Here is a 56004-nt window from a genome sequence, read left to right as displayed (position 1 = left end):
TCATTAACTTTGTTCAGTATCTCTTTTTCGATATGCATAATGTGTATTTTGTGTCAGCGTTTTTTAACTGATATTAAAAACCTTCTGAAATTTTATAACGTTCTTCGTTGTTTTTGGTGCGTAAAATAATTTCTCCTAAAAATCCTGCTAGGAAAAGTTGAGTACCAATAATCATAGTTGCTAAAGCAATGTAAAACCAAGGATTATTGGTTACTAAAATAGTAGGCTCATGGTGGTATAATTTCCAAAGTTTCATCAAGCCGATTATGCCAGCCGACATAAATCCAATTAAAAACATTAGTACACCTAGTGCACCAAATAGGTGCATGGGTTGTTTGCCAAACTTAGAAAGAAACCAAATGGTAATTAAATCTAAAAAGCCGTTGATGAAGCGTTCCATTCCGAATTTGGTAGAACCGTATTTTCGGGCTTGATGGATTACTACTTTTTCACCTATTTTGGAAAAGCCCGCATTTTTAGCTAAAACGGGTATGTAGCGGTGCATTTCACCTGATACTTCTATATTTTTAACAACTTCTTTTTTGTAGGCTTTTAAACCACAGTTAAAGTCGTTTAGTTTTACTCTAGAAGTTTTTCGAGCAGCCCAATTGAACAATTTTGAAGGAATATTTTTGAATATAACCGAATCGTATCGTTTTTTCTTCCATCCCGAAATTAAATCATAATTCTCTTTTGTAATCATGTTGTATAATTCTGGGATTTCATCTGGACTGTCTTGTAAGTCCGCGTCCATTGTTATGATAACGTCACCTTGAGCTTTTGCAAATCCAGCATGTAATGCTTGACTTTTACCATAATTGCGTAAAAAGCGAATACCTTTTACATTAGGGTTTTCTTTTGATAGTTGGGTTATCGTATTCCACGAACCATCGGTACTTCCATCATCAATAAATAGTAATTCATAAGAAAAGTTATGAGAAGTCATAACTTTTACAATCCATTGGTGCAATTCTGGTAACGATTCTTGTTCGTTTAATAATGGGATAACTATGGATATATTCATTGAATTAAAATACAGGTTTGTCTTTTTTGAAAATTGCGGCTAGGATAACACCGTAAATAGCACCGAATAAAAGGTTAATACCATATCCCATAATTTGGCTACCAACGGCAAATTGGTCTTGTTCCTCCATTTTTGTAGCCATTTCTTTTAATTGAGCATTAGGTGTTCCAAATTTTCTCATCATATTTACAAAGGCTTCAATTCCTAATTCTTTTATTGTTTCTTTGGCTTCAGGGTCAATTAAATTGAAAAGGATAATATTAAAGCTAATTGAGATTGCGAAACCTATTACAATAGATAAAAAATATGCTGTAAATCCTTCCTTTAGGGAAATAAATCCTCCTAAATCTTTTTTTGTTTGTATAAATACCAGTAATGAGATTATAAAGTAGAATAAAAAAAGTCCAGCACTTATCCAAGTAGAAATAAAAAGTTTTAAATCGATTAGGTATAACATCAGATTTATAAGTAGTACCACAATTCCTGTTATCAAACCGAATTTAACTCCGTTTTTCTTAATGATTTCATTCATAATTTTGTCGAATTTTATAGTTTACAAATATAGAAATAATATAGTTTACACTATTAGTGAAAAAAAACAAAAAAATGTTACGCAAGTAGTTGTAATTCCAAAATTAAATGTAAATTTGCACTCTGAAATTAAAAAGATTAAAAATTAAAAGGTTGTAAAAGTGTTTACACCTTTCTTTTCAAAAAGAAGGAAGCCGCAAAACAATTTTATAATCACTAATAAAAAAGATTTACAAGATGAAAAAAGGAATCCACCCAGAAAATTACAGATTAGTAGCTTTCAAAGACATGTCAAATGAAGACGTATTTATTACAAAATCAACAGTAGAAACAAAAGAAACTATCGAAGTTGATGGTGTTGAGTATCCAGTATTTAAAATGGAGATTTCTCGTACTTCTCACCCTTTTTACACAGGTAAATCGAAACTTATTGATACTGCAGGACGTATCGATAAATTCAAAACGAAATACGCGAAATTCAGTAAATAATAAATTGAATTCAAAATATAGAAATCCCGGCATTGTTCGGGATTTTTTTATGGAAAAAAGCGTACTTTTGAAGTGTATGCTCTTTATGAGCAGTTCAATTTAAAATCTTTTGTAATGAACTATATTCTTTTTGATGGAACGGTTCGCAATGCGTTGCTTCCATTTACATTTACTCGTCCAGTTGCTGATATTAGAGTAGGAATTTTAACCATTAGAGAAAAATGGGAAAAATATTTGGGCTATACTACTACTACTTTAACAGAAGAATACTTGATGGAAAAATTTCCAATGGTGGAAATGGAACACAATGTTATGATTAATGCTTCTTTTTTTCCAAATGAAGTATTGGTGGAAATGATAATGAATTTGGAGGAGAATCAAGCTATTATTTCAGGGGAAGAAATTATTGCTTTTTATTCAAATGATACACAAGAAGAAGTAGATTTTGACGTGTATGAATTGATTGATTACGAAGAAGAAGTACTTCGTATTGAAAACACTTGGGATATTTTTGCTATTAACGATGCTGCTATACGAGAGGATTTTCAGTTGATTACAGAAGATAGGCAATCGCAACCTATTCCGAAAAGTGTAAATGTTATTGGAGCTGAAAACATATTTATTGAAGAAGGTGCGAAGTTGGAGTTTGTAACTCTAAATGCTTCAACTGGACCTATTTATATTGGGAAAAATGCAGAAATTATGGAAGGTTCTGTAATTCGTGGTCCGTTTGCGTTGTGTGAAGAAGCTCAAGTGAAATTGGCGACCAAAATTTATGGAGCAACGACAATTGGTCCACATTGTAGAGTAGGGGGTGAAGTGAATAATTCTGTGATGTTTGGATATTCAAACAAAGGGCATGATGGTTTCTTAGGAAATGCTGTATTAGGCGAATGGTGTAACATTGGAGCTGATTCTAATAATTCAAATTTGAAGAATAATTATGAAGAAGTGCGTTTATGGAGTTATGAGACCGAAGGTTTTGCAAGAACTGGATTGCAGTTTTGTGGGTTAATGATGGGAGATCATAGTAAATGTGGTATTAATACGATGTTTAACACGGGGACTGTAGTTGGTGTTTCGGCAAATATATTTGGTAGTGGTTTTCCAAGAAATTTTGTACCAAGTTTTTCGTGGGGAGGTGCTTCTGGTTTTACAACATATATTACCAAAAAGGCTTTTGAAGTTGCAAAAGTGGTAATGAGTCGTCGTCATGTAGAATTTACAGAGCAAGATGCTCGTATTCTGGAACATGTGTTTGAAGAAACAAAAAAATGGCGTAAAGAGTAATTTGCAAAATTTAGTAGATAAAAAAGGGATGTAGAAGCGCATCCCTTTCTTTTTTAAATCTGTTTTAATGTTTGTATTTTGGAATAAAATTGTTTCTTTTAGGTTTGTTTTTTCTGCTTTTTTTATGTTATGTAGATTATTATTTTAATTTAATGATTTGTTGTAGTTTTTTAGTTTTTTAAAAGTACTTTTGCAAAAAATAATATACCCAAAATGAACACCCAAACATTATCGGTACAAGATCTTGCTAGACTTGATGAATTGCAGAAAAACATTGAAAATGCGAGGGATAATTTTTTAGGTTATCCAGTGTCAAAAGATTTCGATTATTCAGAGATTGCACATTTTTTGCAATACCCTATTAATAATCTTGGTGATCCTTTTGAAGATGGTACTTATAAAGTACAAACGCATGAGCTAGAAAAAGAAGTAGTTGCTTTTTTTGCAAAACTGTTTCGTGCTAATCCAAATGATTATTGGGGGTATGTAACAAATGGTGGTTCTGAAAGTAATTTGTATGGTTTGTATTTGGCACGCGAATTATTTTCCAATGCAATGGTGTATTATTCTGAAACGACACATTATAGTGTAAAAAAGAACATCCAGTTATTAAATATTCCAAGTATTGTAATCCGTTCACAGCCAAATGGTGAAATTGATTACGAAGATTTTGAAAATACCGTTCGATTGAATCGTCATAAACCAGCTATAGTGCTAGCGACATTCGGGACAACTATGAAAGAAGCGAAAGATGATGTGTCGCGTTTAAGAGCTATTTTGAGAAATTTAGCGATTCAAGATTGTTACATTCATTGTGATGCCGCTTTATCTGGGACTTACGGTGCTTTTATGGAACCAAGATTACCATTCGATTTCTTTGATGGTGCCGATAGTATTTCAATTAGTGGGCATAAATTTATAGGATCTCCAATTCCATGTGGTGTAATTATTACCAAAAGGTCAAATAGAGATAGAATCTCAAAAGGGGTGTCTTATATAGGTTCGTTAGATACTACTATTACAGGTTCACGTAACGGTCATAGTCCTTTGTTTTTGTGGTATGCTTTAAAGAAAATGAATGTTGAAGGGCTTCGTAATCGCTATTTAAAAAGTTTGGAAGTTGCTGAATATTGTGAAATGCGTTTAAGAGCAATAGGGGTGGCTGCATGGAGAAATCCTAATGCGCTTACAGTTGTTTTTCCTAAAACTTCAGCGGAAATAAAGCTAAAATGGCAATTGGCAACAGAAGGGGATATAGCCCATATTATATGTATGCCAAATGTTACCAAAGAACAAATAGATAACTTTATAGAGGATATGGAAAAATCAGTTTTAGTTGAAGAAGATGCTTTCGAATTCTCTTTTTAAAGGTGATTTAAAAAATTAAATAAAGCTAATAAGATTACTAAAGAAAGAAACACCAATATTATTTGTTGTTTCTTTCTTTTTTTATTTTCAGCTTGTAAACGTTCACGAATAGCTTTTAATTGTTCGGGTGTAGCTTTTTTAGTATTATGATGGGTTCTTGTGTTTTGGAATTTACTCGTAGTTGTTTGACTGAATTTTTCCAGTTTTGAGCCTTTTTTTCTTCTGTTGTTTTTTAAAATTGTAATGCTGCTAAGTATTGAACCAATTCCTGGCATACTTCACTTTTTTATTGTACGAAAAAAGTGAAAGAAATGTTACATATTGAAAGTGTTTGTGTTATAAACTTTTTATTTTCAAAGTTTTGTGCTTAACTTTGCACCCTCAATTTTTTGACAACGATTTCATGAATTGAGTTTTTACTTATGGAAAATAAAAAAAAGGTCGCTTTTTACACATTAGGTTGTAAATTAAATTTCTCGGAAACTTCTACAATTGCGAGAAATATTCAAGAAGAAGGTTTTGAAAGAGTTGGTTTTGAGGAGGTTGCGGATATGTATGTAATTAATACCTGTTCGGTGACTGAAAATGCCGATAAGCAATTCAAGCAAATTGTAAAAAAGGCAATGAAGCTTAATGATAAAGCATTTGTTGCAGCTGTAGGGTGTTATGCACAATTAAAACCAGAAGAGTTGGCGGCAGTTGATGGTGTTGATTTGGTTTTGGGTGCAACTGAAAAGTTTAACATTACCGATTATATCAACGATTTGACTAAAAATGATATGGGTGAAGTGCATTCTTGCGAAATTGAGGATGCTGATTTTTATGTGGGAAGTTATTCTATTGGAGATCGCACTCGTGCGTTTTTAAAAGTTCAAGATGGTTGTGATTATAAATGTACTTATTGTACTATTCCATTAGCTCGTGGAATTTCTCGAAGTGATACTATGGAAGGTGTTTTAAAAAATGCCAAAGAAATTTCTGAAAAAGGTATTAAAGAAATTGTATTGACAGGAGTAAATATAGGTGATTACGGTAAAGGGGAGTTTGGAAATAAAAAACACGAACATACTTTTCTAGATTTAGTAACAGAATTGGATAAGGTAGAAGGTATAGAGCGTTTGCGTATTTCTTCTATTGAGCCCAACTTGTTAAAAAATGAAACGATTGATTTGGTTTCAAAATCACGTGCTTTTGTGCCCCATTTCCATATACCGTTGCAGAGCGGAAGTAATGATATTTTAAAGAAAATGAAGCGTCGTTATTTACGCGAGTTGTACGTAGATAGAGTGGCTAAAATTCGCGAAGTAATGCCGCATGCTTGTATTGGTGTTGATGTTATCGTTGGGTTTCCTGGTGAAACAGACGAACATTTTTTAGAAACGTATCATTTTTTAAATGATTTGGATATTTCATATTTGCATGTGTTTACTTATTCGGAACGTGATAATACGGAAGCGGCTGAAATGGACGGTGTAGTGCCAATGAATGTACGTTCAAAAAGAAGTAAAATGTTGCGTGGACTTTCTGTTAAAAAACGCCGTTCGTTCTATGAAAAACAAATTGGGACCAATAGAACTGTTTTGTTTGAAAGTGAAAATAAAGAAGGGTATATTCATGGATTTACAGAAAATTACGTAAAAGTAAAAACACCTTGGAATCCTGAATTGGTGAATACATTGCATGATATTCATTTGACTAAAATTGATGAAGACGGAGCTGTTCGTTTCGATTTTATAAATACATAACGTTATAAAAAAATCCCATTCTTTTCAGAATGGGATTTTTTTATATTTTAATTCCTGGAGGAAGCATTTCTTGATAGCGTCTGTTTTTTCTAAAAAACTTGATAAGCTTGATATGTGTAGGTACTACCTTTAATTTGCGTTCTTGTGCAATTTCAAGTACATTTTTTATAAACTCATCTTGATACTCTTCATCTGTATTGTCATTTTCGATGAACTTAGTCAAGAAAATTTTACGTTCTTGTACTGAGTATTCTATTGAGAGTAGTCCTGTATTTGTGTCAGTTTCGAATTGGCGTAATAATTCGTTATCTTTTATTTCCATTATGCGAAGTCTTTAAAAAAGAAATTAACCTTAAAAAAAGGAATAGTATATTTTTTGTGTTAAAAATGAAATGCAAATTTACAAAATACCTTTTTAAGTTCAAATGTTTTTAACGTTTACTTCAATTTAATAACAACTTTGCTTAAAATTCAGATAATATTAATGTTTTCTGAAAGAAAATGATACTTAAAATAAGTACATTTATAATTATAAGTTTGTTTTATCATGACTAAAATTCCAGTGTATTTTATGCCCGGTTTAGCAGCCGGAACGAGTATTTTTGAAAATATTGATTTACCTGCTCAACAATTTGAGATTTTTTTCTTAGAGTGGTTTGTTCCTAATGAGAGAGAGTCATTGCAAGAATATGCAAAAAGAATGACAGAGAAGATAGAACATGAAAACCCGGTGTTAGTTGGAGTTTCGTTTGGAGGGATATTAGTTCAAGAAATGGCAAAGTTTATCAAGGTGCGAAAATTGATAATTGTTTCAAGTGTTAAGTCGAATAAAGAGTTTCCGAGAAGAATGAAGTTTGCTAAAAAAACATTGGCATATAAGTTGATGCCTACTTCATTGTTGGCTAATGTTGCAGCTTTGGAGAAATTATCTTTTGGAGAGACTTTTAAAAAGCGCATTCGACTTTATGAAAAATATTTGAACATGCGTGACAAGAAATATTTGGATTGGGCAATAGAAAATGTAATTTTATGGTCGAGAACAGAGCCTGATGAAAATGTGATTCATATTCATGGCGATAAAGATGAGGTTTTTCCAGTACAATATATTGATAATTATATTCCTGTAGCTGGAGCAACTCATATTCTGATTATTAATAAATACAAATGGTTAAATGAAAATTTACCAAAATTGATTTTAGAAAATTAAAAAACAAAACAAAATGAAAAAGATTGTAGTGATGCTCGGGGTGGTTTTGGTGAGTGGTATCTTTATTTATGCTACCTCAAGTCCGGTAAAGGAGTCAACACATGTTGATTACCCAAAAGAAATGAATTTTGCAGGGGAAGTCGTTCCTTATCATATAGTGGATGTGCAAGAACGTTTGGATCGAGAGATGGTTACCAATATGAACTATCATACCAATACCACTTTGGTAATCAAACGTGCCAACAAAGTCTTTCCTATTATTGAGCCTATTTTGGCTAAAAATGGAATACCAGACGATTTTAAATATTTAGCTGTTATTGAAAGTAGTTTGGTAAATGCGGTTTCGCCTGCAGGTGCTAGAGGAGTTTGGCAATTTATGCCATCAACAGCAAAAGAAAATGGTATGGAGGTTAATGATTATGTTGATGAACGTTATGATTTAGAAAAATCAACACAAGCGGCTTGTAATTATTTAAATGAAGCAAAAGCAAAATTTGGTAATTGGACTGCTGCTGCTGCGTCTTATAATGGCGGGATGAATGGAATTTCTCGTAAACTGGAAGAACAGCAAGTGGGGAGTTATTATGATTTGTTGTTAACGGAGGAAACATCACGTTATGTGTTTCGAATTTTGGCTCTGAAAGAAATTATGAAAAATCCTAAAAAGTATGGGTTTGATATCCCGGAAGCAATGCTGTATAAAAGAGTACCGGTGAAAACTATAGAAGTGGACTCAACAATCAACGATTTGGCTACTTTTGCTAAAACACAAGGTATTAATTATAAAATATTAAAATTGCATAATCCTTGGTTACGTGATAGAAAATTAATTAATAAAGAAGGTAAAAAATACGAAATCGAAATTCCTACTACTGGGTATTTTATTAACTAAAAGATGAAAGAAAAGATGACACTACAAATAGTGCTAATGTTGATTGCGATTGGAATATCAGCGGGTGTTTTAAGTGGTTTGATTGGCATAGGAGGAGGAATAATAATGGTGCCGATGTTGTTGCTTTTAGGATTTTCTCAGCAGCAAGCACAGGGGACAAGTTTGGCGGCTTTATTACCACCAGTTACACTTCTTGCGGTAATTAATTATCACAAAGAAGGGTTTATCGATTGGCGTTATGCGCTTACAATTTCACTTTTTTTTATCGTTGGTGGATTTTTAGGCAGTAAAATTGCAATAAGTATTGATCAAAAAATATTGAAAAAAATATTTGGTGTTGTGTTGTTAATTGTGGCGGGCAAGATGATATTTTCAAAATAAAAAAAGCACCAATTTGGTGCTTTTTTTATAGTATTTAAGACGAAGATTAAATTTTCTTCATTTGATCTTTCATCATTTTTATTTGGTCTTTCAACATATTGTGTTTGTCAAGTTTTTTGGCTTCGTTTAACAATGTTGTAGCTTCCATTTTTCTTCTTCTAGTCATGGCAATACCAGCAAGTTGAAGTTTTGCAAGCGCTAAATCTTGATCCATTGATAAGCCTAGTTCAATGGCCTTTTTGAAAAATTTTTCAGCTTGAGATAAGTTGGTTTGAGAAACCATTATTCCGTTTAGATAGTTGTAATATCCTTGTTGTTTTCTTACCAATGCTCCTTCAGGATTTTTAATTTTATCAAGCCAAACTTTTGCGCCTTCTAAATCTTGTTTTCTTAATTTAAGAAAAGCTAATAATATCATTTCGTTTTTAAAATAGAGGAAAACGAATATTGAAGCAAAAAGCAGTAAAAATATACCATTCCCTATATTTCCTTCTGTAAATTGGTAAATGGCAAAAGCGGTTATTAATGCAGTTAAAACTAATTTAATATTTTTGTTAAACATAATATTGTTTTTTTTGGTGTTGCAAAGGTAGTAAAATCAATTAAAAATATTTTTAAAAAAGTACTTGCTAATGAAAAAACTCTTTGTATATTTGCACTCGGTTTTCAGGTAGTGATAGCCAGAGTTAAAAAATTGATTTTATTTATAGAATTTAAAAATACAAGCAATGAGTAAGAGAACATTTCAACCATCAAAAAGAAAAAGAAGAAACAAGCACGGTTTCATGGATAGAATGGCTTCTGCAAACGGAAGAAAAGTGCTTGCTCGTAGAAGAGCTAAAGGAAGACACAAATTGACTGTTTCTAGCGAACCTAGACATAAAAAATAATGTTCTTTTACTAAGCAATATAAGGTGTTACTATTTCGTTAGTAACACCTTTTTTTATAAATTTGAGAATCTAACTGCAACGACAACAATTACATAATGCCAAAAGACAATTCAATTAAATCCGTATTGATCATAGGTTCAGGTCCCATCGTAATTGGGCAAGCCTGTGAATTTGACTACGCAGGATCACAATCTGCAAGATCATTAAGAGAAGAAGGAATTGAAGTTATATTAATTAACTCCAATCCAGCAACTATTATGACTGATCCTTCAATGGCGGATCATGTTTATTTAAAACCTTTGACAACAAAATCGATTGTTGAAATTTTAAAAGCTCATCCTCAAATTGATGCTGTATTGCCTACAATGGGAGGACAAACGGCTTTGAATCTTTGTATTGAAGCTGATGAAAAGGGAATTTGGAATGATTTCGGTGTACGCTTGATAGGTGTTGATATCAACGCAATCAATATCACTGAAGACCGAGAGCAATTTAAACAGTTATTAGCTAAAATTGACGTGCCTGTAGCGCCTGCAAAAACAGCTAATTCTTTCTTAAAAGGAAAAGAAATTGCACAAGAGTTTGGCTTTCCACTAGTTATCCGTCCATCGTTTACTTTAGGAGGTACTGGAGCTGCTTTTGTACATACAAAAGAGGAGTTTGATGAGAAATTAACCTATGGTTTGGAAATGTCTCCAATTCACGAAGTACTTATTGATAAGGCACTTTTAGGTTGGAAAGAATATGAATTAGAATTATTACGTGATGCTAATGATAACGTAGTAATTATTTGTACTATTGAAAATATGGACCCAATGGGTATCCACACTGGAGATAGTATTACAGTAGCGCCTGCAATGACTTTATCGGATACTACTTTCCAAAAAATGCGTGATATGGCCATCTTAATGATGCGTTCTATCGGTAATTTTGCTGGAGGATGTAACGTACAGTTTGCAGTTTCACCTGATGATAAAGAAGATATTGTGGCAATTGAGATTAACCCTCGTGTATCGCGTTCTTCTGCTTTAGCATCAAAAGCTACCGGTTACCCAATTGCTAAAATTGCAACTAAATTAGCTTTAGGATACAACTTAGATGAATTACAAAATCAAATTACAAAATCTACTTCAGCTTTATTCGAGCCAACATTAGATTATGTAATTGTGAAAATACCACGTTGGAACTTTGATAAGTTTGAAGGTTCTGATAGAACTTTAGGACTTCAAATGAAATCGGTAGGTGAGGTAATGGGTATTGGACGTTCATTCCAGGAAGCGTTACACAAAGCGACTCAATCATTAGAAATTAAACGTAATGGTTTAGGAGCTGATGGTAAAGGTTATACAAACTACGAGCAAATAATTGAGAAATTAACTTATGCTAGTTGGGATCGCGTATTTGTAATTTACGATGCTATTGCAATGGGTATTCCATTGAGTCGTATTCATGAAATTACGAGAATCGATATGTGGTTCTTAAAACAATACGAGGAATTATTCCATTTAGAAAGAGAAATTTCAAATCACAAAGTTGATACATTACCTAGAGAATTACTTTTAGAAGCAAAACAAAAAGGATATGGTGACCGTCAAATTGCTCACATGATGGGTTGTTTGGAAAGTCAAGTTTACAACTTACGTAAAGAGCAAAAAATAAACAGAGTTTACAAACTAGTAGATACTTGTGCTGCTGAGTTTAAAGCTTTGACACCATACTACTATTCAACTTTTGAAGCAGAAATTGAAAAAGCTGATGGAACACGTTATGTGGATAATGAAAGCATTGTAACAGACAAGAAAAAAGTAATTGTATTAGGTTCTGGGCCAAACAGAATTGGTCAAGGAATTGAGTTCGATTATTCTTGTGTTCACGGTGTTCTAGCCGCAAAAGAGTGTGGTTATGAAACAATCATGATTAACTGTAACCCTGAGACGGTTTCAACTGATTTTGATACAGCTGACAAGTTATACTTTGAGCCAGTTTTCTGGGAGCACATTTACGATATTATCCAACATGAAAAACCAGAAGGTGTTATTGTTCAGTTGGGTGGACAAACCGCTTTAAAACTTGCTGAGAAATTATCGAAATATGGAATTAAGATCTTAGGAACATCTTTTGACGCGTTAGATTTAGCTGAGGATAGAGGTCGTTTCTCTGATTTGTTAACAGAATTAAATATTCCTTTCCCGAAATTCGGAATTGCTGAAAGTGCAGAAGAAGCTTCACAATTAGCAGATTCGTTAGACTTCCCATTATTAGTACGTCCTTCGTATGTGTTAGGTGGTCAGGGAATGAAGATTGTAATCAACAAGCAAGAATTAGAAGAGCACGTAATTGATTTGTTAAAATCAATTCCAGGCAATAAATTATTATTAGACCACTATTTAGACGGAGCAATTGAAGCAGAGGCAGATGCAATTTGTGATGCAGATGGTAATGTTTACATTATCGGAATCATGGAGCACATTGAGCCTTGTGGTGTTCACTCTGGGGATAGTAATGCAACATTGCCTCCTTTCAACTTAGGAGAATTTGTAATGCAACAAATTAAAGAGCATACCCATAAGATTGCAAAAGCTTTAAAAACTGTTGGTTTAATCAACATTCAGTTTGCAATTAAAGATGATACTGTTTACATTATTGAGGCAAATCCTAGAGCTTCTCGTACAGTACCATTTATTGCTAAAGCTTACAAAGAGCCTTATGTAAATTATGCGACTAAAGTGATGTTGGGGCATAATAAAGTAACTGACTTTAATTTCAATCCACAGTTAGACGGATTTGCAATTAAACAACCAGTATTCTCTTTCAGTAAGTTTAAAAACGTAAATAAAGCTTTAGGGCCAGAGATGAAATCGACTGGAGAAAGCATTTTATTTATCGATGACTTAAAAGATGATCAATTCTACGAATTGTACTCAAGAAGAAAAATGTACTTAAGTAAGTAATACTAAAAATCCCAATCGAATGATTGGGATTTTTTATTTTAATTCTTTTTTAATAAAATTTTCTCTTGGTTGAACTGATAGGATAGCTCTAAAAAGGCTACAATTTGAGACCACTTATTTTGAGGTTGAAAATAGCCTTTGTAATATTTTAGAGCGTTTATTTTTAAAATATTACCTTCTACTTTTGCTGTTGCAATAAAACCACCAGTTTCATTTTCTATTTTTGTGTTTAGCTTTTCGATACCCGATACTGTATAACCATCTGGGATTTTCAATAATATTTCGTTTTCAAATGATCGTGGATATGAATAATACACATTATTGGTTCTATTTTTCTCTTTTTGACTTACTTCTACTTGAGCGCCAATAAACTTACCAATTTCTACAATGTAATTATTGCCTGCTTTTTTTAGTAAATTGTTTTTTATAGAGAATTTCTCATCATATACAAATGGAGTTTCTTTTCCGAATCGCCCAGTATTGACAATTTTATAGGTATGATCTTCAATTTCTACTTGGTATTCCCTTGAAGTTGTAAATTTTAATTCTTCTTTTTGTTTGTCTTTTAATTTATTGATGAAGGCTTCAAACTCATTTGTATATTGTTCTTTTCGCTTTTTGTTTTTAATGCGGTCTAATAATGGAGTGGTTCCATACTTTTCATAATCTTCTCCTATATAATCAAAGAAGTATAGTTTTTCCGCTTGTTCGCTTTCTTTGGTATGTCCATTCAAGGAAGTTCTTCGGTCAATATTTAAACTATTAAAATCAGGAGCTATAGTAATATTTGTGACTTGTTTTGAAGTGTTGTCCTTGAAGGTTGAAGCGGGTAGTTTAATTTCTTCCACATTATCTACTTTTTTGAGTTTGCTCACTTTCAAAGCATAAGCCTCTGTATTTTCAATTTGTGAAGCTATTTGATCCACATCGGAGAAAGGTGTGAAATACTCAATATAAAAAGGGTTCTCCGTATTTATGCGAAGTAAAACAGAAGCGTTTTTTTGTATGAGTATATCCTTGATTGGTCCATTATTACGATTGGTCGCTACTATGATGTCATATTCTATTTTATTTTCCTTTAGAAATGCCATAAAGTGATTGATAAACGCTTTTTCGGTTTTAAAGAATACCGGGTTGGCACCGTAAAGTTCAAATGGATTCATGATATTGACTTCATTAATTACAAATGCCTCAATATACATGGTGTAATAGTAATGACGGGTGAAATAGTATACCGCTCTTACTTTTTCCTCTGTAGTTTTAAAAGTTTTATCTTTTAAAAAGTCATCAATGTCTTTTAGGTTTCCTAGAGGTCTAAACTTGTTAATGTAAAAGTCTAAGATGTCTTCTTTTGATACTGTTTTTTTGACACTGTTTTCTTTTTCAGAAAGAAAGGCTTCTGCACGCTCTTCAAATTTTCCTGATCGTGCAAAAAATACTTGGAACTTATAACATGGTAATTCGGCAAGAGGATAAAACCAATTTGGGAAATCATTTTTATCAATGTCTTTTACAACAATTTCATATTTTCTTTCATTGTTATTTTTAAGTGGAATTTGTTTTAATTCTGGTCCACCGTTGTAAGTGTTGAAGTTTACAAAAAAATCATTTTCCGTTTGAAAAGTTAGTTTGTAATTCATAATCGGATAATTATCTCCAAAAGTTCTTTCTACTTCATCAAAACCATATTCGTAAAACGACTGAAATGATTCTGTGGAGTAGTGGTAGATGTCAATGATATCGTTTACTTCCAAATTTGGAATTGCTATTTTTTTGTTTTGGTCTAAGGCTACCGATTCCTTTTCAACATCAATTTCAATTTCTTTACCATTTGTTTTTAAGACTTTTATTCCAATAGTTGTTTTTTCTGCGATTCCATATTTTACATCGCTTTTATTATCGTAGGTTAATTCAGAGAATTCATTTACCGCTGCTTGATCTTGTAGCTTGATTCTTTTTCGAAAAGCAGCTCTATACGTAACATTCTTCCCGAACTTATGAAAATCATAATCTTCATATTTATAAATGATAACTGCGGATTCATTTTTAAATTTTTCAGGGATCTCTGCTTGCCCTTTGTAAGTGTCGTTATCACCCCAAAAGAAAGCATTGAGTTCTTCTTTTTTTTGGGCAATAGCGGTAAGTGTTGTACAAAAGTATACAAGTAAGAAGTAATGTATTTTCATGGTTTATTTTTTAGATAAAACAATTTGTTCGGTATATAATTTGTTGATTTCTGCCAAATGTTTGGACCAATTTTCAAAGTTTTGCTTGGTTATAAAGCCTGTTTTAAAATCAAATATTTTATGATAAACAATTTGATTGCCTTTGTTCTCATATGTAATTGTAATGTTATAATCAGAAGTTTCTACCTGAAGGTTTTTAGGCAAAGTAGTTACATGATAATCTTGTGGGATGTCTAATTTTACTAGGATATCTTCAAGTGTTTTATAATGAAAAACAAAATCTTCTTTGCGTTTTGTAAAGTCGTATGATTTGTATTCTTTGTAATAATCCAAATCAACATAAATTTCATCATCAAAACTTGAAACTTGATTTTTAATAGCAACATCAAAGTTGAGATTAAGCTGGGTGTCGCGATTCAGTAAATCTGATGTTTTAATGTTTGAAATAGTATAATTGATGTCATCTAATGTAAGATAGCGCATTATAGCATCTTCTTTTTTGTCATTTTTTATTGTATTGTAATGCTGTAGAAATGAAGTTCTACTTTCACCACTGAAATTTTTTATGACATTCCCTCTCAAAGTTTCACCATCAATATTGTAATGGTAAACTGAAGTTTCAATATTGAATTTTGAATCAACAGATGGAACTTTTTCAATCAAATAGGTATCACCATTTTCTATTAATACTTCTTTCCCTTGAATGCGATTGGCATATTCACTTAATGAGTTGTATTTTTCAGTGGCATCTAAGAATATTTTTTTGTTTCCTTTGATAACCGCACAAATCATATGGTTGTCAACAGAAAGGGATGGGATACTATAGTCGTAAGCAATATGTTTGGTCCCAATCCAACATAAGCGAGCGTCGAAACCAGCTAGTTTTAGCATTTGTTTGGTTAAGTTAGCCATGCCTTTACAATCGCCATATCGTTTGGAGTATACACTCTGCGAGTCGTCTGGTTTGAAGCCCGCAATTCCATCTTCAAAAGCGATATATCGAATGTTGTCTTGAACCCAATAAAAGATATTCTTTATTTTTTCATCATCTGTTTTAGCATTTTTTGTAAGCTCGGTTACTTTTTCAGTAAAAACGGATGTGTCATCATTCATTAGATCAATTAACGATTTGTACCATTGGTATTGATCAGCAGTATTGCCAAACAAATTAATGGTGTTATTTTTATCAGTAAATGATTTTGCAACAAATAAAATATGTGGATAAATGTAACTTGCCCCCGGTTTCATCTGATCTTGCGATATAGGAGGGATGTTTTTTATGATATAAGTAATAGTCGTACTTTCTTCCGATTTACTTTCTTTTTTAGAAATCTCAAAGTTTTCAAAATTGAATTCTTTTATGTCTAAGTCAAACCAATTCGGGATAGTAACCGTTACTTCTTTTTGAATTACAGGAAACTCATCATTAAAATAAATGGTAGTAAAATATTTTACATCCTTTGTCTTTTTCTCTAATTCATAGAGATACGTATAACCTTGAACAGGGAAATCCAATGTAAAGTATTTCACACGGGCATCGTTGTAAAAAAGGTCATCACTTTTGTAAAATTCGTCTTTTGAATTAAAATTGGTAGCTTTATTGTTCTTGTATTTAATGGCAAAAGTATTGATTGATGATTGACTATCGTAAAATTCGTATTTGTGAATGTCTGCGCGGTGATTAATATTGAGTAACTCTTCTTTCACACTGTGGTTTACTTCAACATTGGTTCTGTCGCTAGACTTTTTAAATTCAATTTTCTCAAGACTATTTAAAATAGCAATATCAGAAGTGTTGTATTGCTGTCTGATTTCTTTTGCTTTTTCTATTTCTTGAGGGGATGGATCTACATTTTTTTGCCCCCATAAAGCAATGGATAAACAAAAAAGTGTTACTGTGTATAGTTTTTTCATTCAAATGACTTCAAAAATGGATCGTTAGTTAAAAATCAATTATTTTTATTATAAATTTAAGGTTTTTAGATGATTTATAATAAAAACATTTTCATTTATTTACATACTTCATAATGGGACTTTTTAAGCGTATAGATGTTCAAGCAAAAATCGATAATGAAACGGGTTTTGGTACTACAACTTCCTACTCTGGGAATCGATTGATTCATAAAGATGGTTCGGCTAATGTTAAAAAGAAGGGTATTGGTTTTTTAGAGCATATTAGTTGGTACCATTGGATGCTAACTATTTCCAGTTTGAAATTTTGGTGTATTGTGTTAACTTTTTACTTATTGGTGAATTTAGTTTTCGCTGTGCTTTATTATTCTATTGGTGTAGAAAATTTGAATGGAATTGTAGCAACAACAGAATTGGATAAGTTTGGACAAGCTTTCTTTTTTAGTGTGCAAACTTTTACAACGGTGGGTTATGGTCATATTAATCCAACAGGATTTGTAACCAGTTTTGTATCTTCAATAGAGGCATTAGTAGGTTTATTGACTTTTGCAATTGCTACTGGTTTGTTTTTTGGAAGGTTTAGTAAGCCAAGAGCTTATGTTCGTTTTTCAAAAAAAGCACTTATTGCGCCGTATAAAGATGGACGTGCCTTAATGATAAGAGTGGCGCCTTATAAAAACACCAATTTAATTGATGCAGTTACGCGTTTAACCCTTGGAATTAGTACTGAGGAAGATGGCAAGGCTACCAATAAATTCTATTCTTTGGATTTAGAGTTAGAAAGAATTAATGCATTAACACTTAGTTGGACAATTGTGCATCCTATTACTGAAGATAGTCCTTTGTATCATTTTACTGAAGATGATTTCAAAAGTATAAGAGGGGAATTTGTTGCTTTTTTTAAGACTTTTGATGATATGTACAGTGCCTCTGTTATCAAAAGAACATCGTATACATTTGATGAAATTGTTTATGGAGCAAAGTTTTTACCTATGTTTTCTGCTGATACTAATAAAAAAACAATGCTTTTGCATTTGGATAAACTGAGTGACTATGAAAAGGTGTCACTTTAAACTATTTCAATTTTAAAATAACATTGAAATGGTTTAGCTTTTCTAATGCACTTTCCGATTGATGGTCGAAAATTTCTTCTAGCATTTTATATTTTTTCTTGTGATTGATACGGCGTACACAATCGTAAAAACGTCTTACTTCTTCAAAAGTGCTAAGTTCTAATTTTGGTACGGTGACATTTTCACCTTTTTCATTTTTAGCCACCATGGTAAAGTAACTTGAATTACAATGCTTTTTAGTGCCCGTTTGAATGTTTTCGGCATCAACACGTATACCAACTATCATAGAGCTATTCCCAACATAGTTTACACTCGCTTTCAGAGTCACTAAAGAGCCTATTTCAACAGGATTTAAAAAATCTACAGTATCAACTGAAGCCGTTACACAATAACTACCAGAGTATTTTGAAGCGGAAGCAAATGCAATTTGATCCATCAATTGTAACAAATAGCCACCATGAATTTTTCCACTAAAGTTGGAATGTGAGGGTAACATTAATTCACTTAATGTCACTTTTGATGCCGCTACGGAGTTACTCTTTTTCATCTTCTCCTGCATTTAAAAAATGTGGTGATCTTTCTTTTTCTACTTTCTTTATGAAATAGCGGGTATCTCCCCACCATGAAAAAGTACGGTAACGTTCAACATACTCCACCTTAACATATTTTCCTTGTAGGTCTTTCAATTGTTGAATAATTGCGTCATCTCCATCTTCTACTGAAAAATGAAAAATTTGCGCTCCTGAAATACCTTGACTAATTTCACCTTCCCAAGTTTTCATTACATAACCTTTGTGACTAATTTTAATTAATTCACCAGATCGAACACCTTCACTATAAGGAACATAATAAACAAAGGCCATATAAGCCGATGTTCCAATGATTAAAAACAACAAGGTGTAAAGCAATACTTTTTTGAATTTAGACATAGGATTTAGTTTTTAAAGTTAGCTGTTAATTTCGCTTTCGGTTGCTCTTTTTATAATACTTTCAGGAAGCGCTTTTTTGGCTTTAGCTCCCATTTTTTTCAATTTTTCAGCGCTACGAACAAGATTACCTTTTCCTTCAACAAGCTTGTTCATCGCATTTCCGTATTCCGATTTGGCTTCATCCATTTTCTTACCAATTTTAATCAAATCGGTTACAAAACCTTCAAATTTATCGTATAATGCGCCTGCCTGACGTGCAATTTCAATAGCATTTTCTTGTTGTTTTTGGTTGGTCCACATACTGTCAATAGTACGTAAAGTAGCCAAAAGTGTTGAAGGCGTTACGATGACAATATTTTTTTCGAATGCCTTGTTGTAAAGTGTATTGTCTTCATTTAATGCTAAAGCAAATGCAGGTTCTATAGGAACAAAAAGCAGCACAAAATCGGGACTTTCCATATGGTAAATATCCTGATAGTTTTTGTCGCTTAATTGGTCTACGTGACGTTTTAAAGAATTAACGTGTTCTTTTAAATACGTAGCTTTTAAAGTATCATCTTCCTCGTTTACAAAACGCTCATAAGCGGTAAGTGATACTTTTGAATCGACAATCATTTTTTTACCATCAGGCAAGTTGATAATAACATCGGGTAAAATTCTGTTTCCAGCTTCGTTTGTAAAACTTTGCTGCACTTCATATTCGCGCCCTTTTTCTAATCCTGACTTTTCTAATACGCGTTCTAGCACCAATTCACCCCAATTTCCTTGCATTTTACTGTCACCTTTTAAAGCTTTAGTAAGATTTACGGTTTCCTTACTCATTTGCTCGTTCATCTCACGAAGCCCTAAAATTTGTTGGCGTAAAGCTGCATGATAGTCGATACTCTCTTTGTGTGTGTCATCGACTTTCTTTTCAAACAATTGAATTTTTTCCTGAAGTGGATTCAGGATGTTTTTCATGTTTTCTTTATTTTGTTCCGTGAATTTGGTTGTTTTTTCTTCCAATATTTTATTGGCTAAATTTTCAAATTCTTTGGTGAACTTTTCTTGTAGTTGTTCTACTTCTAGTTTTTGCTCTTTATTACGTTCTAACAAATTGTCAAAATCATTTTCCTTTTTGGCTAAATGAATGGATAAGCTTTCTTTTTCTTTTTGAAGATTTTCTTTTTCAGAAGCAAGTTGATTGAAATTTTTTTCAAACTGATTGCGTTCCTGCTGAAATTGTTGTTTCAGTTGCTCTATTTGGTTCAATAACCCATTAATGCGTTCTTCTAAACCCGAAGTAGTAGATTGTGATTGTGTTTTAGAAAGGAGTTTGCCAAGATAAAATCCTATAGCTAAGGCTACTAAAAATACGGCTAATACTAATAATGTTTGCGACATATAAAATTAATTTCAATTGTAAATTTACGGAAATTAATCAATTTTAAGAATTACAAATAGCATAAATTGAAAAGTGTATTTTTGTGAAAATTTACGTATGCCACACCAACATTTTATATTACACAAACCACATGGTTTTTTAAGTCAGTTTGTTTACGAATTAAAGCGTAAGAAACGTTTGTTGGGGGAGTTGTATCCTTTTCCTGAAGGAACTATGGCAATAGGGCGTTTGGACGAAGATTCTGAGGGATTGTTGCTATTGACTACCGATGGGATGATGAGCGAAATAGTTCGTGGAAAAGCAGTTGAGAAAGAATATTATGCTCAAGTTGATGGACTAATTACCGAAGACGCTTTGCAGCAATTGCGAAATGGAGTTGAAATAGGTTTTAAAGGAATTCGTTATGTAACTCAACCGTGTAAAGCTGAAGCAATTAATAAGTTGCCTTCTTGTATAGGTGTGGGAAGGCGTATTCGAGATGAACGACATGGACCTACGAGTTGGGTATCCATTACAGTAACTGAAGGGAAATTTCGTCAAGTTCGAAAAATGACTGCCGCAGTTGGATTACCAACCTTACGTTTGGTACGTGTTCGTATTGGAAATACAGTTTTAGAGGGTTTAGAAACTGGGGCAGTGAAAGAAGTGGCTTCTTTTGATTTATAATTAAAAACCCATTCTGTACAGAATGGGTTTTACATTTTTAGTTGAAAATTTCATTGAAAAAATCCTGCATGGCAATCCAACTTCTTTTATCGGCCAATTCGTTATAAGCAGCTCCATTACTATTATCGGTGTCCAAATCTTTATGGGTAAAAGCATGAACAGCGTTAGCATAATAGAACATTTGCCAATCTGCTTTTGCAGTACGCATTTCTTCTTGAAAAGCAGTTATGTCTTTTTGTGGAACAAAAGGATCATCTGCTCCGTGAAGGATCAAAACTTTTGGTGTTATCGTCTGAGTTTCTCTTTTAGGATCTTTTCCTAAGCCACCATGAAACGACACTATTCCTTTAATTTTTAAATTGCCACGAGCTGCTTCGATAGCACCTGTGCCGCCAAAGCAATAACCAATAACAGCAATTTCATTTGGATTTGCACCTTGTTTTACTAATTGTTCAATTGCCAATTGGATACGACGCTGGTAATCTAAAAAATTATTTTTGTAGTACCCTGATAGTTTTCCAGCTTGTTCACGGTCTTGTGGATTATTACCCATTCCATAGATGTCTGCTACAAATGCATGGTAACCTAGTTGTGACAATTTTTCAGCTGATTCTTTTGCATGATTGTCAATCCCCATCCAAGCGGGTAAGATAACTACTCCTTTGTTTTTAGAGTTTACCTTTTCAGATTTTGCAAAATAACCTTCTAATTTTTGAGAACCATCAGTGTAGTCTACTTTTTTTAGTTGTGCAAAACCAGTCATAGTCGAAAGGATTAAAATGAATATTACGTTTTTCATAATGCTAAATTTTAGTAAAGTTAGGCATAAAAAAAACGTAAGAAAATAGGTTAAATTATTTTACTTTAAATTTCCCAATTAGAGGATCAAAATAAATCGATTCGTTTTGAAAAAGTAAATTGAAAACACCATCAGCAATCAAGTTACACGGTTGATCTTTTACCAATTTATTGGGTGTTAATACAATCATTTCATCGGACATTTGAATTGCCAAATCAATATCGTGCGTTGAGTACAAAAAAGTTTTTTCAGTTTCGTGAGCTAATTTTTGGAGTAACTTTATCAGTGAAACTTTGTGTAGTAAATCCAAGTGAGTTGTTGGTTCGTCCAAAATAACCAAATTAGTATCTTGTGCTAAGGCTCTTGCAATAAGTGCTTTTTGAAGTTGTCCATCACTTATTTCGTAATGGCGTTTGTGTTGCCAATCTTGAATACCTGTAAGCTCGATAGCTTCTTTTACCTTGGTTTTATCTTCTTCTGTTAGTGTTCCAAGCCAATTGGTATACGGTTGTCTCCCTAACGCAATAATTTCGTAAACGGTTAAATTGCTAGGAGGAAGGCTGTCGGTTAATACGATGCTTAATTCTTGTGCTAACTCTTTTGGAGTGTAAGAATTTAAGTTTTTATCGTTAATATAAATAGAACCTTTTATGGCAGGAATGATTCCCGTAATCGTTTTTAAAAGGGTTGATTTTCCAATACCGTTAGCACCTACCAATGCAATTAGTTTTCCTTTTTCTAAAGTAATATCACTACTTTCAATTATAGTTCGTGCACTAGTTTTGGAGTGATATCCAATAGAAAGGTTTTGGGTATGTAAAATGATGTTTTCCATTGCTATCCTATTTTTCGTTTACGAACCAATAACCAAATTACAACTGGAGCTCCTATAATGGATGTGATGGCATTTATGGGTAAAGTTACATCACTTCCTGGTAATTGTGCAACGATATCACATAGTAATAATGTTATGGCTCCAATTAAAGCAGTACTCCAAAATAAAATAAAGTGATTGCTAGTTTGAAATATTAATTTAGCCATATGCGGCACTGCTAACCCGATGAAAGCAATAGGGCCTACAAAGGCAGTAATACTTCCAGCTAAAAGACTCGTGGCAATTAAAATAATGTAACGTGTGCGTTTGAAATTAATTCCTAAGCTATTCGCATAGCGCTCTCCTAATAATAAGGCATCTAAGGGTTTTATTACCAAAAAGCTTAGCCCTAATCCAATGATTGTGATGATGGTTAAAAAGGTAACGTTGTGCCAACTTAAATTACCCAAACTGCCCATTTGCCAGAAAGTATATTTTTGTAGTTGTTCAGCTGTTGTGAAATAGGATAGAACAGAAACTATAGCACTAGTCAAACTACCAAACATTAATCCTACAATAAGGATAGACATGGTGTCTTTTAAACGTTGCGATACAAATAGTACGGCAAACAAGACTAAGGCACTGCCAATTCCAGAGGCAAAAACTAGTCCGTAAGATGAGGTGAAAATTTGAGATAGTGCAGTAGGAACAATACCAGCTCCTAATAAAACTATAGCTACTCCCAAACTCGCTCCAGAGCTTAATCCTAAAACATAAGGTCCTGCTAATGGATTGCGAAATAAAGTTTGCATCAGCAAACCGCTTATGGATAAAGCAATACCAACTAATACAGCAGTGAAAGCTTTTGGAAGTCTAAAGTTGAGGATTATGTATTCCCATGAAGTTTTAGAAGCTTCATTACCCATTAGACAATTAATGACCTCGTTGAATGGAATTTTAATGGATCCTAAACTAATATTAAGTAGCATAAGAAACAGTAATAAGCCACTTAAAAAGAAAAATAGTATGTAAAGTTTTTTAGTCACTTTAATCTAATTTTTTTGCAAAAGTAAATTGGTAATCGGGTAATAATTCTGGATGAAAAATTTTAATATAATCTTTCAAAACTAAATCGGGTCTACTAGGAGCTGTTTCGTAGTAAATAGTTCCTCCGGTTTCTCCTTTTTGGCTTTCAAAGGAGTAAATTTCCTTATTTTGAAAAGCATCAAATTTTGCATAATGATGGTTTTCTTCTAAAAGTTGTGTTAAGTTTTCTATAGCACCGTTGGTTATCCAAATGTTAGCATGTTGGGCTTTGTCAAAAACAGATTCAAAACTTAAGGCTTCACTACCTACACCTGGAAGGTCTTTCCATAAGTAGTCTGTTTTAGCATCTTTCAAAAACTGAGCAATCCAGCTATTACCTCTAGCCACAAACCATTTGTCTTTATACATTGATCCATACAATACCGTTTGATTGGCTTCTTTTTTATTAACCAGTTCTAAAGCATTGTTGTAATTGGATTCAATGGTTTTAAAAATACTATCGGCTTCTTTTTCTTTTCCTAGTAACAGTCCGTAAAATTTTATCCATTCTGCTTTTCCAAGTGGCGATTGTTCCATCCAATCGGCTTGAAACATTACTTTTAGTCCGTTTTGAGTTAATTTGTTAACCGTTTTATTGGTGTTATCAACCCCAAATGTTACCACTACATCAGGTTGCATGTCAAAAAGTAATTCGATATTTAGATTTTCATTTTGTCCTAAGTCTTTAACAGCACCTTTTGCAATCAAGGCTCTAGTTTTTTGTGATGAGATATAATTTGTATGTGGGAAACCTGTTAGTTTTTCTTCACTCTCAAGCATTTCTAAGAAGGGGATAATAGTGGTTGAAGTAACAACTAACTTTTGTACAGGAACATCTACTGTGATATAATTTTGTAAACTATCAGGAATAACACCATTTTTTTCTTTTAAAACATAGGTAAACGATTGTAAGGCTTCAGGCCATGGATTGATTATTTTTACAATTGAATATCCTTCATATTTATGAATAGAAAATGCTGTAGCATGTTGAATTTGATTTTTTGGAAGCGTAACTACTTTTGGTTGATTTGTAGCTTTTTCTTTACAGCTATTGAGGGTTAAAAAGGCTAAAAAAAGTAACTTAAAAAGCAATTTCATAGGTTCGATTGATTTGCACAAATGTATGAAAAATTATAAGCTTCAATTTTATTAAAGTTTAAAAATGCTATCTTTACCCAATGAATACGGTTAGAGAAAAGACGTGTGTAGTCTGCAAATCAGCGTTTGGATGCGGTAACCAATCGGAAGAAGTAAGATGTTGGTGTAACGAGTTACCACCAATATTTTCATTGGATCAAATTACAGATTGTTTATGTCCGAAATGTTTAAAATTGGCAACTATTCAAAAAATTGAAGAATATGTTGCTACTGTAACTCCAGAAAATAGTCTTACTAACAAAGCAAAAGATTTACCAAAAACAACTCATTTTATTGAAGATATCGATTACTATATCGAAGATGGAAAGTATGTTTTTACCAAATGGTTTCATTTAAAAAGAGGTGAATGTTGTGGTAATGGATGCAGACACTGCCCATACAATTAATTAAAAGAAAAACATGGTTTACTTAATAACAGGAGGAGAACGCTCTGGTAAAAGTGGTTACGGACAAAATTTAGCTTTGTCTTTGTCAAACAATCCAATGTATGTGGCAACAGCCCGCAATTGGGATGGTGATTTTGAAAAGCGAATTGATCGTCATCAAAAAGATAGAGATGAAAACTGGATTAACGTTGAAAAAGAGAAGTACTTAAGTGAAATTGATTTTTCGGGTAAAGTAGCTATGGTAGATTGTGTTACCCTTTGGTTAACTAACTTTTTTGTTGATACCAAGAACGATGTAGAGTTATGTTTGGAACAAGCAAAAAAGGAACTTGACACAGTATTAGAACAAAAAGATATTACCTTGATTATTATTACAAATGAAATAGGGATGGGGGTTCATGCTTCAACTCATATAGGCCGTAAGTTTACAGAGTTACAAGGATGGATGAATCAATATATCGCTCAAAAAGCAGATAAGGTAGTGTTAATGGTTTCAGGTATTCCAGTACCAATTAAATAATATACATGAAAGTATTAAGTTCTTGGAGTGGTGGTAAAGACAGTTGCTTTGCTTTAATGAAAGCAGTAGCCGAAGGGTTGCAACCAGCAGTTTTGTTAAACATGATGAATGAAAATGGTAAAGTGTCTCGTTCTCATGGAATACCACTGCAAATTTTAGAACAACAAGCATTCCAAATTGGAGTTCCATTAATTGGAGTTCCAGCAACTTGGTCACAATACGAAGAGCATTATATTGCAACCTTGCATACAATTAAGGGAAATTATCAAATTGAAGGAGTAGTTTTTGGCGATATTGATCTAGAGGCGCATCGAGAATGGGAGGAGAAAGTTTGTCGAGCAGCAGGTTTAGAAGCCATTCTACCATTGTGGCAACAAAATAGAGTTGCATTGGTAAATCAAATGATTGATGAAGGTATTGAAACAATGATTGTATCTTGTAATCTTGAAATGGGACAAGATTATTTGGGAAAAATAGTAACCAAAGAACTTGCATTAGAATTAGAAGCTAAAGGAATTGATCCCTGCGGTGAAAATGGAGAATTCCATACTTTGGTAGTGAATTGTCCTCTTTTTAAAAGTAGTATTCAATTACCAAGTTATGAAGTTAAAACTTACGATAATTACTGTTTTATCGTTTGGCAATAAACCTAAAAAACTTTGCTGATAGGCTATGAATGACTTATATCAAATAATTTCATCACGACGCGATACGCGGCATTTTACAGCAGAACCTGTACCGGAAAAGGTGTTAGAAAAAGCACTTAAAGCAGGACATTACGCTCCTTCAGTAGGTTTAACAGATGCTACTCGTTATTACATTATTGAGTCTGCAGAAATTAAAAGTCAAATTAAAAAGTTGTTTTTAGCTTATCATGAAAAAGCGGCTTCTGCAACTGATAATACTGCGCAAAAAGCAGCTTATTCCAAACTAAAATTGGAGGCTATTGAAGAAGCGCCCATCGGTATGGTTATAGCTTACGATCGTTCAGTATTAGATTCATTTACTATTGGAACAGTTGGAAGTAACGAAGCGATAAAATTTAGTGCGGTATGTGCTGCTCAGAATATTTGGTTATCACTTACGGAACAGGGTTTTTCTATGGGATGGGTTTCGATTTTAAACTATCACGATTTTAAAGCGATACTAGATATTCCAGAACATATTGAGCCTTTGGGATATTTTTGTATAGGAAAGCCAGCGACTGATTATGGAAATCAACCTATGTTACAGCAACTGAATTGGAGGCAAAAGGCAACAACTCCGAATGTGACAAAGATTACAACGGGGCATATAATTGAGAATATAGAAAAAACTACAAAAGCTCCTTTTTCAGAAAGTAATACCGACTTAAAACAAAAGCTACAATATAAAATTGATCATAAAACAAAACCTGAAGGGGCTTTAGGGATTTTAGAAAAATTAGCACTTCAAATAGGGTTAGTTTTTCAAACGGAATTGCCTAAAATATTAAATCCTCACATTGTTGTTTTTGCAGCAGATCATGGAATTGCCAATCATGGTGTAAGTGCTTATCCGCAAGAAGTGACGCGACAAATGATTACTAATTTTTTAGAAGGAGGAGCCGCAATCAATGTTTTTTGTAATCAAAACCATATTCAACTGGAAATTGTTGATGCTGGGGTAAATTATGATTTTCCTACCAATACAAAATTGATTCATAAAAAGGTTGGAAAAGGAACACAGTCGTTCTTGCATACGGCAGCAATGAGTGCTACAGAGTTAGAGTTGTGTTTGTCATATGGAGCTGAAATAGTGAATGCTATTTATGAAAAAGGTTCAAATTGTGTAGGATTTGGAGAAATGGGAATAGGAAATACATCAACCGCTTCTGTTTTAATGAGTATGTTGACACCATTTTCTATTGCGGAATGTGTAGGCAAAGGGACTGGTGTTGAAAATGAAAAATTAGATAAGAAAATTGCCATTCTTTCTCAAGCTATTTCAAACTATAATGGAAATACTGATTTGGATGAGGTTTTGGTTCATTTTGGAGGATTTGAAATTTTACAGATGGCTGGAGGAATGTTACATGCGTTTGAAAAGAATATGTTGATTTTAGTTGATGGATTTATTTCAAGTGTGGCCTTTTTAATAGCGTTCAAAAAGAATCCAAAGATTAAGGCAAATGCTGTTTTTTGTCATTGTTCAGAAGAAAAAGCGCATAAGTTACTCTTGGAATATTTAGAAGTAGAACCTGTGATGCATTTAAGGATGCGTTTGGGTGAGGGTAGTGGTTGTGCTGTTGCATTTCCCGTAATTCAATCCGCTGTTGCCTTTTTAAATGAAATGTCGAGTTTTGAAAGTGCAGGTGTAAGTAATAAATAAAAGATGAAAAAAGAAGTTGCTATTTTTTTTACGGCCTTGATGTTTTATTCGCGTATTCCGTGTCCAAAAAATATTACCCATGATCCTGATTATCTGAATAAAGCTACACGTTATTTCCCACTAATAGGTTGGATTGTAGGATTAATTTCAGGAACAACTTATTTTTTGATGGCACCATTATTAGGTACTGAAATAGCAGTTGTTTTAAGCATGGTTGCTGGAATTCTGACAACCGGTGCGTTTCACGAAGATGGATTTGCAGATGTTTGTGATGGATTTGGGGGTGGCTGGACCAAAGAAAAGATATTAAAAATAATGAAGGATAGCGCTATAGGTGCATACGGTGCTATTGGAATTCTACTTTTGTTGTTATTAAAGTTTGCAGCGTTAGTTCAACTTCTAGATAATTACGCCTCTTTTTTTGATGTTATAGTAGTATTTATTACAGCTTATGCTATAAGTAGATGGATAGCCTCTACTATTATTTTTACGAGTGAGTATGTGCGTGAAGACGAATTGAGTAAAAGCAAACCTATAGCCAAAGCATATACTTGGCGAGAAGTAGTAGGTACAGGCTTTTTTGGGTTGTTACCATTTGTGTATTTTGTAGCCCAAGATGTAAAATTTAGTATTGCTATATTACCCGTTTTTTTAATTCGTTTGTACATGGAGCGCTATTTTAAAAAATGGATAGGAGGTTACACGGGTGATTGTTTAGGAGCTACTCAACAAGTTTGTGAGGTTGTGTTTTATTTGAGTATTATCGGGATATGGAAGTTTATTTAGTAAGGCATACTGAAACGGTTTGTGAGAAAGGAATTTGCTATGGACAAGCGGATGTATCGATTAACGAACCTTATGAGCCTTTATTTGAAGAAATCAAATTGGCATTACCAAAAGAGACTTTGGTTGTTTCAAGTCCATTACAACGATGTACGCGTTTAGCTCATTATATTACGGGGCAACCCATTAAAACGGATTCTCGTTTGATGGAAATGAATTTTGGTAGTTGGGAATTGCAAAACTGGAATGATATTCCGGAGTTTGAACTCACACCGTGGATGCAAGATTTTGTATCAGTACAGGTGCCAAATGGGGAATCATTTACACAATTGTATCAACGTGTAGTTTCTTTTATCAACGATTTAAAAGCGTTAACAAATGACAAGGTAATCTTGATTACCCATGCAGGTGTGATTAGAAGTTTTTTATGCTATCATCAAAATTTACCTTTAAAAGATGCTTTTCAAAATAAAGTAGCTTTTGGAGAAATAATAAAAATTACAATTTAAAAATATGAATACAGGTTCAAAAGAGTTTATGGCAGCCGTTTATACTATAATTGCATTTCATGTAATTATAGGTTTAATAATCCTTTACCGAAGAACTCGTAAAAAGAAATAGCTACTGCTTGATTATTTTTTTAACGATTTTAGAATTGTTGCTATCTGATATTTCTAGGAAATAAGTGCCTTGTTGTAATGCCGGTAAAGCGGAGTTCATTTCGTTTGTAGAATTAAAAGTGCCAACAAGCTTACCATCTACTGCAAAGATTGCTATTTTAGCGATGTTTTCTTCAGATGAAAAGTTAATCTTCTCTGTGAAAGGATTGGGATAAACTGTGAAATCAGTTGTATTAAATGAAGGGCTATTAAGAAGTTCTATTACTCCAAATAGCTGAACACTGTCAATTACTGTAGTGTAATTTTCTAATGCATTTTTTAAATCATTACAATTTCCCTCAAAAGTAATAATGCTTACTGGTATATTCCAAATTTGTTCAATCATTTCGGTTACTTGATAGTTTTGGAAAATGGTGTTTAAGCCAGCATCATTGGTAATTACAATCCCGTTTGAGTCGTAGCCGACAAAAGTACCAACACCTGAATTAACTAAATTTAAATCTAATGTATCAGCAAAGAAATGAGGTTCACAACAAATACTAACTTTGCTTATAGTAGTGTTATAATTTTCTAAATCGGCTATAAAGCTTGAAATATTGGTTCCGTTATATCTGAAAAATAAAGCATCTTCACCAGTAATTTCTAAATCACCACCATTTCCTAAATAGCAAATATTTACATTGTGGTTTTGAAGAATTGTGTTTAAATAAGCATCAGTAGTTTCATAACCGTAATTATTATAAAAAGGGTATGGGGCAGTCACAATATTTATAGGTGATGTTCCACTAACCAAACGTACTTGTACATCGGTTTGCGCACATATCAAAAACGGAAAAATTAAAAAAAGTAAAGTTTTATAATTCATAAGTAAATTCTTTCCATAAAGTTAATAAAATATTTTTAATTTTGCACCCGAATATCGGTTGTGGTTTAATTTTTTTTAAACTGCATTAAAAGGGAATTAGGTGAAATGCCTAAGCTGTACCCGCAACTGTAAGCTACAAAGCTTGAAGTTATCTACAAAACCACTGTTTGTTTTGCAAATGGGAAGGTAAACTTCAAGACGCAAGCCAGGAGACCTGCCCTATTCACAGAGTAACAAACTTTCGGGAAAAAAAGTTTGAGTATGGGTAAATTCTATGCTTTTCTCCCACATTTTTAAATTTTATTTAAACAAAATGAACATTAAGTTTATTAAGTGGAGTGTGTGTGCAGCATTCTTATCAAGCTTGACTTATGCACAAGAAAAAGAATCTCTTCAAACAACTAATTTAGATGAAGTTGTCGTGTCGGACACTAAATTCGAACAGAAAAAAGAATTGTCGGGTAAAGTAATTGAAAAAATTACAGCTAAAGATTTAGAAGCTAAAAAAGGACAAAGTGTAGCTGCTGTTTTAACACAAGTTGCAGGTGTAGAGGTGAATGGTAGTAATAGTTCTGCCGGTAAAGATTTAGGTGTTTATATTCGTGGTGGAAGAAACAACCAAGTATTAATATTGATTGATGGTGTTCCCGTTTCGGATGCTTCAGGAATTAATATTTCATATGATTTACGTTTATTGCCTGTTGAGCAAGTTGAAAGTATTGAAATCATGAAAGGTGCTTCAAGTACATTGTATGGTTCAGGTGCAGCAACGGCAGTAATTAATATTAAGTTGAAACAAACTACAACAAAAGCTGTTTCGGGAAGTGCTTATTTGAATTTAGGAACACAAAATGTTGCTAAAGAAAATAATTTTGATCCAAAATCGGTAAATCAAGGAGGAGCTATTAATGGAAAATTGTCAAAGTTTAATTATTATGCTTCAGTAAACAGAACTGAGACAACTGGAATTTCAGAGGCTCGCCCAGAATCGGATAATGAATCTTTTGAAAAAGATAATTTTTCAAGAGTGAACTCGATGGTTCGTCTTGGATTTACTCCAAACGACAAATTTAAATTTGATATTACAGGGAACTACGATAAAATAAAATCAGAGTTTGATAGTGGTGCCTTTGCCGATAATGATGAGAATTTTTTCTCATCGGAGCAGTTTAGAGTTGCTTTTTTACCAAAGTATAAATACAGAAAAGGAGAGTTGGTATTAAATGCTGGGGCAAATACTATCACTAGAGATTTATTCAATTATGGAGCTTCAACAATTTACAAATCCAATTCTGTAAATGCCGATTTGTTTAATAAGTACAATTTTACAGATAAGCTTTCATTAATTGTTGGAGGTCAGTTTCAATTTTTTGAAATGTCAAACCAAAGTGAGTATGTTGATATAACAGAAGAGATGGCACACTTTAATATGATTGATCCTTATGCTTCGGTAGTGTATAATTCAGATTTTGGTTTGAATGTGAATTTAGGAGGTCGTTTGAATATACATAACCGTTATGGAAACCAAATGGTTTATAATGTGAATCCTTCGTACACCATTCCTAACACAACTGTTAAATTATTAACGTCTGTAAGTACTGCTTATGTGACGCCAAGTTTATACCAATTGTATTCGAGCTATGGTGATGAAGATTTGACACCAGAAGAAAACATGACAGTTGAAGCAGGTGCTGAAGCAACTTTCTTAGATAAAAAAGTACGTTTGAGTATTGTAGGATATCACCGTGAAGAAAAGAATTCTATCGAGTTTGATTATATGATGTATAATTACTTTACGTATGATGGAAAAATTAAAGTACAAGGTGTTGAGGTAAATGCTGATTACGCAATTTTTGATAATTTACAGTTAAAGACAAACTATACTTTTGCTGAATTGGATACTTTTTCACAAGCATACAATCCAAAGCATAAAGTAAATGCTATTGTGTCTTATGTGTATAAAAAGTTAAGTACGAATGTTTCGTATCAGTTTGTTTCAGAACGTACAGCTGAATATATTGTTTACCCAGCACCCAATTACAATGCTACATTTATGACAGAAACGTTGAATGACTATCAGTTGGTAAATGCTAATATTGGTTATAAAATCTTAAAAGATAAAATGAATTTATTTTTAGCGGTTGATAATATTTTAGATAAAGATTTTGTGCAAACAAGAGGGTATTCAACAAGAGGAAGAAACTTTATGTTTGGTTTAGGATTTAATTTTTAATAATTGATTTGTTCTTTATGAAAAAAGGTTCTGAATTATTTCAGAACCTTTTTTGCTTTTATCTTTCAAGGTACATTTCATTACCCATTGGTTGTAGTGCTTTTCGGTCTTTAAAGCTTTTGAAAATTACAGCAGGTACTTGTGGGATTACTCTACCATTAGCATCAATATAGTTTAAAGCGGTATTCAATAAAGGATCAGATACCTCTCCTAATACCCCTAAGTTGCCAATGTCTTCTATTTGTGTTACATCTGGGGTTAATCCGTTTGTATAATCACTAAAACCATCATTGTTTGCAATTTTCAAAACTATAGGTTGCATTGCATATTTATGACTTGGATTTACATTTTCCTTTTGAAATGTTGGAGAATCATATAGCGTGACTGACCCCACATTTTTTCCAACAGTAACATCCCCTATTTGAGTAACATTAATATAAGATTTTAAACCATTGATAATTAATTCACTTGCAGAAGCGGTGTTTTCTGAAGTTAAAATATAGATACTGTTTAGGTTTAAACTATTGATAGTGTTACCATTTCCAAGTGAAGTGGTAAATCGGTTTAATAAATCTTCTGGGTCGTTACTATTTAAATAGTCCTCAATTTTATAGTTCCATTGTTGTTTAGCGAATACTTGATTGTCAAACTGACCTGTAATCATACTTGCTAAGCGCGTTGCAGTATTAACGGAGCCTCCCGAATTATAGCGTAAGTCCAAAATTAAATGGCTTATGTTTTCATTTTGAAAGTATGCAAATGCATCGTTTAATTCGCTCTCATATTGCGACAAAAAGCCGTTGTACATCAAATAACCTACATTTTTTGTTCCTAATGGGAAGGTTTTGACTAAATGTACAGGGTTTTCAGAAAAAGGTTGTTTGGTTAGTGTAACTGAAGTACCATTAGGAATAAGGGTTCCATTGTTGTAATCGGCAAGGTTTAAAGTATAAGTGTCTTGTCCTAATAAACTTCTATAATTATCAACGGTAAGACTAATCCCATTTACTGCGTAAAAAATATCTCCACGGTAAATATTTTTACCAGAAGCATCTGAGTTGGGTAATACATAACGTACCCAACCAAAGATATCGGTTGAACTTCCATTGTAATAACGCAATTCAAAATCAACTCCGTTGTTTTCTTGAGTACCCGATAGTGCTTGTTCTAAAACGGTGTAATCTGAAAATAACAGACTAAAGCGATCAATTTGGTCATCAACAGTTAAATGGTCAAATAGTGCTCTTGGTGACGTAAAATTGTTTAAAAAAGTTTCATATTCACTGTTGTTGGCAAATCGATTATCAGCTAAATCGGGAGAGTCTTCAAGCCAATAATAGTAAAAGTTTAGACCTTTCCAGATAAAATCGTTCACGGATCCACTTTGTGGATTGTCATCAAAATCATCTGAACAACTTATAATACTTATAAGACTAACGCAAGCTAAAAGTGCATAACATAACTTTTTCATAGTAAATAATTTGGTTTCTAAAATTAAAGTAATTTTATGTTGTAACAAAATTAATTTATATTCGTCTTGATTGTAAACGGATACTTTAAGATGCAACAGCAGCAATTTATAAATATTATTAATCCTTTTAAAGATAAGTTATTTCGTTTTGCAAAACGGATGTTAGCAAGTACAGAGGAAGCTGAAGATGCAACGCAGGAGGTATTGGTACGATTGTGGAATAAAAAGGAAGTCCTAGAAGATTATAAAAGTGTTGAAGCACTAGCCATGACCATGACAAAGAATTATTGTTTGGATCAATTGAAATCAAAAAGGGCATCGAATTTGCAATTGGTGCATAGTAATTATAGTGATGTTACAAATCTTTCCAAACAATTGGAAGATAGTGATAGTTTAAATTGGGTGAGTAAAATTATAGATGCTTTACCGGAACAACAAAAGTTAATCATTCAAATGCGTGATGTAGATGAATTTGAATTTAATGAAATAGCCGAAGTGCTGGGTATGAATGAAACTGCGGTTCGAGTAGCATTATCGAGAGCGCGAAAAACAATAAGAGAAAAATTAATTGCGAAACACAATTATGGAATTAAAACAAGTTGAGATACTGTTAGAAAAATATTTTGAAGGAGAAACAAGCCTTTCCGAAGAAAAACAATTAAAGGCCTATTTTACTTCGGATAATATTGCAACACATTTGGAGCAATACAAACCGTTGTTTGTTTCTTTTCAAGAGCAAAAGGAAATACAATTCACAAAATCCCTTCCATTACAACCTAGAAAGCAGAAAAATGTAAAATGGATTGGTATAGCAGCAGGATTTGTAGTTCTATTTGGAATTGCTACGTTTTATAACAAACATTATGTTGAATCTGATTTAGGAACTTTTGAAGATCCTCAAGAGGCTTTTATAGCGACTCAAAAGGCATTGGAGCTAGTTTCGGAACAAGTTAATTATGGTGTTGAAGGTGTGGCGGTTTTACAAGAGTTTGAACAATCAAAAAACAAAATTTTTAAAAAATAAAATCATGAAAAAAATAGCGTTAAGTATAGTTTTTACAATTTTTACAACTTTCCTTTTTGCGCAAAGTCCATTTGATAAATACGAAGGAAATGATAAAGTACAAACTGTAGTGGTTACTAAAAAAATGTTTTCTTTAATGAGTAATATTGAAGTTGATGCAAAAGGAAGCGAGAAGCAATTTTTAGATTTAGCCAAAAAGTTAGATAATTTAAAGGTTTTTATGACGGACAATAAATCAACGGCTAATGAGATGAAAGCTACAGTGAATAGTTATTTAAAGTCAAATCCTTTGGATGAGTTAATGCGTATCAACAACGAAGGGAAAAAAGTGAATATTTATGTAAAGTCTGGTGCTTCTGAAAATATAGTGAAAGAATTATTGATGTTTATTGAATCTCCAAATTCAGGAGATAGTCAAGCTATAGTTTTGTCTTTGACAGGTAATTTTAACCTGGACGAGATTTCTGCTTTAACTGATAAAATGAATTTGCCTGGAGGAGATGAGTTGAAAAAAGCTTCAAAAAAGAAATAATCTTTTAAATTGAATTATGAAACATTTTTTCTGGTTACTATTGCTCAGTTGTTTTTCATTTTTTGGACAAACTACAATTCAAGGTAAAATTATTGATGCAGCTACTTTAGAACCACTCCCATATGTGAATGTTTTTTCTTTAGAAATTCGACAAGGGGTGTATACAAATGAAGATGGTATTTTTCGTTTTGAGATTATGCCCGGTTTAAAAGAGGTAACTATAAGTTGTTTGGGGTATAAAACTTTAGTTGTACCTGTTGGGACTTTTCAAAATGGAGAAAAAGTAATACCATTAGAATTGGATGAATATTTGCTTGATGAGGTAATCTTGACTAGTAAGCCATTACATGAAATCATGTCGGAGTTGATAGATAATTCTAAACAACGATTAGCGCAAAACGTTAAGTTGGAGACCTATTTCCGAGAGTTTTTAATTATCAATAATCAATATTCAAAGTTTTGTGATGGGTTAGTTGATTATTATATCAAACCCAAGCGTAAGGATAAAGTTAAACCTTACGTAATTGTCGATCAAAGTCGCGCTTTTGAATTGACGGCAGCAGATAAAATAGAGTCGAATGGTAAAATGGATATGTCGGCTGTAAACTCATTATCGGATTTTAAAAATAAAGCAAATGATTTTTTTAATCTTGATATTATCGAGAATTATTTGACAAAAGCAAAGGATTCTGAGAAATATGATTTTGAAATGCGCAGTCAAGTGAGTAGTGATGGTAGAACTTTAGAAAAAATTATCATTAAGCCCTTGAAAACAGTGCAGCAACAGCTGATTGAAGGTGAGATTGTTTATGACGCAAAAGATAGAATTATTTTGGATGTTGATTTAAAAACAGCAGCATCACACAGTCAGTATGCAGAACTGCGCAGTATGCTGCTTTTCAAGTTTAAAATTTATGATTTGCAATTAAAAATGTCTTTCTTAAAGGAAGGGGAAAAGTATATTCCGAATTATAAAAAGGAAATTTTTGATTTCTATGTTAAGTTTGGAAAACAAATAAATGATCGATTTAAAGTGGTTAACGATTTGTTAGTGAATCATTATTATGATTTCAATATTAATATACCTGAAGAGGAAGATTTGTATCAAAAGAAATCGATTTATGAAAATGGTATGAACTATACTTCTGAATATTGGAATACCAATATGGCGATGCCGTTGTCTAGCAAAGAGGAGAAAATATTAAAAACATTGCAAAACTTATAGTTATGAAAAAATATATTGTTTTAATAGCTGCAATTTTAATAGCAAGTTGTAGTAGTAAACCTAGTTTACAAAAGTACATTGTTGAAAGGTCAGAATCGCCAGGTTTTGTGGTTTTGGATTTAGGTTCGAGTATTATTAATACTGATAAGGTTGCTTTGTCCGTAGCCGATAAAGAAGCGTTAGAATCATTTGAGAAATTAAATGTTTTGGTTTTTAAGAAAGATACTTTGAATGAAAATAAGTTTGATGATGAAAGTGCAAAAGTAAAAACCATTTTAAATGATGAAGCATATCAAGAATTAATTAAATATGGAGGGGCTGACAAAAGTGCTATTGTTTACTTTGTAGGAAACGAGAATGCGATTGATGAGTTTGTACTTTACGCGGCTCAAAGAGAAACAGGTTTCGCAATTGTAAGGGTAATAGGGGATAATATGAACCCGAATCAAGTGTTGAGGTTAGTTAGCTTACTCCAAAAGTCAAAGTTTGATTTTGAGCAATTAAAACCGCTTCAAGATATTTTAAAATAGAGAGTCCCGAAAGGGACTTATTTATTTTTAAAGTGTTGTTATTGTATATAATTTAGTAAATTAGAGTGTAATTTGCTAGTTATGAATAGAATATATGTCTTTTTGGTTTTGTTATTGCTATTTCATAAAGTGTTAATAGCTCAAGAATCCGATACACTTAAAAAGGTATTTGATGCGCCTAAATACAATTTTTTCAATCGAACAATTTTGGTGTTTAATGAATATCTTGATACTGATTCAGGATCATACAATACTACTGATATCCGATTATTATTGCCAGTTGGAAATAAAGCTTGGAACCTTCGATTGGATGCTCCAATTGTTTCGACAAATAGTTCAGATAATAATAAAACAGGATTGGGTGATTTAGCGGTTTCAATTGCTTATATACCGGTGTTGAATGATCATAACGGATTGTGTGTTCGTGCTAAGGTTGTTGGGAATACTGCTACAAATTCAGCTTTTGGTAGTGGGAAATGGACTTTTATTCCAACTCTTTTTTATGGACATTTCTTTGATGATGCTAAAAAATGGTTGTTAATTTCCCTTTTAGAATATCAAGTAAGTTTTGCAGGGGATGCTAATAGAAATGATATTAATACTACGTTATTTGAGAATGCCTTATACTTCAATTTTAGCAAAAATTGGATAGCAACTGATGTGGCTTTTCGTTACAATGCAACTATTGAAGGTTTTCAAAATAATGCTTACTTAGAGTTTGGTCGAAAGTTAAGTAAATTCAATTGGGTTTACATTCATCCAAGTGTAGGTTTTGGTAAAGATCGTTCTTATGATATCGGGATTGAAGTGGGGATTTTAGCTTTTTTCTAATTTGATTAGTGGTCCTCTGATAGATACTAAAGAATAAAATATTAAAGTTGTATCAAATAAAAAAGGTTAAGCTGAAGCTTAACCTTTTTTGTGACCTGGCTGGGGCTCGAACCCAGGACCCCATCATTAAAAGTGATGTGCTCTACCAACTGAGCTACCAAGTCGATGCTTTTAAAGCTATGTTTGTTTTTTGTGACCTGGCTGGGGCTCGAACCCAGGACCCCATCATTAAAAGTGATGTGCTCTACCAACTGAGCTACCAAGTCAATATTTTAAATTCTGTTCTGGTGACCATGATGGGAGTCGAACCCATACGTCTTGCGACACCACCCCCTCAAGATGGCGAGTCTACCAATTCCTCCACATGGCCTTAAACAAAAAAAAGTTAAGCAGCTAGGCTTAACTTTGTATTTTGTGACCTGGCTGGGGCTCGAACCCAGGACCCCATCATTAAAAGTGATGTGCTCTACCAACTGAGCTACCAAGTCAATGCCTTTAGGAATATGTTATGTTTTTGTGACCTGGCTGGGGCTCGAACCCAGGACCCCATCATTAAAAGTGATGTGCTCTACCAACTGAGCTACCAAGTCATTGTTGTTGTTCCTTCAATGCGGGTGCAAATATAAGACGTATATTTTATTTTCCAAGCGTTTTTTATTATAAATTTGTCTTTTTTTTTGAATTAGTTTTTAACGTATTAATTTTAAAGTGGTTATTGAAATGAAAAAAATTGTGTTAATTGGCTACATGGGATCGGGGAAGTCTAAAATTGGAGAAAATATTTCAAAAAATATAGGAATTCCCTTTTATGATTTGGACGAAATAATCGAAAATGTGGAGCAAGACACGATAAAAAATATTTTTCAAGCAAAAGGAGAGGTCTTTTTTCGTAAAAAAGAAAGTGTTGTTTTTAGAGAATTTTTAAATAATAACGATAATTTTATCTTGGCATTAGGTGGAGGTACGTCTTGTTATGCGAATAATCATGAACTTTTAAATCAAGACGGAGTAGTGTCAATTTATTTAAAAGCTTCAATAGCTACTTTAGTAGAACGTTTGAGTAAGGAGAAAAGTAAACGTCCTCTAATTGCACATTTAAACGATGCGGAATTAGAGGATTATATTCGTAAACATTTATTTGATAGAGGATACTATTATTTACAAGCGAAACACACAGTGGCTGTAGATAATAAGTCTGTTAAAGAAATAAGCGCTGAAATAGAAAATCTATTAGCTTAAATAAGCGTAGCTACTGTTTGCTTCAAACACTACTTGGATGTGTTCTTGTAGAGAAGTAGATAGTGATAAACCTTTAAAATCTGCTTTTACAGGGTATTTTTTATGATTTCGATCGACTAATACGGCTGTTTTGAATTTGCTTAAAGGGACGTCAAGAAAATGCTTTACACCATATATAAGCGTAGTGCCCGAATTTAAAACATCGTCAACTAAGACTAATCCTTTATTTTGGTACTCTTCTGGATTTAGAGAAGTAGTAATAGTTTCTTGAGGATTTTGTTTGTTAATGTGTACTTCGCAAAGGGTAACCTTTAAATCCGATATTTTGTTCAATTCTGCAGCAATTTTCTCGGCAAATGTATACCCGCTATTTGCGATACCAGCAATAATAACTTCTTTCTCATCGACAAAAGTTTCAAAAATTTGATAGCTAATGCGTTTTATTTTATGTTCGATTTCTTGATGATTTAAAATAATATTTTGCATGGTTTTATTTTTTCTCAAAGATAAAAAAGAGTTCTTTATTTGCGCGTGGTTTTATGGAATTATATGCGCGTTCCATTTTTTTTAGTTTGAATAGTGGTTCAAAACGTTCAGTGTATTCATTTTTACTTCCTCCAAAAGGTGGTCCTTCATTTGATAAAGGGAAATCAAAAAGTAATCCAGTAATTTTTCCATTAGGAGCTAAAATTGAATGAACCTTTTTGACATATTGATCTCTCAGATTTGGATCTAAAGCACAAAAGAAGGTTTGCTCTATAATTAAATCGAAAGTATCATCCAATTCAAAAAAATCCCCGTTTAGAATCTGACTTTTATAGTTGGGGTGTTTAGTGAGTAGGTTTTGTATAGGATTTTGAGCAATATCTATGACGTGCACATTGGTAAACCCTTTCTTGATTAAATAACTAAATTCGTAGCTGTTACCAGCGCCAGGAATTAAAATTTTTAAGGATTTGTTTTCAAGTTGGTCAATATACTCTTTTAAAGGTGTGGTGATAGTTCCTGTATCCCAACCTGTTTCATTTGTCTGATAACGGTTTTCCCAATAGTCTTTATTCAATTTCATCTTCAAAAAAGTCTTCGTTAGTGTAATCGTCAATGTCTCTTCGGTCTTTTTTGGTTGGTCTACCTTCTCCTTTGGCGCGGTAATGCTCTTTGCTTAATTTTAAAAGTTCTAAATGAGTAAAAGCTTCTTGAGGTGTTTCGTCCTTTCGATAAATATCAACAAGTTTTGCACCCACACGGTTTTGTGGAATGTCTAAAACCGTAATTTGATAATTGATTTGATCCTTTCGCATCACTATCTTATCAGAAGGAAATACTTCTCTAGAGGGTTTAGCTGTTTGGCCGTTTACACTGATGTGCCCTTTCTTAATCGCTTCGGTAGCAATACTTCTGGTTTTGTAATATCGGGTGCACCATAAAAATTTATCGACGCGCATACTTAAAGTCAAAAATGAATGTTAATATTAATACAAAAATAAAGTAAAATTGTATCTTGCACCTCAAAATTTATGAAAATGAAGAAAATTTATACAATAGGTATTGTTGCTTTTTTATTGACTTTAGTTGCTTGTAAAAAAGATGATGGTACAACTATTACACCTCCTCGTGACAGACAAGAAGTTTATAATGAAAACATTGTTGAGATTGAAAATTATTTGAAAAATAATTATTTAGAGGTAGTAGGAGATGATGCGACTGTAAAAGCTATTGACGCGGATCAAGTGTCCATATGGGATGATGCAGCATATCCATTACAATCTATTACTGTAAAAAATGATTCGCGTACTAGTTTATTAACAGACGGGCGTATTGATGATGCGGTTTCTTATAAGTTGTATTATATTGTATTGAATGAAGGTTTGGGACAGACTCCTACAAGTGTCGATTCTACATTTACTGCTTATAAAGGTTGGAATTTGGATAACGAAATTTTTGACCAAAATAACAACGGTTATTGGTTCTCTTTTCCAGAGTCTTCAATTTCTTCCATTTCAGGTTACCGTCAAATTTTATCAAAGGTTAAAACAAGTCCTAATAATGCGCCTACGTTGAATCCTGACGGTACATTGTCATGGTTTGATTATGGAAATGTAATCGTATTTATTCCTTCTGGATTGGCTTATTTTAATGGTGTTTTAACAAACATTGGACAATATGCACCTATTGTTTTCCAAATAAAATTGTTTACATTAAGAGAAAGAGATCACGATCAAGATTTGATTGCAGATAAATATGAAGATTTGAATGGAGATAATGATTTCTTTAACGATGATACAGATGGAGATGGAGTGCCAGATTTTTTAGATATTGATGATGATGGTGATAATGTGTTAACCAAGACAGAATTGATTGAAACAAATGATGGAAACGGTAATATTACGTATTATGATTTTGATACAGTGCCAACATGCGGAGGAACACTTAAAAAGTATTTAGATCCAAGTTGTCAGTAAAAATAGAAAAGAAATAAAAAAAATCCCAATCTAATGATTGGGATTTTTTTATTGTGGAATTGTATTATTTTCTTTTTAATACTTTTTCAACTGCCTCAACAATGGCTTGGTTGTTTAATTTGTATTTTTCCATTAATTGTGCTGGAGTTCCTGATTCACCGAAACTATCGTTAACGGCAACAAATTCTTGAGGAACAGGATTGTTTGTTACCAATGTTCTTGATACACTTTCGCCCAAACCTCCTAAGATGTTGTGCTCTTCAGCTGTTACAATGCATCCTGTTTTTGCAACTGACTTCAAGATAGCTTCTTCGTCAAGTGGTTTGATAGTGTGAATGTTGATTACTTCAGCTGAGATTCCTTTTGCTTCTAAAGCTTCAGCAGCGATTAGTGCTTCCCATACTAAGTGACCTGTAGCAACAATAGTTACATCAGTACCTTCATTTAACATAACAGCTTTACCAATTACGAATTCTCCGTTTTCAGGAGTAAAGTTTGGAACACTTGGACGTCCGAAACGTAAGTATACTGGTCCGTGGTGTTCTGCAATAGCAATAGTTGCGGCTTTAGTTTGATTATAATCACAAGGATTGATAACAACCATTCCAGGTAACATTTTCATTAATCCGATATCTTCAAGGATTTGGTGTGTAGCACCATCTTCTCCTAAAGTTAAACCTGCGTGTGATGCACAAATTTTAACGTTTTTATCAGAATAAGCGATTGATTGACGAATTTGATCGTAAACACGACCTGTAGAAAAGTTTGCAAAAGTACCCGTGAAAGGAATTTTACCTCCTATTGTCATACCTGCAGCAATTCCCATCATGTTTGCTTCAGCAATACCTACTTGGAAAAAACGCTCTGGGTGATTCTTTTTAAAATTATCCATTTTTAATGAACCAATTAAGTCGGCACAAAGTGCTACAACATTTTCATTTTTTTGTCCAAGTTCTGTTAGTCCAGCACCAAACCCTGAACGTGTATCTTTACTTCCTGTATTTGTATATTTTTTCATTGTTATTTTCAATTGAAGGATTAATAGTCACCTAAAGTTTCTGGGTTTTGTGCTAAAGCCGATGCTAATTGTTCGTCATTAGGAGCTTTACCATGCCAAGCATGTGTATGCATCATAAAATCAACACCATTACCCATTTCAGTATACAATAAAACACAAACCGGTTTTCCTTTTCCAGTTTTAGCTTTAGCTTCTGTCATACCTGCAATAATAGCTTCAATGTTATTTCCTTCTTTGATTTCTAAAACATCCCATCCAAAAGCTTCAAATTTAGCTCTTAAACTTCCCATTGCTAATACTTCGTCGGTGCTACCATCAATTTGTTTACCGTTTACGTCAACAGTTGCAATTAAATTGTCAACATTTTTTGCAGAAGCATACATGATTGCTTCCCAGTTTTGACCTTCTTGTAATTCACCATCTCCGTGTAAAGTATATACTAAAGTTGGGTCATTGTTTAATTTTTTTACTTGTGCAGTACCTAAAGCAACACTAAGTCCTTGACCTAATGAACCTGAAGCCATACGTACACCTGGTAAACCTTCGTGTGTTGTAGGGTGACCTTGAAGTCTTGAATTTAAATGTCTAAATGTAGCCAACTCACTTACAGGGAAATAACCACTGCGTGCTAAAACACTATAGAATACTGGAGAGATATGTCCGTTTGATAAAAAGAATACGTCTTCATTAATTCCATCCATGTCAAATCCTTCTTTACGTGTCATAAGGTTTTGATATAGTGTTACTAAAAATTCAGTACAGCCAAGAGAACCTCCTGGGTGACCAGAATTTACAGCGTGTACCATTCTTAGTATATCTCGTCTTACTTGAATGGTTAAATCTTGTAATTGTTGTGTGTTTGCTTTCATTTAATAAAAAAAATTTTTGCAAAAATACTTTATAATTTTGCTTTCAACAAACCTTTTATCAGGAAGTTATTCGAAATTCTAAAACATTTATTAGTAAAGTAAATTTCCTAAATCTATTTTAAATTTTTGACACACCTTACATTCAAGTGGGGTATTTCAATTATATTTGCCTCTGTAAAAGAAAAGTATGAAGTTCGATTTAGTCAAAAAAGACGAGAAAAGTAAAGCGAGAGCTGGTTTTATTACTACAGATCATGGAGTAATTGAAACCCCTATTTTTATGCCGGTGGGTACGGTGGCTTCTGTAAAAGGAGTGCATCAGCGTGAATTGAAAAACGATATTAATCCTGATATTATTTTAGGAAATACATATCATTTGTATTTACGTCCACAGACGGATATTTTAGAAAAAGCTGGTGGATTGCATAAATTTATGAATTGGGATAGAAATATCTTAACCGATTCTGGAGGATACCAAGTGTATTCGTTATCGTCAAACCGAAAAATTAAGGAAGAAGGAGTTAAATTCAAATCACATATCGATGGATCATACCATTTTTTCTCTCCGGAGAATGTAATGGAAATCCAACGTACAATAGGTGCTGATATTATTATGGCATTTGACGAGTGTACACCTTATCCTTGTGATTATCGTTATGCTAAACGTTCGATGCATATGACACACCGTTGGCTAGACCGTTGTATTTCACATTTGGATAAATTACCATTCAAGTACGGTTACGAACAAACGTTTTTTCCAATTGTTCAAGGGAGTACTTATAAAGATTTACGTGCACAATCGGCGGAATATATTGCAAATGCAGGCGCTCAAGGAAATGCTATTGGTGGGTTATCAGTAGGAGAGCCAGCAGAAGAAATGTATGCTATGACAGAAGTAGTTACTGCAATTCTTCCAGAAGATAAGCCACGTTACTTAATGGGGGTTGGTACACCAATCAATATTTTGGAGAATATTGCTTTGGGTATTGATATGTTTGACTGTGTTATGCCAACACGTAATGCTAGAAACGGAATGTTGTTTACAGCAAATGGTACAATCAATATTAAAAATAAAAAGTGGGAAGCTGATTTTTCTCCTATTGACGAGATGGGGCACACTTTTGTTGATTTAGAATACTCTAAATCATATTTACGTCATTTGTTTGCTGCAAATGAATATTTAGGGAAACAAATTGCAACGATTCATAATCTTGGTTTTTACATGTGGTTAGTTCGTGAAGCAAGACGTCAAATTCTTGCCGGAACTTTCAGAGAATGGAAAGATAGAATGGTGGTGCAAATGAGTCAGAGACTTTAATCAAAGTTATCGAATGAAATTAATAGATAAGTATATTTTAAAACGATATTTAGCAACTTTTTTTACCATGTTGTTGCTATTTATACCGATAGGAATTGTAATCGATGTTTCTGAGAAAGTAAACAAGATGATTGAAAAGAATGTTCCTTTGGATAAAATTCTACTTTATTATGTTGATTTCACAATCTATTTTGCCAATTTACTATTTCCGATATTTTTATTTTTATCGGTTATTTGGTTTACTTCCAAATTGGCTAATAACACTGAAATTATTGCTATTTTAAGTTCGGGGATTTCCTATTATCGCTTTTTAAAACCTTATTTTATTGGGGCTACTATCGTTTCAATTTTTGCATTAATAATGGGATTTTTCCTTGTGCCCAATGCTAGTAAGGGATTTAATGATTTTAGGTACACCTATTTGAAAGGAAATAGTAAAACGCGGGAAACTACAGATATTTATAGACAAATAGGTAAAGACGAGTTTATTTATGTGAGCAATTATAACTATTTGTCAAAAACAGGATTCAATTTTGTTTACGAAAAGTTTAAGGATAATGTTTTAGACCATAGAATTGCGGCTAATCGTATTAAATATGATGAGGAAACCAAGACGTATGCGTTGTATAATTATTCAAAACGTACAGTTGGCCCTTTGAATGATGAGTTGCAGTCGGAAGATAAAAAGTTGATGAAATTTAATTTTGAACCTGACGATTTAACTCCAGTAGTTTATGTGGCGGAAACGATGACGATAGGTGACTTAAATGAATTTATTGACAAAGAACGCAAAAAAGGTAGTGCTAATATTAATACTTATTTGGTAGTATTTTATAAAAAGTTTAGTTTACCAGTTGCAGCTTTTATTCTAACTATTATTGCTGTAGCAGTTTCTTCGATGAAACGAAGAGGAGGGATGGGGGTTAATTTAGCAATTGGTATTGTGATTGCTTTTACTTTTATATTCTTTGATAAAGTATTTGGTACACTTGCTGAAAAATCGAGTGTTTCTCCTTTAATCGCAGTATGGTTGCCTAATTTTGTTTTCGGATTGTTGGCTATTTATTTATTACGTAATGCAAAACGATAATTTTAAAAGTTATCTGCTACTCCATCTTATAGTTTTTATTTGGGGGTTTACGGCAGTTCTTGGAGCTTTAATTTCTTTAGATGCTTTACCGCTTGTTTGGTGGCGTATGATTTTAGCTGTCGTTTTTATTTTTGTTTACATTAGGATAAAAAAGATTCCTATAAATATTCCCAAAAAGACACTAGCTGTATTTTTAATTGCTGGTTTGGTTATTGCTTTACATTGGCTTACTTTTTTCAAAGCAATTAAAGTGTCAAATGTTTCGGTAACCTTAGCCTGTTTGTCAACTGGTGCTTTTTTTACCTCTATTTTAGAGCCTCTTTTATATGGTAGAAAAGTAATTTGGTATGAAGTGCTATTTGGATTGATTGTAGTATCTGGACTTTATATTATTTTTCAGGTCGAGGGTGATTATGTATTAGGTATTGTTTTAGCGCTTACTTCAGCTTTTTTGTCGGCGTTATTTTCGGTTATCAATGGAAGATTCGCCAAGGAGTACGATGCGAGTACTATTTCATTTTATGAACTTTTTGGTGGTGTCTTATTTCTATCTGCTTTTTTGATGTTTTCAAATGGTTTTACCAGTGAATTCTTTCAATTAAAATTATCCGATTTAGCTTGGTTGTTACTACTTTCATCCGTGTGTACTGCTTTTGCTTTCATTGCATCGGTTAAGGTTATGAAATTTTTGAGTCCTTATACTGTAATGTTGACAATTAATCTCGAACCTATTTATGGAATCATACTTGCAGTGCTTATTTTTCAAGAGAAAGAAAAAATGAATCCAAGTTTTTATGTTGGAGCCTTAATCATCTTGTCTACTGTTGTATTAAACGGGATTTTGAAAAATTATCAAAAAAAGAAGAAACTAAAATTAAACTAGTTGAATTGTTTTTCAACTGAAAATTTTATCTTTGCCTTCACAAAACAAACCAAAAGAATAACCCCTATGGAGTATTTAGATTTTGAATTACCTATAAAAGAACTTGAAGATCAGCTAGATAAATGTGTGGTCATAGGTCAAGAATCTGATGTTGACGTAACCAATACGTGCAAACAAATAGAGAAGAAATTAGAAGAAACCAAGAAAAGTATATATGAAAATTTAACGGCATGGCAACGTGTGCAATTATCACGTCACCCAAACCGTCCTTATACAATGGATTATATCAAAGCTTTATGTGGTGATACCTTTTTAGAACTTTTTGGTGATAGAGGTGTTAAGGATGATAAAGCAATGGTTGGTGGTCTTGGTAAAATTGGTGGACAATCGTTCATGATTGTTGGTCAACAAAAAGGTTATAATACAAAAACACGTCAGTACCGTAATTTCGGTATGGCGAATCCAGAAGGATACCGCAAAGCACTTCGTTTGATGAAAATGGCTGAAAAATTCGGAATTCCTGTTGTTACTTTTATTGATACCCCAGGTGCTTATCCAGGACTAGAAGCAGAGGAGAGAGGTCAAGGAGAAGCTATTGCAAGAAATATTTTTGAAATGAGCCGTTTACAAGTTCCAGTAATCTGTATCATTGTAGGTGAAGGTGCTTCAGGAGGTGCTTTAGGAATAGGTGTTGGTGATAAAGTTTTCATGTTAGAAAATACTTGGTACTCTGTAATTTCTCCAGAATCATGTTCATCAATTTTATGGAGAAGTTGGGAGTACAAAGAGCAAGCAGCTGAGGCTTTAAAACTTACGGCTATTGATATGAAAAAACAAAAGTTAATCGATGACATCATACCAGAACCACTAGGTGGAGCACATTATGATAGAGCAACAACTTTTGACACAGTCCAAAAATATATCATTAAGTCTTACAACGAATTAATTAAATTATCAACAAATGATTTAATTGCGAAAAGAATGGACAAGTACAGTAATATGGGCGAGTTTAAAGAATAATTTACAATTTGAAATACTATAAGTCCGAAACCTTACAGTTTCGGATTTTTTTTGACTTATTAACAATAAAGTATTGTTTTTCAACAGTTTATTAACAACTGTTTTTTATAAACAATTTTAACTCATACTATAATTTTGGTTACATTAGCATAATGGAAAATATCAAAAATATGAACTCTTTAAAAGTAGATAAATCTGCTTTAATCAATCTCGAAAAAGGGAAATTACCGCCGCAAGCTGTTGATTTAGAGGAAGCTGTGCTCGGTGCAATGATGATTGATAAAAAAGGAGTAGATGAAGTAATCGATATTTTACAGCCTGATGCTTTTTATAAAGAAGCACACAAACACATTTTTCAAGCTATTGTTGAGTTGTTTAATGATACACAACCTATTGACTTATTAACGGTCTCGTCACAATTGAAGAAGAACGGAAAATTAGACTTGTCTGGTGGTGATTTTTATTTGATTCAACTTACGCAAAAAATTTCATCTTCTGCTCATATCGAATTCCACTCAAGAATTATTTTACAGAAATTTATTCAAAGAAGTTTGATTAAAATTTCAAATGAGATTATTGAGGAATCGTATGATGAAACGACAGATGTCTTTGATTTATTAGACAAAGCAGAGTCGAAGTTATATGAAGTTACGCAAGGAAATATTAAACGTAGTTCAGAATCTGCTCAAAGTTTAGTTATCCAAGCAAAAAAACGTATTGAAGAGATTGCTGGTAAGGAAGGTTTAAGTGGTATCCCAACAGGTTTCCATGATTTGGATAAACTTACTTCAGGATGGCAACCTTCCGATTTAATTATTGTTGCAGCACGTCCGGGTATGGGTAAAACGGCTTTTACGCTTTCGATGGCGCGTAATATGGCAATCGATTATCAAGCGCCTGTAGCGTTCTTTTCATTGGAGATGTCCTCTGTACAGTTGATTACTCGTTTGATCTCGTCGGAAACTGGTTTGTCTTCGGAGAAATTGAGAACAGGTAAATTGGAAAAACACGAATGGGAACAGCTTTCAATTAAAGTAAAAGATTTAGAAAAAGCCCCTTTGTACATTGACGATACACCTTCGTTGTCTATTTTTGATTTACGTGCTAAGGCTCGTCGTTTAGCATCACAACACGGTATTAAAATGATTGTTATTGATTACCTTCAGTTAATGACCGCCGGAGGATCTGGCAAGGGTGGAGGAAATCGTGAGCAAGAGATTTCGACAATTTCTCGTAACTTAAAAGCTTTGGCAAAAGAGTTAAACGTTCCGGTAATCGCACTTTCACAGTTGTCGCGTGCCGTTGAAACGCGTGGTTCAAGTAAACGACCATTACTTTCTGACTTACGTGAATCTGGAGCTATTGAGCAGGATGCCGATATCGTATCGTTCATTTACCGTCCTGAATATTATAAAATTGACGAATGGGATGATGAAGAGCGTTCTCCAACTCAAGGTCAAGCTGAGTTTATTGTAGCGAAACACCGTAATGGTGGTTTGGAAAACATTCGATTGAAATTTATTGGTAACCTTGGTAAGTTTGACAATTTAGATGATTTTGGTTCGCCATTTGATGAATTGCCTTCGAAAATGAATCTTGATGATAGTAATCCATTTATGACGCCAAATCTTCCAACTCCTAATGAAGCGTTTGGAAGTAATATGAATTTTCAAGATGACGATTCCGATGTACCATTTTAAAAATATAAATCCCGATTATTCGGGATTTTTTTATGCCTTTTTTTTTAATATTTCTGTTATCTTTGATAATAAAACTTTACTTTTTGATACGATATACACTTATATTTTTCATTTTGTTGATCAGCATATGTTCAAATGCATCGTCAATTTTAGTACCGATGGATGCTGAAGCGCAACAAAATCACTTGAAAGCTTATGGAATGACTTATTGGGTTTTAGAAAAACAATTTAAAGTCAATTGGTTGTTGAATTATCGCGGCGGTTCGTTTCTGTTGCCTGATACTGCTGATATTAGGAAGGAATGTCAAATACGAGGAGTAAGTTTTGAAGTACTTTCTGATGCTGCCGCTAATGCGATTTTGGAAAGCATAAGTAGTCCTTCTCAAAATATGGAGACTGTTATTTTGGAAAAAGCACCAAAGATTGCGGTTTATACACCAAAGGGAAAACAGCCTTGGGATGATGCCGTAACGATGGTCTTAACCTATGCCGAAATTCCTTATACTGAAATTTATGATGAGGAAGTATTGTCAGACCAGTTGTTGTTGTACGATTGGTTGCATTTGCATCATGAAGATTTTACAGGTCAATATGGGAAGTTTTTCGGAGCTTATCGAAATGCGCCTTGGTATATCGAGCAAAAGAAAGAAGCAGAAGCATTAGCAGCTAAATTAGGTTATAACAAGGTGTCTGAAGAAAAATTAGCAGTTGCTCTTAAAATTAGAGATTACGTAATAGGAGGTGGGTTTATGTTTGCAATGTGTTCTGCTACTGATAGTTTTGATATTGCGTTAGCTGCAGAAGGTGTTGATATTTGTGAGCCAATGTTTGATGGAGATAATAGTGATGCTAATTATCAGGCAAGAATAAATTATAATGCATCATTTGCCTTTAAAGATTTTATGCTTGAAAAAAATCCTGTTGTTTATGAGTTTTCCGATATTGATACTACTTTGGATAGAATGAATAAACGTGTTCCATTTCCTCAAGATTATTTTACACTAATGGATTTTTCTGCAAAGTGGGATCCTATTCCTACTATGTTATGTCAAAATCATACACAATTGGTAAAAGGTTTTATGGGGCAAACAACTGCTTTTAAAGGAGATTTAATCAAGAGTAATGTCTTGCGTTTGGGTGAATGTAAGTTAAACGGTGAAGCAAGATACATTCATGGAACGAAAGGGAAGGGGATGTTTACATTCTATGGAGGTCACGATCCTGAAGATTACCAACATAAAGTAGGAGATGCACCTACGGTTTTAGATTTGCATCCTAATTCACCAGGATATCGTTTAATTTTAAATAATGTGCTGTTTCCTGCAGCAAGGAAGAAAAAACAAAAGACTTAATATTGATTAAGTCTTTTTTATTTTAAGTAATTTATTGCCAATGAATAATACTCCAGTTTTCTTGTTGTTGAGGATTTAAAAAAGTCCAAGCAATAAATCGGCTTATTTTATTTCCTTGTTCCATATTAATGGTTTTTATTTCAATTGCGCCAACCTTTTTCAAGTGATTGTATAAAGGTTTGAGGTTCTCTTTTTTGGATACTAAACTTGTAAACCAAAAACATTGTTTTTTGAAATGCACACTTTCATAAATTAAGTTGGTAATAAATGCAAGTTCTCCACCTTCACACCACAATTCATTGTTTTGACCACTGAAATTCAAAACAGGTTTACCTTCTGTAGTTTTTCCTAAATTGCGAAGTTTTCGTTGAGTACCTTTAGTCGCTTCTTCTCTAGAATTGTGAAAAGGAGGATTGCAAATTGTAAAATCGAATCGATCACCCTCAATAATACAATTTTTAAGAATATTACGTTTGTTTTGTTGAATGCGTAATTCAACATCTTTACTAAGTTGTGGATTGTTTTCAATAATTTTAGCACATGCTTTTAAAGATGGCACATCAGTTTCAGTACCAATAAATCGCCAATTGTATTCTTTATTTCCAATGATAGGGTAGATACAGTTTGCGCCAATTCCTATATCTAAACCTTTAATATGGTTGCCTTTTGGGATTTCATTTTTGTTTGAAGCTGCAAGTAAATCTGCAATATGATGTACATAATCAGCTCTGCCTGGTATTGGAGGACAAAGATTTGTTTTTGGAATATCCCAAAATTTTACATCGTAGAAATGAAGTAAAAGTGCTTTGTTTAGCGCTTTTACAGCATCTGGATTGGCAAAATCAATAGTTTCGGTTTCGTATTTATTAACAAAAACAAATTCTTTTAACTTTGGATACGTTAAGGTTAATGTGGGAAAATCATAACCCTGAAGATGTTTGTTTCTAGGGTGAAGATTTTTTTGAGTGGTAATTTTTTGTTCTTTTTTCAAAATGTTCATTTAATGCTTCAAAATTACATTATATAATGCTATAAAAAGAAAAATTCCCAACCTTTCGATTGGGAATTTTTTATAAGTAAGATAAACGGTTTGACGTTTTATTTAATTCTGTTAACGATAGCTGCGAAAGCTTCTGGGTGATTCATTGCTAAATCAGCAAGTACCTTACGGTTCAACTCGATGTTGTTTGCTTTTACTTTCCCCATAAATTGAGAATAGCTCATTCCGTGTAATCTTGCACCAGCGTTGATACGCATAATCCATAATGAACGGAAATTTCTTTTCTTTTGCTTTCTATCACGGTAAGCATAAGCCATTGCTTTTTCTACCGCGTTTTTCGCTACTGTCCAAACGTTTTTACGTCTTCCAAAGAAACCTTTGGCTTGTTTTAATATTCTTTTTCTTCTAGCTCTTGAAGCTACTCTATTTTTTGCTCTTGGCATAATTTTAAGTGTTTTTTGTAGTAAGGCGATCTTTCGAAACTTCTAACCAATTTTAATTTTAAGTTGGTTGCCCACTCCAGGGTTATTAATTAATTTTAACCAACAACGAATTAAATAATATTTAACTGTTGTTTAATGCTTTTCTCGTCTGTTTTATGTACTAAACCAGAGTGAGTTAAAGCTAGCTTACGCTTTTTAGATTTTTTAGTCAAAATGTGACTTTTAAAAGCGTGCTTTCTTTTTATTTTTCCAGAACCAGTAACTTTGAATCGTTTCTTAGCACTAGATTTAGTTTTCATTTTAGGCATTTTCTTCCTGTATTTAGTTTATCTTACTTATTATCTTTAACTGAATGAATCAGTTTATTTTGCTTTTTTCTTAGAAGCAATGTACATAATCATACGTTTTCCTTCTAAAACTGGCATTTGCTCAACTTTACCATATTCCTCTAATTCTTGAGCCAAACGCAATAAAAGAATTTGTCCTTGTTCTTTATAAATAATCGAACGACCTTTAAAGAATACAAATGCTTTTAATTTAGCTCCATCTTGAAGGAATTTTACAGCATTTTTCTTTTTAAACTCATAATCATGCTCGTCGGTTTGAGGTCCAAAACGAATCTCTTTAATAACAACTTGCGATGATTTGGCTTTTAGTTCTTTCTCACGCTTTTTTTGTTGGTATAAGAACTTACCATAATCCATGATTTTACAAACAGGTGGCTCTGCATTTGGAGAAATCTCTACTAAATCAACTTCTTGCTCTTCTGCAAGACGTAGGGCTTCACCAATTTTGTAGATACCAGGTTCTACATTGTCACCTACCAAACGTACTTCAGGAACACGAATTAAATTATTAATTCGGTGTGCTGCTTTTTTTTCTTCGCGAGGTTTATAACCTCTGTTGTTTCTAATTGCTATGGCTTTAAAAATTTAAGTTAAACTTAGAATTGTTTTAATGTTTTGTTTATTTCTTCTTGAACTAATGCCGCAAAAGCGTCAATAGTCATTGTTTGGTTTGATTTTCCATCATCACCATGACGTCTAACAGAAACGGTTCCGTTTTTCTCTTCATCCTCACCTACGATAAGCATGAAAGGGAATTTTTGTGTTTCTGCTTCACGAATTTTTTTACCAATAGTTTCGTTTCTATTGTCTATTTGGGCGCGAATTTCGTGATTTTCTAGCAAACTAAAAACTTTTTGAGCATAATTTTCATATTTCTCACTCAAAGACAAGATAATAGCTTGTTCTGGCATCAACCAAATTGGGAAGTTTCCAGCAGTATGTTCAAGTAAAATTGCAATAAAACGCTCCATACTTCCAAAAGGTGCTCTGTGAATCATAACCGGACGGTGTAATTCGTTGTCGCTACCTTTATAAGTAAGGTCAAAACGCTCTGGTAAGTTGTAATCTACCTGAATAGTTCCAAGTTGCCAACTTCTTCCTAAAGCATCTTTAACCATAAAGTCAAGTTTTGGTCCATAAAAAGCAGCCTCTCCAGCTTCAATTACATAATTTAAACCTTTGTCTTTAGCGGCGCTAATGATAGCATTCTCTGCTTTTTCCCAATTTTCTACGCTACCAATATATTTTTCTGGATTTTCTAAATCTCTTACTGATACTTGTGCGGTGAAGTTTTCAAATCCTAATGAACCGAATACATATAATACTAAGTCAATAACATTTTTAAACTCAGCATCCAATTGATCTGGAGTACAGAAAATGTGAGCGTCATCTTGAGTAAATCCTCTTACACGAGTTAGACCGTGTAATTCTCCTGATTGCTCATAACGATATACTGTTCCGAATTCTGCATAACGTTTTGGTAAATCTTTATAGGACCAAGGTCGTGCATTGAAAATTTCACAGTGATGTGGGCAGTTCATCGGTTTTAATAAAAACTCTTCTCCTTCTGCAGGTGTATGAATAGGCTGGAAGCTATCAGCTCCATATTTTGCGTAATGACCAGAAGTTACATATAGTTCTTTTTGTCCAATATGTGGTGTAACTACTTGTTCGTATCCTGCTTTCTTTTGTGCTTTTTTCAAAAATTGCTCCAAACGGTCGCGTAAAGCGGCACCTTTTGGTAACCATAATGGTAAACCTTGTCCGACACGTTGTGAAAAATGGAATAAATCCAATTCTTTTCCAAGTTTTCTATGGTCACGTTTTTTAGCCTCTTCTAATAATTGAAGGTATTCTGTTAAGTCTTTCTGTTTTGGAAATGAAATACCATAAACACGAGTTAACTGTTTATTTTTTTCGTTACCTCTCCAATATGCTCCTGCTACTGAAAGAATTTTCATGGCTTTAATTATTCCAGTATTTGGAATATGTCCACCGCGGCATAAATCTGTAAAGGTAGAGTGATCACAAAATGTAATAGTTCCATCTTCAAGATTTTCGATTAATTCAGTTTTAAATTCATTGTCTTTGTAAAAAGCTAATGCTTCTGCTTTGGTAGCTGAACGCATTTTGAATTCATGCTTTTCTTTGGAAATAGCAAGTACCCTGTCTTCGATTTTCTTGAAGTCAGCATCGGTGATTTTTTTATCCCCAAAGTCAACATCGTAATAGAAGCCATTATCAATTGCTGGGCCTATTGTTAATTTTATGCCAGGATACAATTCTTCCAAGGCTTGAGCCATTACGTGTGAGGTAGAATGCCAAAATGCTTTTTTTCCTTCTAGGTTATTCCAAGTATATAATATAAGAGTACCGTCAGAGGTTAATGGTGTGGTGGTTTCAACTGTTGTATTATTAAAGGAAGCTGAAATTACATTTCGAGCTAAACCTTCACTAATGCTTAAAGCTACATCCATAGGAGTCGAGTCTTTCGCAAACTCCTTAACCGAACCGTCAGGTAAAGTAATTTTTATCATCTCTTAATTTTTAATAAGATGCAAATATAATACAATACCTAAAGACATACAATATATATAGGTATACATATTAATATATTATTAGAGTGTTGCGATTCGAGGATTTGAAGAAGACTTGTTGTTTTTGAGTCGAATTTTGTGATTTAATCTTTTGTTGAAGTTCTTGTTTTATATTTTTAAAGTTTTAAAATCTGCTTATGGAGTAAAGAAGACTTATTTAGGTGTTAAGCGTAAAAATATTTCGATTTGTAAGTGCTTTATAATCAAACAGTAGAAAAATACTTTTAAAAATAGTTGGAGTAAGTCTTGTTAATGGTAAAAAAGATACTACTTTTGCACCCGCAATACAGGCAAGTTCATACAGATATTTTGGTTTAAGGGATGAGAATAAAAAAAGAATTTTTCTTTTAAAAAGCTTGTCAGAATCAAAAAAGGGATTACCTTTGCAGTCCGCAAAAACAGCGACGTTCTGATTACGTATTGAGTGAGTTTTTGGAGATTTAAAAAAGAAATTTTTTTTCAAAAAAAGCTTGTGAGATTAAAAAGAAGTTGTACTTTTGCAGCCGCTAATCGAGAGAGTAG

Annotated in this window: 59 protein-coding genes, 5 tRNA genes and 1 riboswitch (1 of these 65 only partly in view); of the genes, 32 read left to right on the top strand and 32 right to left on the bottom strand. The window is 33.1% G+C overall.

The window, feature by feature from the left end; all coding sequences use genetic code 11:
• The 3 genes in view from ACFS5J_RS02195 to ACFS5J_RS02185 are tightly spaced (at most 35 nt apart) and all read right to left on the bottom strand, a layout consistent with a single transcriptional unit that may run on beyond the window.
• A protein-coding gene (locus ACFS5J_RS02195; protein WP_379810324.1) for a phospho-sugar mutase crosses the window boundary here: on the bottom strand, positions 1–38 show its 5' portion. It extends 1690 nt beyond the left edge of the window; 38 of the gene's 1728 nt are visible here — the first part of the coding sequence; it begins with the start codon at positions 36–38; the stop codon falls past the left edge of the window.
• Between the two features lie 35 nt (positions 39–73).
• Entirely contained in the window at positions 74–1024 is a 951-nt protein-coding gene (locus ACFS5J_RS02190) for a glycosyltransferase family 2 protein (protein ID WP_379810322.1), read from the bottom strand.
• A 4-nt stretch (positions 1025–1028) separates the two neighbouring features.
• On the bottom strand, positions 1029–1556 hold the full coding sequence (locus ACFS5J_RS02185; protein ID WP_379810321.1) for a DUF4199 domain-containing protein: 528 nt from the start codon (positions 1554–1556) through the stop codon (positions 1029–1031).
• Positions 1557–1792: 236 nt separating this feature from the next.
• On the opposite strand from ACFS5J_RS02185, the gene ACFS5J_RS02180 reads away from it, so the two are divergent.
• The 3 genes from ACFS5J_RS02180 (at position 1793) to ACFS5J_RS02170 (ending at position 4702) form a co-directional block, all read left to right on the top strand.
• On the top strand, positions 1793–2044 hold the full coding sequence (locus ACFS5J_RS02180; protein ID WP_177765945.1) for a type B 50S ribosomal protein L31: 252 nt from the start codon (positions 1793–1795) through the stop codon (positions 2042–2044).
• Positions 2045–2158: 114 nt separating this feature from the next.
• Positions 2159–3334, top strand: a complete 1176-nt coding sequence (locus tag ACFS5J_RS02175) for a GlmU family protein (RefSeq protein WP_379810320.1) — start codon at positions 2159–2161, stop codon at positions 3332–3334.
• A 213-nt stretch (positions 3335–3547) separates the two neighbouring features.
• The gene (locus ACFS5J_RS02170) at positions 3548–4702 is read left to right on the top strand and encodes a histidine decarboxylase (RefSeq protein WP_379810319.1); all 1155 of its coding nucleotides are present in this window, start codon (positions 3548–3550) and stop codon (positions 4700–4702) included.
• On the opposite strand, the gene ACFS5J_RS02165 is transcribed toward ACFS5J_RS02170, so the two are convergent.
• Positions 4699–4977, bottom strand: a complete 279-nt coding sequence (locus tag ACFS5J_RS02165) for a hypothetical protein (protein WP_379810318.1) — start codon at positions 4975–4977, stop codon at positions 4699–4701. The genes ACFS5J_RS02170 and ACFS5J_RS02165 overlap by 4 nt on opposite strands.
• Before the next feature lie 147 nt (positions 4978–5124).
• Here ACFS5J_RS02165 and mtaB point away from each other — a divergent pair, with 147 nt between their 5' ends.
• Complete coding sequence (gene mtaB / locus ACFS5J_RS02160) at positions 5125–6447, top strand: tRNA (N(6)-L-threonylcarbamoyladenosine(37)-C(2))-methylthiotransferase MtaB (RefSeq protein WP_379810317.1); 1323 nt, start codon at positions 5125–5127, stop codon at positions 6445–6447.
• Between the two features lie 40 nt (positions 6448–6487).
• Here the strand turns inward: mtaB and ACFS5J_RS02155 are convergent, their stop codons facing one another.
• On the bottom strand, positions 6488–6769 hold the full coding sequence (locus tag ACFS5J_RS02155) for a GNAT family N-acetyltransferase (RefSeq protein WP_379810316.1): 282 nt from the start codon (positions 6767–6769) through the stop codon (positions 6488–6490).
• A gap of 225 nt (positions 6770–6994) precedes the next feature.
• On the opposite strand from ACFS5J_RS02155, the gene ACFS5J_RS02150 reads away from it, so the two are divergent.
• From ACFS5J_RS02150 to ACFS5J_RS02140, 3 genes are read left to right on the top strand one after another with little or no spacing between them, the layout of a single operon-like run.
• Positions 6995–7654, top strand: coding sequence for an alpha/beta hydrolase (locus tag ACFS5J_RS02150; protein WP_379810315.1), 660 nt, complete (start codon positions 6995–6997; stop codon positions 7652–7654).
• 13 nt (positions 7655–7667) lie between these two features.
• On the top strand, positions 7668–8546 hold the full coding sequence (locus ACFS5J_RS02145) for a lytic transglycosylase domain-containing protein (RefSeq protein ID WP_379810314.1): 879 nt from the start codon (positions 7668–7670) through the stop codon (positions 8544–8546).
• A gap of 3 nt (positions 8547–8549) precedes the next feature.
• Positions 8550–8927, top strand: a complete 378-nt coding sequence (locus ACFS5J_RS02140) for a sulfite exporter TauE/SafE family protein (protein ID WP_379810313.1) — start codon at positions 8550–8552, stop codon at positions 8925–8927.
• A 46-nt stretch (positions 8928–8973) separates the two neighbouring features.
• Here the strand turns inward: ACFS5J_RS02140 and ACFS5J_RS02135 are convergent, their stop codons facing one another.
• On the bottom strand, positions 8974–9489 hold the full coding sequence (locus tag ACFS5J_RS02135; protein WP_379810311.1) for a DUF2892 domain-containing protein: 516 nt from the start codon (positions 9487–9489) through the stop codon (positions 8974–8976).
• A 166-nt stretch (positions 9490–9655) separates the two neighbouring features.
• Here ACFS5J_RS02135 and rpmH point away from each other — a divergent pair, with 166 nt between their 5' ends.
• Together rpmH and carB are read left to right on the top strand one after the other, a co-directional pair.
• Positions 9656–9817, top strand: coding sequence for a 50S ribosomal protein L34 (gene rpmH, locus ACFS5J_RS02130; protein WP_008464848.1), 162 nt, complete (start codon positions 9656–9658; stop codon positions 9815–9817).
• A 96-nt stretch (positions 9818–9913) separates the two neighbouring features.
• The gene (gene carB / locus ACFS5J_RS02125; RefSeq protein ID WP_379810309.1) at positions 9914–12769 is read left to right on the top strand and encodes a carbamoyl-phosphate synthase large subunit; all 2856 of its coding nucleotides are present in this window, start codon (positions 9914–9916) and stop codon (positions 12767–12769) included.
• Positions 12770–12807: 38 nt separating this feature from the next.
• Here the strand turns inward: carB and ACFS5J_RS02120 are convergent, their stop codons facing one another.
• The gene (locus ACFS5J_RS02120; protein WP_379810307.1) at positions 12808–14955 is read right to left on the bottom strand and encodes a hypothetical protein; all 2148 of its coding nucleotides are present in this window, start codon (positions 14953–14955) and stop codon (positions 12808–12810) included.
• 3 nt (positions 14956–14958) lie between these two features.
• A complete protein-coding gene (locus tag ACFS5J_RS02115; protein ID WP_379810306.1) occupies positions 14959–16869 on the bottom strand; it encodes a transglutaminase domain-containing protein in 1911 nt (636 codons plus the stop codon).
• Positions 16870–16982: 113 nt separating this feature from the next.
• On the opposite strand from ACFS5J_RS02115, the gene ACFS5J_RS02110 reads away from it, so the two are divergent.
• Positions 16983–17939 (top strand): ion channel, encoded by a 957-nt coding sequence (locus ACFS5J_RS02110; protein ID WP_379810305.1) that lies wholly within the window; start codon positions 16983–16985, stop codon positions 17937–17939.
• Between the two features lies 1 nt (position 17940).
• On the opposite strand, the gene ACFS5J_RS02105 is transcribed toward ACFS5J_RS02110, so the two are convergent.
• The 3 genes from ACFS5J_RS02105 to rmuC are packed head-to-tail and all read right to left on the bottom strand — an operon-like array spanning position 17941 to position 20251.
• A complete protein-coding gene (locus tag ACFS5J_RS02105; RefSeq protein ID WP_379810304.1) occupies positions 17941–18486 on the bottom strand; it encodes an acyl-CoA thioesterase in 546 nt (181 codons plus the stop codon).
• On the bottom strand, positions 18473–18868 hold the full coding sequence (locus ACFS5J_RS02100; protein ID WP_379810303.1) for a 6-phosphogluconate dehydrogenase: 396 nt from the start codon (positions 18866–18868) through the stop codon (positions 18473–18475). Before ACFS5J_RS02100 ends, ACFS5J_RS02105 begins: the two co-directional genes overlap by 14 nt.
• A gap of 18 nt (positions 18869–18886) precedes the next feature.
• The gene (gene rmuC / locus ACFS5J_RS02095) at positions 18887–20251 is read right to left on the bottom strand and encodes a DNA recombination protein RmuC (protein WP_379810302.1); all 1365 of its coding nucleotides are present in this window, start codon (positions 20249–20251) and stop codon (positions 18887–18889) included.
• A gap of 97 nt (positions 20252–20348) precedes the next feature.
• Between rmuC and ACFS5J_RS02090 the strand changes: the two genes are divergently transcribed.
• Entirely contained in the window at positions 20349–20918 is a 570-nt protein-coding gene (locus tag ACFS5J_RS02090) for a pseudouridine synthase (RefSeq protein ID WP_379810301.1), read from the top strand.
• A 37-nt stretch (positions 20919–20955) separates the two neighbouring features.
• Here ACFS5J_RS02090 and ACFS5J_RS02085 read toward each other — a convergent pair whose 3' ends face one another.
• From ACFS5J_RS02085 to ACFS5J_RS02070, 4 genes are read right to left on the bottom strand one after another with little or no spacing between them, the layout of a single operon-like run.
• Entirely contained in the window at positions 20956–21717 is a 762-nt protein-coding gene (locus ACFS5J_RS02085; protein ID WP_379810300.1) for a dienelactone hydrolase family protein, read from the bottom strand.
• A 55-nt stretch (positions 21718–21772) separates the two neighbouring features.
• On the bottom strand, positions 21773–22552 hold the full coding sequence (locus tag ACFS5J_RS02080) for an ABC transporter ATP-binding protein (protein WP_379810299.1): 780 nt from the start codon (positions 22550–22552) through the stop codon (positions 21773–21775).
• Between the two features lie 2 nt (positions 22553–22554).
• A complete protein-coding gene (locus ACFS5J_RS02075; RefSeq protein ID WP_379810705.1) occupies positions 22555–23583 on the bottom strand; it encodes an iron chelate uptake ABC transporter family permease subunit in 1029 nt (342 codons plus the stop codon).
• Positions 23579–24715 carry an ABC transporter substrate-binding protein gene (locus tag ACFS5J_RS02070; protein ID WP_379810298.1) on the bottom strand — a complete coding sequence of 379 codons (1137 nt, stop codon included), beginning with the start codon at positions 24713–24715 and terminating at the stop codon, positions 23579–23581. The genes ACFS5J_RS02075 and ACFS5J_RS02070 overlap by 5 nt, the downstream gene beginning before the upstream one ends.
• A gap of 80 nt (positions 24716–24795) precedes the next feature.
• Here ACFS5J_RS02070 and ACFS5J_RS02065 point away from each other — a divergent pair, with 80 nt between their 5' ends.
• The 6 genes from ACFS5J_RS02065 to cobC are packed head-to-tail and all read left to right on the top strand — an operon-like array spanning position 24796 to position 29322.
• The gene (locus ACFS5J_RS02065; protein ID WP_379810297.1) at positions 24796–25161 is read left to right on the top strand and encodes a DUF5522 domain-containing protein; all 366 of its coding nucleotides are present in this window, start codon (positions 24796–24798) and stop codon (positions 25159–25161) included.
• A 13-nt stretch (positions 25162–25174) separates the two neighbouring features.
• On the top strand, positions 25175–25681 hold the full coding sequence (locus ACFS5J_RS02060) for a bifunctional adenosylcobinamide kinase/adenosylcobinamide-phosphate guanylyltransferase (protein ID WP_379810296.1): 507 nt from the start codon (positions 25175–25177) through the stop codon (positions 25679–25681).
• A 5-nt stretch (positions 25682–25686) separates the two neighbouring features.
• Positions 25687–26328, top strand: coding sequence for a Dph6-related ATP pyrophosphatase (locus ACFS5J_RS02055; protein WP_379810294.1), 642 nt, complete (start codon positions 25687–25689; stop codon positions 26326–26328).
• A gap of 25 nt (positions 26329–26353) precedes the next feature.
• Positions 26354–28030, top strand: a complete 1677-nt coding sequence (cobT, locus tag ACFS5J_RS02050; RefSeq protein ID WP_379810292.1) for a nicotinate-nucleotide--dimethylbenzimidazole phosphoribosyltransferase — start codon at positions 26354–26356, stop codon at positions 28028–28030.
• A 3-nt stretch (positions 28031–28033) separates the two neighbouring features.
• On the top strand, positions 28034–28816 hold the full coding sequence (locus ACFS5J_RS02045) for an adenosylcobinamide-GDP ribazoletransferase (RefSeq protein WP_379810290.1): 783 nt from the start codon (positions 28034–28036) through the stop codon (positions 28814–28816).
• Entirely contained in the window at positions 28801–29322 is a 522-nt protein-coding gene (cobC, locus tag ACFS5J_RS02040; protein WP_379810289.1) for an alpha-ribazole phosphatase, read from the top strand. The genes ACFS5J_RS02045 and cobC overlap by 16 nt, the downstream gene beginning before the upstream one ends.
• Positions 29323–29434: 112 nt before the next feature.
• Here the strand turns inward: cobC and ACFS5J_RS02035 are convergent, their stop codons facing one another.
• Positions 29435–30298, bottom strand: a complete 864-nt coding sequence (locus ACFS5J_RS02035) for a T9SS type A sorting domain-containing protein (protein ID WP_379810288.1) — start codon at positions 30296–30298, stop codon at positions 29435–29437.
• 38 nt (positions 30299–30336) lie between these two features.
• Positions 30337–30534: riboswitch (cobalamin riboswitch) on the top strand.
• A 77-nt stretch (positions 30535–30611) separates the two neighbouring features.
• Between ACFS5J_RS02035 and ACFS5J_RS02030 the strand changes: the two genes are divergently transcribed.
• Entirely contained in the window at positions 30612–32531 is a 1920-nt protein-coding gene (locus tag ACFS5J_RS02030) for a TonB-dependent receptor plug domain-containing protein (RefSeq protein WP_379810287.1), read from the top strand.
• Positions 32532–32589: 58 nt separating this feature from the next.
• Here ACFS5J_RS02030 and ACFS5J_RS02025 read toward each other — a convergent pair whose 3' ends face one another.
• Positions 32590–34002, bottom strand: a complete 1413-nt coding sequence (locus ACFS5J_RS02025) for a S41 family peptidase (RefSeq protein ID WP_379810286.1) — start codon at positions 34000–34002, stop codon at positions 32590–32592.
• 90 nt (positions 34003–34092) lie between these two features.
• Here ACFS5J_RS02025 and ACFS5J_RS02020 point away from each other — a divergent pair, with 90 nt between their 5' ends.
• From ACFS5J_RS02020 to ACFS5J_RS01995, 6 genes are all read left to right on the top strand, one after another.
• Complete coding sequence (locus tag ACFS5J_RS02020) at positions 34093–34605, top strand: RNA polymerase sigma factor (protein ID WP_379810285.1); 513 nt, start codon at positions 34093–34095, stop codon at positions 34603–34605.
• The gene (locus tag ACFS5J_RS02015; protein WP_379810284.1) at positions 34586–35026 is read left to right on the top strand and encodes a hypothetical protein; all 441 of its coding nucleotides are present in this window, start codon (positions 34586–34588) and stop codon (positions 35024–35026) included. The genes ACFS5J_RS02020 and ACFS5J_RS02015 overlap by 20 nt, the downstream gene beginning before the upstream one ends.
• A gap of 4 nt (positions 35027–35030) precedes the next feature.
• Complete coding sequence (locus ACFS5J_RS02010) at positions 35031–35558, top strand: DUF4252 domain-containing protein (protein WP_379810283.1); 528 nt, start codon at positions 35031–35033, stop codon at positions 35556–35558.
• 16 nt (positions 35559–35574) lie between these two features.
• Positions 35575–36783, top strand: a complete 1209-nt coding sequence (locus ACFS5J_RS02005; protein ID WP_379810282.1) for a carboxypeptidase-like regulatory domain-containing protein — start codon at positions 35575–35577, stop codon at positions 36781–36783.
• A 2-nt stretch (positions 36784–36785) separates the two neighbouring features.
• A complete protein-coding gene (locus tag ACFS5J_RS02000) occupies positions 36786–37313 on the top strand; it encodes a DUF4252 domain-containing protein (RefSeq protein ID WP_379810281.1) in 528 nt (175 codons plus the stop codon).
• A gap of 81 nt (positions 37314–37394) precedes the next feature.
• Complete coding sequence (locus ACFS5J_RS01995; protein WP_379810279.1) at positions 37395–38144, top strand: lipid A phosphoethanolamine transferase; 750 nt, start codon at positions 37395–37397, stop codon at positions 38142–38144.
• A gap of 91 nt (positions 38145–38235) precedes the next feature.
• On the opposite strand, the gene ACFS5J_RS01990 is transcribed toward ACFS5J_RS01995, so the two are convergent.
• From ACFS5J_RS01990 to ACFS5J_RS01970, 5 genes are all read right to left on the bottom strand, one after another.
• A tRNA-Lys gene (locus ACFS5J_RS01990) sits at positions 38236–38308 on the bottom strand.
• A 29-nt stretch (positions 38309–38337) separates the two neighbouring features.
• A tRNA-Lys gene (locus tag ACFS5J_RS01985) sits at positions 38338–38410 on the bottom strand.
• Between the two features lie 19 nt (positions 38411–38429).
• Positions 38430–38514, bottom strand: a tRNA-Leu gene (locus ACFS5J_RS01980).
• A 45-nt stretch (positions 38515–38559) separates the two neighbouring features.
• Positions 38560–38632: transfer RNA gene (locus tag ACFS5J_RS01975), tRNA-Lys, on the bottom strand.
• 29 nt (positions 38633–38661) lie between these two features.
• Positions 38662–38734, bottom strand: a tRNA-Lys gene (locus ACFS5J_RS01970).
• Positions 38735–38864: 130 nt separating this feature from the next.
• On the opposite strand from ACFS5J_RS01970, the gene ACFS5J_RS01965 reads away from it, so the two are divergent.
• A complete protein-coding gene (locus ACFS5J_RS01965) occupies positions 38865–39383 on the top strand; it encodes a shikimate kinase (protein ID WP_379810278.1) in 519 nt (172 codons plus the stop codon).
• On the opposite strand, the gene ACFS5J_RS01960 is transcribed toward ACFS5J_RS01965, so the two are convergent.
• The 3 genes from ACFS5J_RS01960 to ACFS5J_RS01950 are packed head-to-tail and all read right to left on the bottom strand — an operon-like array spanning position 39375 to position 40828.
• Positions 39375–39869, bottom strand: coding sequence for a phosphoribosyltransferase domain-containing protein (locus ACFS5J_RS01960; protein ID WP_379810276.1), 495 nt, complete (start codon positions 39867–39869; stop codon positions 39375–39377). The two genes, ACFS5J_RS01965 and ACFS5J_RS01960, sit on opposite strands and share 9 nt — an antisense overlap.
• 4 nt (positions 39870–39873) lie before the next feature.
• The gene (locus tag ACFS5J_RS01955) at positions 39874–40452 is read right to left on the bottom strand and encodes a methyltransferase domain-containing protein (RefSeq protein WP_379810274.1); all 579 of its coding nucleotides are present in this window, start codon (positions 40450–40452) and stop codon (positions 39874–39876) included.
• On the bottom strand, positions 40439–40828 hold the full coding sequence (locus tag ACFS5J_RS01950) for an RNA-binding S4 domain-containing protein (RefSeq protein WP_379810273.1): 390 nt from the start codon (positions 40826–40828) through the stop codon (positions 40439–40441). The genes ACFS5J_RS01955 and ACFS5J_RS01950 overlap by 14 nt, the downstream gene beginning before the upstream one ends.
• 78 nt (positions 40829–40906) lie before the next feature.
• Between ACFS5J_RS01950 and ACFS5J_RS01945 the strand changes: the two genes are divergently transcribed.
• Entirely contained in the window at positions 40907–41845 is a 939-nt protein-coding gene (locus ACFS5J_RS01945) for an FKBP-type peptidyl-prolyl cis-trans isomerase (protein ID WP_379810271.1), read from the top strand.
• 64 nt (positions 41846–41909) lie between these two features.
• Here ACFS5J_RS01945 and ACFS5J_RS01940 read toward each other — a convergent pair whose 3' ends face one another.
• Together ACFS5J_RS01940 and ACFS5J_RS01935 are read right to left on the bottom strand one after the other, a co-directional pair.
• Positions 41910–42863 carry a transketolase family protein gene (locus ACFS5J_RS01940; protein ID WP_379810269.1) on the bottom strand — a complete coding sequence of 318 codons (954 nt, stop codon included), beginning with the start codon at positions 42861–42863 and terminating at the stop codon, positions 41910–41912.
• Positions 42864–42883: 20 nt separating this feature from the next.
• A complete protein-coding gene (locus tag ACFS5J_RS01935; protein ID WP_379810267.1) occupies positions 42884–43732 on the bottom strand; it encodes a transketolase in 849 nt (282 codons plus the stop codon).
• A 187-nt stretch (positions 43733–43919) separates the two neighbouring features.
• Between ACFS5J_RS01935 and tgt the strand changes: the two genes are divergently transcribed.
• The 6 genes from tgt (at position 43920) to ACFS5J_RS01905 (ending at position 51095) form a co-directional block, all read left to right on the top strand.
• Positions 43920–45050: a tRNA guanosine(34) transglycosylase Tgt gene (gene tgt, locus ACFS5J_RS01930; protein ID WP_379810265.1), complete on the top strand. Its 1131-nt coding sequence runs from the start codon at positions 43920–43922 to the stop codon at positions 45048–45050.
• A gap of 13 nt (positions 45051–45063) precedes the next feature.
• Positions 45064–46140 carry an LptF/LptG family permease gene (locus ACFS5J_RS01925; protein WP_379810263.1) on the top strand — a complete coding sequence of 359 codons (1077 nt, stop codon included), beginning with the start codon at positions 45064–45066 and terminating at the stop codon, positions 46138–46140.
• Positions 46127–47023, top strand: coding sequence for a DMT family transporter (locus ACFS5J_RS01920; protein WP_379810259.1), 897 nt, complete (start codon positions 46127–46129; stop codon positions 47021–47023). The genes ACFS5J_RS01925 and ACFS5J_RS01920 overlap by 14 nt, the downstream gene beginning before the upstream one ends.
• A gap of 66 nt (positions 47024–47089) precedes the next feature.
• A complete protein-coding gene (locus tag ACFS5J_RS01915) occupies positions 47090–48043 on the top strand; it encodes an acetyl-CoA carboxylase carboxyltransferase subunit alpha (protein WP_379810258.1) in 954 nt (317 codons plus the stop codon).
• 152 nt (positions 48044–48195) lie between these two features.
• Positions 48196–49743, top strand: coding sequence for a replicative DNA helicase (gene dnaB, locus ACFS5J_RS01910; protein ID WP_379810257.1), 1548 nt, complete (start codon positions 48196–48198; stop codon positions 49741–49743).
• 158 nt (positions 49744–49901) lie between these two features.
• On the top strand, positions 49902–51095 hold the full coding sequence (locus ACFS5J_RS01905) for an asparagine synthetase B (protein ID WP_379810704.1): 1194 nt from the start codon (positions 49902–49904) through the stop codon (positions 51093–51095).
• Between the two features lie 31 nt (positions 51096–51126).
• Here ACFS5J_RS01905 and rlmF read toward each other — a convergent pair whose 3' ends face one another.
• From rlmF to thrS, 5 genes are all read right to left on the bottom strand, one after another.
• Positions 51127–52086, bottom strand: a complete 960-nt coding sequence (gene rlmF / locus ACFS5J_RS01900; protein WP_379810256.1) for a 23S rRNA (adenine(1618)-N(6))-methyltransferase RlmF — start codon at positions 52084–52086, stop codon at positions 51127–51129.
• Positions 52087–52193: 107 nt separating this feature from the next.
• Positions 52194–52538: a 50S ribosomal protein L20 gene (rplT, locus tag ACFS5J_RS01895; protein ID WP_379810255.1), complete on the bottom strand. Its 345-nt coding sequence runs from the start codon at positions 52536–52538 to the stop codon at positions 52194–52196.
• Positions 52539–52648: 110 nt separating this feature from the next.
• On the bottom strand, positions 52649–52846 hold the full coding sequence (gene rpmI / locus ACFS5J_RS01890) for a 50S ribosomal protein L35 (RefSeq protein WP_140964640.1): 198 nt from the start codon (positions 52844–52846) through the stop codon (positions 52649–52651).
• 54 nt (positions 52847–52900) lie between these two features.
• Positions 52901–53452: a translation initiation factor IF-3 gene (infC, locus tag ACFS5J_RS01885; protein ID WP_379810703.1), complete on the bottom strand. Its 552-nt coding sequence runs from the start codon at positions 53450–53452 to the stop codon at positions 52901–52903.
• A 29-nt stretch (positions 53453–53481) separates the two neighbouring features.
• Positions 53482–55422 (bottom strand): threonine--tRNA ligase, encoded by a 1941-nt coding sequence (gene thrS / locus ACFS5J_RS01880; RefSeq protein WP_379810254.1) that lies wholly within the window; start codon positions 55420–55422, stop codon positions 53482–53484.
• Positions 55423–56004 lie beyond the last annotated feature (582 nt).

The sequence above is a fragment of the Flavobacterium chuncheonense genome (assembly GCF_042686145.1).
Classification (GTDB): Bacteria; Bacteroidota; Bacteroidia; order Flavobacteriales; family Flavobacteriaceae; genus Flavobacterium; species Flavobacterium chuncheonense.
This window is presented reverse-complemented; position numbering and strand designations above follow the sequence as displayed.

Excerpts from the sequence above, each read along its gene's own strand:
- ACFS5J_RS02190 (WP_379810322.1), bottom strand. The coding sequence starts at position 1,024 with ATGAATATATCCATAGTTATCCCATTATTAAACGAACAAGAATCGTTA.
- ACFS5J_RS02185 (WP_379810321.1), bottom strand. The coding sequence starts at position 1,556 with ATGAATGAAATCATTAAGAAAAACGGAGTTAAATTCGGTTTGATAACA.
- ACFS5J_RS02180 (WP_177765945.1), top strand. The coding sequence starts at position 1,793 with ATGAAAAAAGGAATCCACCCAGAAAATTACAGATTAGTAGCTTTCAAA.
- ACFS5J_RS02175 (WP_379810320.1), top strand. The coding sequence starts at position 2,159 with ATGAACTATATTCTTTTTGATGGAACGGTTCGCAATGCGTTGCTTCCA.
- ACFS5J_RS02170 (WP_379810319.1), top strand. The coding sequence starts at position 3,548 with ATGAACACCCAAACATTATCGGTACAAGATCTTGCTAGACTTGATGAA.
- ACFS5J_RS02165 (WP_379810318.1), bottom strand. The coding sequence starts at position 4,977 with ATGCCAGGAATTGGTTCAATACTTAGCAGCATTACAATTTTAAAAAAC.
- mtaB (WP_379810317.1), top strand. The coding sequence starts at position 5,125 with ATGGAAAATAAAAAAAAGGTCGCTTTTTACACATTAGGTTGTAAATTA.
- ACFS5J_RS02155 (WP_379810316.1), bottom strand. The coding sequence starts at position 6,769 with ATGGAAATAAAAGATAACGAATTATTACGCCAATTCGAAACTGACACA.
- ACFS5J_RS02150 (WP_379810315.1), top strand. The coding sequence starts at position 6,995 with ATGACTAAAATTCCAGTGTATTTTATGCCCGGTTTAGCAGCCGGAACG.
- ACFS5J_RS02145 (WP_379810314.1), top strand. The coding sequence starts at position 7,668 with ATGAAAAAGATTGTAGTGATGCTCGGGGTGGTTTTGGTGAGTGGTATC.
- ACFS5J_RS02140 (WP_379810313.1), top strand. The coding sequence starts at position 8,550 with ATGAAAGAAAAGATGACACTACAAATAGTGCTAATGTTGATTGCGATT.
- ACFS5J_RS02135 (WP_379810311.1), bottom strand. The coding sequence starts at position 9,489 with ATGTTTAACAAAAATATTAAATTAGTTTTAACTGCATTAATAACCGCT.
- rpmH (WP_008464848.1), top strand. The coding sequence starts at position 9,656 with ATGAGTAAGAGAACATTTCAACCATCAAAAAGAAAAAGAAGAAACAAG.
- carB (WP_379810309.1), top strand. The coding sequence starts at position 9,914 with ATGCCAAAAGACAATTCAATTAAATCCGTATTGATCATAGGTTCAGGT.
- ACFS5J_RS02120 (WP_379810307.1), bottom strand. The coding sequence starts at position 14,955 with ATGAAAATACATTACTTCTTACTTGTATACTTTTGTACAACACTTACC.
- ACFS5J_RS02115 (WP_379810306.1), bottom strand. The coding sequence starts at position 16,869 with ATGAAAAAACTATACACAGTAACACTTTTTTGTTTATCCATTGCTTTA.
- ACFS5J_RS02110 (WP_379810305.1), top strand. The coding sequence starts at position 16,983 with ATGGGACTTTTTAAGCGTATAGATGTTCAAGCAAAAATCGATAATGAA.
- ACFS5J_RS02105 (WP_379810304.1), bottom strand. The coding sequence starts at position 18,486 with ATGAAAAAGAGTAACTCCGTAGCGGCATCAAAAGTGACATTAAGTGAA.
- ACFS5J_RS02100 (WP_379810303.1), bottom strand. The coding sequence starts at position 18,868 with ATGTCTAAATTCAAAAAAGTATTGCTTTACACCTTGTTGTTTTTAATC.
- rmuC (WP_379810302.1), bottom strand. The coding sequence starts at position 20,251 with ATGTCGCAAACATTATTAGTATTAGCCGTATTTTTAGTAGCCTTAGCT.
- ACFS5J_RS02090 (WP_379810301.1), top strand. The coding sequence starts at position 20,349 with ATGCCACACCAACATTTTATATTACACAAACCACATGGTTTTTTAAGT.
- ACFS5J_RS02085 (WP_379810300.1), bottom strand. The coding sequence starts at position 21,717 with ATGAAAAACGTAATATTCATTTTAATCCTTTCGACTATGACTGGTTTT.
- ACFS5J_RS02080 (WP_379810299.1), bottom strand. The coding sequence starts at position 22,552 with ATGGAAAACATCATTTTACATACCCAAAACCTTTCTATTGGATATCAC.
- ACFS5J_RS02070 (WP_379810298.1), bottom strand. The coding sequence starts at position 24,715 with ATGAAATTGCTTTTTAAGTTACTTTTTTTAGCCTTTTTAACCCTCAAT.
- ACFS5J_RS02065 (WP_379810297.1), top strand. The coding sequence starts at position 24,796 with ATGAATACGGTTAGAGAAAAGACGTGTGTAGTCTGCAAATCAGCGTTT.
- ACFS5J_RS02060 (WP_379810296.1), top strand. The coding sequence starts at position 25,175 with ATGGTTTACTTAATAACAGGAGGAGAACGCTCTGGTAAAAGTGGTTAC.
- ACFS5J_RS02055 (WP_379810294.1), top strand. The coding sequence starts at position 25,687 with ATGAAAGTATTAAGTTCTTGGAGTGGTGGTAAAGACAGTTGCTTTGCT.
- cobT (WP_379810292.1), top strand. The coding sequence starts at position 26,354 with ATGAATGACTTATATCAAATAATTTCATCACGACGCGATACGCGGCAT.
- ACFS5J_RS02045 (WP_379810290.1), top strand. The coding sequence starts at position 28,034 with ATGAAAAAAGAAGTTGCTATTTTTTTTACGGCCTTGATGTTTTATTCG.
- cobC (WP_379810289.1), top strand. The coding sequence starts at position 28,801 with ATGGAAGTTTATTTAGTAAGGCATACTGAAACGGTTTGTGAGAAAGGA.
- ACFS5J_RS02035 (WP_379810288.1), bottom strand. The coding sequence starts at position 30,298 with ATGAATTATAAAACTTTACTTTTTTTAATTTTTCCGTTTTTGATATGT.
- ACFS5J_RS02030 (WP_379810287.1), top strand. The coding sequence starts at position 30,612 with ATGAACATTAAGTTTATTAAGTGGAGTGTGTGTGCAGCATTCTTATCA.
- ACFS5J_RS02025 (WP_379810286.1), bottom strand. The coding sequence starts at position 34,002 with ATGAAAAAGTTATGTTATGCACTTTTAGCTTGCGTTAGTCTTATAAGT.
- ACFS5J_RS02020 (WP_379810285.1), top strand. The coding sequence starts at position 34,093 with ATGCAACAGCAGCAATTTATAAATATTATTAATCCTTTTAAAGATAAG.
- ACFS5J_RS02015 (WP_379810284.1), top strand. The coding sequence starts at position 34,586 with ATGGAATTAAAACAAGTTGAGATACTGTTAGAAAAATATTTTGAAGGA.
- ACFS5J_RS02010 (WP_379810283.1), top strand. The coding sequence starts at position 35,031 with ATGAAAAAAATAGCGTTAAGTATAGTTTTTACAATTTTTACAACTTTC.
- ACFS5J_RS02005 (WP_379810282.1), top strand. The coding sequence starts at position 35,575 with ATGAAACATTTTTTCTGGTTACTATTGCTCAGTTGTTTTTCATTTTTT.
- ACFS5J_RS02000 (WP_379810281.1), top strand. The coding sequence starts at position 36,786 with ATGAAAAAATATATTGTTTTAATAGCTGCAATTTTAATAGCAAGTTGT.
- ACFS5J_RS01995 (WP_379810279.1), top strand. The coding sequence starts at position 37,395 with ATGAATAGAATATATGTCTTTTTGGTTTTGTTATTGCTATTTCATAAA.
- ACFS5J_RS01965 (WP_379810278.1), top strand. The coding sequence starts at position 38,865 with ATGAAAAAAATTGTGTTAATTGGCTACATGGGATCGGGGAAGTCTAAA.
- ACFS5J_RS01960 (WP_379810276.1), bottom strand. The coding sequence starts at position 39,869 with ATGCAAAATATTATTTTAAATCATCAAGAAATCGAACATAAAATAAAA.
- ACFS5J_RS01955 (WP_379810274.1), bottom strand. The coding sequence starts at position 40,452 with ATGAAATTGAATAAAGACTATTGGGAAAACCGTTATCAGACAAATGAA.
- ACFS5J_RS01950 (WP_379810273.1), bottom strand. The coding sequence starts at position 40,828 with ATGCGCGTCGATAAATTTTTATGGTGCACCCGATATTACAAAACCAGA.
- ACFS5J_RS01945 (WP_379810271.1), top strand. The coding sequence starts at position 40,907 with ATGAAGAAAATTTATACAATAGGTATTGTTGCTTTTTTATTGACTTTA.
- ACFS5J_RS01940 (WP_379810269.1), bottom strand. The coding sequence starts at position 42,863 with ATGAAAAAATATACAAATACAGGAAGTAAAGATACACGTTCAGGGTTT.
- ACFS5J_RS01935 (WP_379810267.1), bottom strand. The coding sequence starts at position 43,732 with ATGAAAGCAAACACACAACAATTACAAGATTTAACCATTCAAGTAAGA.
- tgt (WP_379810265.1), top strand. The coding sequence starts at position 43,920 with ATGAAGTTCGATTTAGTCAAAAAAGACGAGAAAAGTAAAGCGAGAGCT.
- ACFS5J_RS01925 (WP_379810263.1), top strand. The coding sequence starts at position 45,064 with ATGAAATTAATAGATAAGTATATTTTAAAACGATATTTAGCAACTTTT.
- ACFS5J_RS01920 (WP_379810259.1), top strand. The coding sequence starts at position 46,127 with ATGCAAAACGATAATTTTAAAAGTTATCTGCTACTCCATCTTATAGTT.
- ACFS5J_RS01915 (WP_379810258.1), top strand. The coding sequence starts at position 47,090 with ATGGAGTATTTAGATTTTGAATTACCTATAAAAGAACTTGAAGATCAG.
- dnaB (WP_379810257.1), top strand. The coding sequence starts at position 48,196 with ATGGAAAATATCAAAAATATGAACTCTTTAAAAGTAGATAAATCTGCT.
- ACFS5J_RS01905 (WP_379810704.1), top strand. The coding sequence starts at position 49,902 with ATGGATGCTGAAGCGCAACAAAATCACTTGAAAGCTTATGGAATGACT.
- rplT (WP_379810255.1), bottom strand. The coding sequence starts at position 52,538 with ATGCCAAGAGCAAAAAATAGAGTAGCTTCAAGAGCTAGAAGAAAAAGA.
- rpmI (WP_140964640.1), bottom strand. The coding sequence starts at position 52,846 with ATGCCTAAAATGAAAACTAAATCTAGTGCTAAGAAACGATTCAAAGTT.
- thrS (WP_379810254.1), bottom strand. The coding sequence starts at position 55,422 with ATGATAAAAATTACTTTACCTGACGGTTCGGTTAAGGAGTTTGCGAAA.